At 76.0% G+C, this 56,081-nt stretch carries 39 protein-coding genes (1 of these 39 cut by a window edge); 28 read left to right on the top strand and 11 right to left on the bottom strand.

All coding sequences use genetic code 11. The annotated features are described in order from the left end of the window. From ACWD4P_RS07925 to ACWD4P_RS07900, 6 genes are all read right to left on the bottom strand, one after another. On the bottom strand, positions 1-567 hold a 567-nt coding region (locus tag ACWD4P_RS07925; protein ID WP_449778960.1), incomplete at its 3' end, for a hypothetical protein. A gap of 174 nt (positions 568-741) precedes the next feature. Next, on the bottom strand, positions 742-2,247 hold the full coding sequence (locus tag ACWD4P_RS07920) for a condensation domain-containing protein (RefSeq protein WP_449778959.1): 1,506 nt from the start codon (positions 2,245-2,247) through the stop codon (positions 742-744). After that, positions 2,244-15,488, bottom strand: a complete 13,245-nt coding sequence (locus ACWD4P_RS07915) for a MupA/Atu3671 family FMN-dependent luciferase-like monooxygenase (protein WP_449778958.1) — start codon at positions 15,486-15,488, stop codon at positions 2,244-2,246. The genes ACWD4P_RS07920 and ACWD4P_RS07915 overlap by 4 nt, the downstream gene beginning before the upstream one ends. A 262-nt stretch (positions 15,489-15,750) precedes the next feature. Further along, complete coding sequence (locus ACWD4P_RS07910; protein ID WP_359820318.1) at positions 15,751-17,022, bottom strand: MFS transporter; 1,272 nt, start codon at positions 17,020-17,022, stop codon at positions 15,751-15,753. Positions 17,023-17,210: 188 nt separating this feature from the next. After that, positions 17,211-17,378, bottom strand: a complete 168-nt coding sequence (locus tag ACWD4P_RS07905) for a hypothetical protein (protein ID WP_449778957.1) — start codon at positions 17,376-17,378, stop codon at positions 17,211-17,213. Positions 17,379-17,545: 167 nt separating this feature from the next. Then, positions 17,546-18,004, bottom strand: coding sequence for a PaaI family thioesterase (locus ACWD4P_RS07900; protein WP_449778956.1), 459 nt, complete (start codon positions 18,002-18,004; stop codon positions 17,546-17,548). A 399-nt stretch (positions 18,005-18,403) separates the two neighbouring features. Here ACWD4P_RS07900 and ACWD4P_RS07895 point away from each other — a divergent pair, with 399 nt between their 5' ends. From ACWD4P_RS07895 to ACWD4P_RS07860, 8 genes are all read left to right on the top strand, one after another. Further along, a complete protein-coding gene (locus tag ACWD4P_RS07895) occupies positions 18,404-19,123 on the top strand; it encodes a Phenylacetic acid catabolic protein (RefSeq protein WP_359820325.1) in 720 nt (239 codons plus the stop codon). Between the two features lie 48 nt (positions 19,124-19,171). Next, a complete protein-coding gene (locus ACWD4P_RS07890) occupies positions 19,172-20,278 on the top strand; it encodes a radical SAM protein (RefSeq protein ID WP_359820328.1) in 1,107 nt (368 codons plus the stop codon). Positions 20,279-20,366: 88 nt separating this feature from the next. After that, positions 20,367-20,621 (top strand): acyl carrier protein, encoded by a 255-nt coding sequence (locus tag ACWD4P_RS07885; RefSeq protein ID WP_188301678.1) that lies wholly within the window; start codon positions 20,367-20,369, stop codon positions 20,619-20,621. 32 nt (positions 20,622-20,653) lie between these two features. After that, complete coding sequence (locus tag ACWD4P_RS07880) at positions 20,654-21,877, top strand: beta-ketoacyl-[acyl-carrier-protein] synthase family protein (protein ID WP_449778955.1); 1,224 nt, start codon at positions 20,654-20,656, stop codon at positions 21,875-21,877. Then, positions 21,877-22,689 (top strand): enoyl-ACP reductase FabI, encoded by an 813-nt coding sequence (gene fabI, locus ACWD4P_RS07875; protein ID WP_449778954.1) that lies wholly within the window; start codon positions 21,877-21,879, stop codon positions 22,687-22,689. The genes ACWD4P_RS07880 and fabI overlap by 1 nt, the downstream gene beginning before the upstream one ends. Beyond that, entirely contained in the window at positions 22,686-23,645 is a 960-nt protein-coding gene (locus tag ACWD4P_RS07870) for a beta-ketoacyl-ACP synthase 3 (RefSeq protein WP_359820335.1), read from the top strand. The genes fabI and ACWD4P_RS07870 overlap by 4 nt, the downstream gene beginning before the upstream one ends. Then, positions 23,642-24,607 carry an alpha/beta hydrolase family protein gene (locus tag ACWD4P_RS07865; protein ID WP_449778953.1) on the top strand — a complete coding sequence of 322 codons (966 nt, stop codon included), beginning with the start codon at positions 23,642-23,644 and terminating at the stop codon, positions 24,605-24,607. Before ACWD4P_RS07870 ends, ACWD4P_RS07865 begins: the two co-directional genes overlap by 4 nt. Before the next feature lie 38 nt (positions 24,608-24,645). Next, the gene (locus ACWD4P_RS07860; RefSeq protein ID WP_449778952.1) at positions 24,646-26,220 is read left to right on the top strand and encodes a long-chain-fatty-acid--CoA ligase; all 1,575 of its coding nucleotides are present in this window, start codon (positions 24,646-24,648) and stop codon (positions 26,218-26,220) included. Positions 26,221-26,270: 50 nt separating this feature from the next. Here ACWD4P_RS07860 and ACWD4P_RS07855 read toward each other — a convergent pair whose 3' ends face one another. Beyond that, positions 26,271-27,359 (bottom strand): branched-chain amino acid aminotransferase, encoded by a 1,089-nt coding sequence (locus ACWD4P_RS07855; protein ID WP_359820342.1) that lies wholly within the window; start codon positions 27,357-27,359, stop codon positions 26,271-26,273. A 353-nt stretch (positions 27,360-27,712) separates the two neighbouring features. On the opposite strand from ACWD4P_RS07855, the gene ACWD4P_RS07850 reads away from it, so the two are divergent. The 6 genes from ACWD4P_RS07850 to ACWD4P_RS07825 all read left to right on the top strand — a co-directional run bounded on the left by ACWD4P_RS07850 (position 27,713) and on the right by ACWD4P_RS07825 (position 33,602). Further along, entirely contained in the window at positions 27,713-30,511 is a 2,799-nt protein-coding gene (locus tag ACWD4P_RS07850; protein WP_449778951.1) for a PKD domain-containing protein, read from the top strand. 283 nt (positions 30,512-30,794) lie between these two features. Then, complete coding sequence (locus ACWD4P_RS07845; RefSeq protein WP_449778950.1) at positions 30,795-31,016, top strand: hypothetical protein; 222 nt, start codon at positions 30,795-30,797, stop codon at positions 31,014-31,016. Continuing rightward, on the top strand, positions 31,013-31,381 hold the full coding sequence (locus tag ACWD4P_RS07840; RefSeq protein ID WP_449778949.1) for a DUF6300 family protein: 369 nt from the start codon (positions 31,013-31,015) through the stop codon (positions 31,379-31,381). Before ACWD4P_RS07845 ends, ACWD4P_RS07840 begins: the two co-directional genes overlap by 4 nt. Before the next feature lie 61 nt (positions 31,382-31,442). Continuing rightward, entirely contained in the window at positions 31,443-31,856 is a 414-nt protein-coding gene (locus tag ACWD4P_RS07835) for a hypothetical protein (protein ID WP_449778962.1), read from the top strand. A gap of 216 nt (positions 31,857-32,072) precedes the next feature. Next, a complete protein-coding gene (locus tag ACWD4P_RS07830; RefSeq protein ID WP_449778948.1) occupies positions 32,073-32,291 on the top strand; it encodes a ferredoxin in 219 nt (72 codons plus the stop codon). Positions 32,292-32,384: 93 nt separating this feature from the next. Continuing rightward, the gene (locus ACWD4P_RS07825) at positions 32,385-33,602 is read left to right on the top strand and encodes a cytochrome P450 (protein ID WP_449778947.1); all 1,218 of its coding nucleotides are present in this window, start codon (positions 32,385-32,387) and stop codon (positions 33,600-33,602) included. Between the two features lie 96 nt (positions 33,603-33,698). Here ACWD4P_RS07825 and ACWD4P_RS07820 read toward each other — a convergent pair whose 3' ends face one another. Both ACWD4P_RS07820 and ACWD4P_RS07815 read right to left on the bottom strand, forming a co-directional pair. Next, a complete protein-coding gene (locus ACWD4P_RS07820) occupies positions 33,699-34,544 on the bottom strand; it encodes a universal stress protein (protein WP_449778946.1) in 846 nt (281 codons plus the stop codon). Between the two features lie 10 nt (positions 34,545-34,554). After that, positions 34,555-34,947, bottom strand: a complete 393-nt coding sequence (locus tag ACWD4P_RS07815) for a DUF302 domain-containing protein (protein WP_449778945.1) — start codon at positions 34,945-34,947, stop codon at positions 34,555-34,557. Between the two features lie 172 nt (positions 34,948-35,119). Between ACWD4P_RS07815 and ACWD4P_RS07810 the strand changes: the two genes are divergently transcribed. Beyond that, positions 35,120-36,490: a hypothetical protein gene (locus ACWD4P_RS07810; RefSeq protein WP_449778944.1), complete on the top strand. Its 1,371-nt coding sequence runs from the start codon at positions 35,120-35,122 to the stop codon at positions 36,488-36,490. 124 nt (positions 36,491-36,614) lie between these two features. Further along, positions 36,615-38,672 (top strand): histidine kinase, encoded by a 2,058-nt coding sequence (locus ACWD4P_RS07805; protein ID WP_449778943.1) that lies wholly within the window; start codon positions 36,615-36,617, stop codon positions 38,670-38,672. Between the two features lie 159 nt (positions 38,673-38,831). On the opposite strand, the gene ACWD4P_RS07800 is transcribed toward ACWD4P_RS07805, so the two are convergent. Then, the gene (locus ACWD4P_RS07800; protein WP_449778942.1) at positions 38,832-39,047 is read right to left on the bottom strand and encodes a hypothetical protein; all 216 of its coding nucleotides are present in this window, start codon (positions 39,045-39,047) and stop codon (positions 38,832-38,834) included. A 366-nt stretch (positions 39,048-39,413) separates the two neighbouring features. Between ACWD4P_RS07800 and ACWD4P_RS07795 the strand changes: the two genes are divergently transcribed. Next, positions 39,414-40,031: a TetR-like C-terminal domain-containing protein gene (locus ACWD4P_RS07795; RefSeq protein ID WP_449778941.1), complete on the top strand. Its 618-nt coding sequence runs from the start codon at positions 39,414-39,416 to the stop codon at positions 40,029-40,031. A gap of 239 nt (positions 40,032-40,270) precedes the next feature. Here the strand turns inward: ACWD4P_RS07795 and ACWD4P_RS07790 are convergent, their stop codons facing one another. Continuing rightward, complete coding sequence (locus ACWD4P_RS07790; RefSeq protein WP_449778940.1) at positions 40,271-41,635, bottom strand: FAD-dependent oxidoreductase; 1,365 nt, start codon at positions 41,633-41,635, stop codon at positions 40,271-40,273. Between the two features lie 326 nt (positions 41,636-41,961). On the opposite strand from ACWD4P_RS07790, the gene ACWD4P_RS07785 reads away from it, so the two are divergent. The 11 genes from ACWD4P_RS07785 to ACWD4P_RS07735 form a co-directional block, all read left to right on the top strand. Beyond that, positions 41,962-42,624 carry a pyridoxamine 5'-phosphate oxidase family protein gene (locus ACWD4P_RS07785; RefSeq protein WP_449778939.1) on the top strand — a complete coding sequence of 221 codons (663 nt, stop codon included), beginning with the start codon at positions 41,962-41,964 and terminating at the stop codon, positions 42,622-42,624. A gap of 153 nt (positions 42,625-42,777) precedes the next feature. Next, positions 42,778-44,016, top strand: coding sequence for a styrene monooxygenase/indole monooxygenase family protein (locus ACWD4P_RS07780; RefSeq protein ID WP_449778938.1), 1,239 nt, complete (start codon positions 42,778-42,780; stop codon positions 44,014-44,016). Between the two features lie 227 nt (positions 44,017-44,243). Then, positions 44,244-44,789 carry a hypothetical protein gene (locus ACWD4P_RS07775; RefSeq protein WP_359820378.1) on the top strand — a complete coding sequence of 182 codons (546 nt, stop codon included), beginning with the start codon at positions 44,244-44,246 and terminating at the stop codon, positions 44,787-44,789. Positions 44,790-44,951: 162 nt separating this feature from the next. Then, positions 44,952-45,863 carry a phytoene/squalene synthase family protein gene (locus ACWD4P_RS07770; protein ID WP_449778937.1) on the top strand — a complete coding sequence of 304 codons (912 nt, stop codon included), beginning with the start codon at positions 44,952-44,954 and terminating at the stop codon, positions 45,861-45,863. Positions 45,864-46,070: 207 nt separating this feature from the next. After that, positions 46,071-46,226: an SflA family class IV lanthipeptide gene (locus ACWD4P_RS07765; protein WP_449778936.1), complete on the top strand. Its 156-nt coding sequence runs from the start codon at positions 46,071-46,073 to the stop codon at positions 46,224-46,226. A gap of 55 nt (positions 46,227-46,281) precedes the next feature. After that, on the top strand, positions 46,282-48,918 hold the full coding sequence (lanL, locus tag ACWD4P_RS07760; protein ID WP_449778935.1) for a class IV lanthionine synthetase LanL: 2,637 nt from the start codon (positions 46,282-46,284) through the stop codon (positions 48,916-48,918). A 1,026-nt stretch (positions 48,919-49,944) separates the two neighbouring features. Further along, positions 49,945-50,136 (top strand): thiazolylpeptide-type bacteriocin, encoded by a 192-nt coding sequence (locus tag ACWD4P_RS07755; protein ID WP_359831049.1) that lies wholly within the window; start codon positions 49,945-49,947, stop codon positions 50,134-50,136. Between the two features lie 205 nt (positions 50,137-50,341). After that, positions 50,342-53,002, top strand: coding sequence for a lantibiotic dehydratase (locus ACWD4P_RS07750; protein ID WP_449778934.1), 2,661 nt, complete (start codon positions 50,342-50,344; stop codon positions 53,000-53,002). Then, complete coding sequence (locus tag ACWD4P_RS07745; protein ID WP_449778933.1) at positions 52,995-54,200, top strand: lantibiotic dehydratase C-terminal domain-containing protein; 1,206 nt, start codon at positions 52,995-52,997, stop codon at positions 54,198-54,200. Before ACWD4P_RS07750 ends, ACWD4P_RS07745 begins: the two co-directional genes overlap by 8 nt. Continuing rightward, positions 54,197-55,861, top strand: coding sequence for a hypothetical protein (locus ACWD4P_RS07740; RefSeq protein WP_449778932.1), 1,665 nt, complete (start codon positions 54,197-54,199; stop codon positions 55,859-55,861). Before ACWD4P_RS07745 ends, ACWD4P_RS07740 begins: the two co-directional genes overlap by 4 nt. Further along, positions 55,858-56,081, top strand: partial view of a TOMM precursor leader peptide-binding protein gene (locus ACWD4P_RS07735; RefSeq protein ID WP_449778931.1) — the beginning only. It continues 1,723 nt past the right edge of the window; only the first 224 of its 1,947 coding nucleotides appear in the window; it begins with the start codon at positions 55,858-55,860; its stop codon lies off the right edge, out of view. Before ACWD4P_RS07740 ends, ACWD4P_RS07735 begins: the two co-directional genes overlap by 4 nt.

Raw genomic sequence — 56,081 nt, 5'->3', positions numbered from 1 at the left:
GTTCGGGGAGAACGCCCTGGTGAGCCAGCTCCAGGCGCTGCGGGCGGCCTGCTTCGACCGCGAGACCGCCGACTTCCTGACCCGCTGCCCGCGCGCCCGCCCGGTCGCCGCCGGCCGGAACGCGTCGGTGTCGACGACGGCCGGCACCAGGTGGGGCTCGTACTCGGGCAGGGCGCGGCGGAACATGTCGACGCCCGCCCGCGAGACCGTCCACAGCGCCGGCCGGGAGGACCAGCCCGGGTACGGTCCGGGGCCCGGGCAGGTCAGGAAGTTGACGTAGTGGCCCTGGGAGTAGACGACCTTGCGGCCGCCGGGCGCCGGGTCGCGGCCCTGGAGCACGCTGACCTCGGGCAGGACGAGCACGTCCTGGGGCCCGAGGTCCAGCGTCGTGCCGGACAGCGTCGGCACGTCGTCGTGGAACCACGTGTAGCGGAACCCCGGGGTGGGCGTCCAGCGGTACGCCTCGACGCCGGCCGCCCGTAACAGCGCGACCTGCTGGTTCAGCACGCGGATGCCGCCCAGCGGGAACTGGAACTCGAACGACGCGTAGATCACTCGGCCGGTCATCGCACCCTCTCTCGGACACCACGGGTCCTCGGACACCACGTGCGGTGGGTCGGCCCACCGACACCCCGGCCTCCTACCCGGTCCACCCGGGGGCAAGCTCCGTGTCGGGACGATTCGCCCGCCACCGGGGACGGGCCCGGCGGGCGGGGTGCCGCCCGCCGGGCCCGTCGGGTGTCACGGGAGCGGCACCTCCAACTGCTCGGCCAGGTCCGCCACCAGGGCGTCCAGCCAGCCCTTGACCGTGCCCGGGTCGAACAGGTCGGTGTCGTACTCGACCTGCCCGGCGTAGCCGTCGGCGTCGGGGGTGACGGCGAAGGAGCAGTCGGCGCGCGCGGAGGGGCCGGGGATGTCCTCGATCCCGACGGTCAGACCGGGGAGGTCGAGGGCGATCGGCGGGGTGCTCTGGACGGCGAACAGGATGTGCGGGTACCCGGCGGGCATCGTGATGCCGCGCTCCCGCAGCGGCTCGGCCAGCAGGCCGAACGGCATCACGGAGTGGTCCAGGGCGGAGGCGATCGTCTCGGCGGCGCGGTCCACCAGGGCCCCGAACCCGCTCCCGCCCCGGGTGGGCACCAGGATCGGCATGCTGCTGGTGAGCAGGCCGACCACGGTCTCGTCGGCCGGCCGGGTGCGGTTGGCGTTGGAGAGCAGGATCAGGGCCTCCGGCGCGCCGGTCAGGGTGCCGAGGAACCGGGCCAGGCCGGCCACCAGGACGGCCGAGGCGGTGGTGGAGCGCGAGGCGGCGTAGCGCCCGACCGCCTCGGCCACGGGCGCCGGGATCCGGAACCCGGTGGTCTCCCCGCGCCCGGAGCGCTGCTCGGGGCGCGGCCGGTCGGTGGGCAGGTCCACCGCGAGCGAGGAGCCGCCGAGGACCCCGGCCCAGTGGTCGGCGGCCGCGGCGATGGAGGCCCGGTTGACCACCGTCCGCTCCCAGCAGGCGTGGTCGGTCATCCGGCCGGCCTCCTGGGGCAGCGGCGCGCCGCCGCTGCGGTAGAGCGCGCCCAGGTCGTCCAGCACGGTGGCCAGCGACCAGCCGTCGACCGCGATGTGGTGGATGCTCAGCAGCAGCACCCACTCCTCGGCCGCCGGGCGCAGCAGCCGGGCGCGCAGCAGCGGGCCCGCGGCGAGGTCGAACGGGTGGGCGGTCTCGGCGGCGAGGGCCTCGGCGAGCGCCGCCTCCCGTTCGGCGGGGGCGAGCGCGCGTAGGTCCGCGACGGGGACGCCCAGCGGGCTGTTCGGCAGCACCTGCTGGAGCACTCCGAGCTCGGTCTCCACGAACCGGGTGCGCAGGCTCTCGTGCCGTTCGACGACCGCCGTCAGCGCGGCGGCCAGCCGCTCGGGCTCCAGCGGCCCGCGCAGGGTGATCCGCTGGGTGATGTTCCAGACCGCCGGGTCGGCCGCCGCGTTGTGGGACTTGCGCAGCCGCCACTGGGTCACCCCGGCGGGCGCGGCGGACAGCGCCGCCCCGTCGCCGGTGAGGGTGGTCAGCAGCCGGTCGCGGTGGGCCCGGAGCAGGCCGGTGACCTCCTCGTCGACGGCCCCCGCGGGGGCCACGTAGCCGAGCCGCTCGCCGGTGGTGGTGCGCAGCGCGATCTCGCGTTCGTCGAGCAGGCGCAGCAGCCGAGCCCAGTCGTCCTGCGCCGTGTCCGGCGGCAGGGTGTCGTGGTGGGTGGCGGTCACAGGGTGCCCTCCTCGTACGCGGGGGCCGGACGCTGCTCGACGGCCGGCCGGTGGGCGGCCATCGCGCGGACGGTGGGGCGGCGGAAGAAGTCCAGCACCCCGATCCGCAGGCCGGTCGCCTCGCGGACCCGGTTCAGCAGCCGGGTGGCGGCCAGCGAGTGCCCGCCCAGGTCGAAGAAGGAGGTCTCCACCCCGACGGGGCGGCCGAGCTCCTCCTCCCAGAGCCGCTGCACGGTGCGCTCCAGCTCGGTGGCCGGCGCGGCCTCCGGTGCGTCCGCGCCGAGCGGGCGCGGCTCCGGCAGGGCGGCGGTGTCCAGCTTGCCGTGGGCGTTGAACGGCAGGGTGTCGACGGTGGCCCAGAGCCCGGGGACCATGTAGTCGGGCAGCAGGTCGGCCAACCGGTCGGCGATCCGGGGCAGTTCGGCGGCCGCGCAGCCGACGTACCCGGCGAGTGCGGTGCCCGCCGGGGTGCGGCGCGCCGTCACGGCGGCGGCGCGCACGCCGGGCAGGCCCCGCAGCACGGTCTCGATCTCGCCCGGCTCGACCCGGTAGCCGCGCACCTTGACCTGGCGGTCGGCCCGGCCGAGGTACTCCAGTTGGCCGTCCGGCCGCCACCGGCCGAGGTCGCCGGTGCGGTAGCCGCGGCCGTCGGGGGTGTCGGTGAAGCGGGCGGCGGTCTCCTGGTCGAGGCCGATGTAGCCGATGCCGACCTGGACGCCGAGGGCGTGGATCTCGCCGACGGCGCCGGGCGGCACCCGGCGTCCGGCGGCGTCCCGCAGCACGATCCGGCTGCCCGGGGTGGGCCGGCCGATCGGCGCGTGCTCGGTGCCCTCCGGGTCGATCACGCAGGCCGTCAGGCCGTGGGTCTCGGTGGGGCCGTAGTGGTTGACGAGCCGGCAGCCGGGGTTGCGGCGCAGGAAGGCCCGCAGCCCGGGGGTGAGGAGCACCTGCTCGCCGCCGGAGATCAGCTCGCGCAGGTGCGGCACCGGCTCCTCGCCGAGCGCGTCCGCGAGCGCGGCCAGCGGGGTGTAGGGCAGGTGGACCCGTTCGGCCCGGGTGGCCCGGACGACGGCGGCCAGCGCCGTGACGTCGTAGCGGGTCTCCTCCTCGATCAGCAGCAGGGTGCCGCCGCCGGCCAGCGTGGTGAGGGTCTCCTGGACGCTGACGTCGAACCCGCAGGAGGCGTACTGGATCGTCCGGGCGGCGGGGTGGTCGGCGAGGTTCCAGGCCAGGAAGTGGGCCAGGGCCTCGGAGTGCATCAGCACGCCCTTGGGCCGGCCGGTGGAGCCGGAGGTGTACAGCAGGTACGCGGGCGCCTGCGCGGAGGGGGCGGGCAGCGGGGGCAGTTCGACGGGGGCGGCGCCGTCGGGGGCGGTGCCGGTGAGCACCGTCGGGACGGTCAGGCCGAGCTCGGCCGGGGCGTCGTCCGAGGTGGTGAGCAGGACGGCGGGCGCGCTGTCCTCGACGATCAGCCGGCAGCGCTCGGGGCCCTGGAGCACGTCGACCGGGACGTGGACGGCGCCCAGGCGCAGGATGGCCAGCAGCGCGGCGGCGAGGTCCACCGAGCGGGGCAGCAGGACGCCGACCCGGCTGCCCTCGCGGACGCCGGCCGCCAGCAGTCGGCCGGCCAGGTCCTCGACCCGGGCGAGCAGCGTGCGGTAGTCCGTCTCGGTGCCGTCGGCGGCGACGACCGCGGTCCGCTCGGGGTGTGCGGCCGCCGTCGCGGCGAAGACGGCCAGCGGGTGCGCCGGGTCCTGGACGGCGGCGGGGCCGCACTCCAGGGCCGTGTCGGCCTCGGCGTCGGGCACGGCGGTGAGCTCGACGAGCGGGCGCTCCGGGTCGGCGACGGCGGCGGTGAGGAGCCGCTCGAAGGCGCCGACCAGCCGGTCGACGGTGGCCCGGTCGAAGAGGGTCTCGGCGTACTCCACGTGGCAGCGGATGCCCTCGGGCAGGCTGGTCAGGAAGAGCGTCAGGTCGAAGGCGGAGCGGTCGGGGACGTGGTCCAGCGGGCGGGCCGTCAGCCCGGGCAGGTCCAGCTCGAAGACCATGTGGTTCTCGAACTCGACCATGACCTGGAAGAGCGGGTTGCGGCTGGTGTCGCGCTGCGGGTTCAGGTCCTGGACCAGCACCTCGAAGGGCAGCTGCTGGTGCTCGTAGGCGTCCAGGGCGGTGGAGCGGACCCGGCCCAGGGCCTCGGTGAAGGCCGGCTCGCCGGAGAGGTCCAGGCGCAGGGCGAGGGTGTTGACGAAGAACCCGACCAGGTCCTCGGTGCCCTCGGCGCGGTTGGCGACCGGGGTGCCCAGCACGATCTCGTCCTGGCCGGCGTGGCGCTGCAGTACGGCGGCGAAGCCGGTCAGCAGCACCATGAACAGGGTCGACCGCTTGGCGCGGGCCAACTCCCGCAGGCCGTCGGAGAGTCCGGCGGGCAGGTGGTGGACGAAGGAGCGGCCGCGGCCGTCCGGCACCGCCGGCCGGGGCCGGTCGGTGGGCAGTGTCAGCACCGGCAGCTCGCCGCCGCCGAACACCTTGCGCCAGTAGGCGAGGCTCTCGTCGTACTCGCCGGCGGCGACCCTGGCCCGTTCGCGGGCGGCCTCGGTGGCCGGGCCGGTGGCGAGCACCGGCAGCCGGGCGGCGCGGTCCTCCCGCGCGGCCAGGTAGAGCTCGCCGAGCTCGCGGGTGATCACCACGGTGGACAGGGTGTCGATCACGATGTGGTGCATCGACAGGACCAGGACGTGCCGGTCGGCGGCCCGCTCCAGCAGCAGGGCCCGGAACAGCGGGCCCTCGGCCAGGTCGAAGCGGTGCGCGCCCTCGGCGTTGACCAGGTCGGCGACGGCGTCGTGCGCGGCCGGGTCGGCGGTGACCCGCCGCAGCACCGGGCCGGCGGGCGGCGCCAGCACCTGCTGGTACGGTTCGCCGTCCTGCTCCAGGAAGACGGTGCGCAGCGCGACGTGGCGCTCGACCAGCCCGCGCAGCGCGGTGTCCAGGGCCTGCGGGTCGAGCGGGCCGTCCAGCTCGATCGCCTTGACCTCGTTGTACTGCCCGCCGTCGGGCAGCATCCGGTGCAGGAACCACATCCGCTGCTGGGCGTAGGACAGCGGCGCGCCGCGCAGGGTGTCCCGGCGCAGGACGTCGAGCTGCGGCAGCCCGGCGGCGACCAGGTCGGGGGAGAGGCCGAAGTCCACGAAGGCGGCGATCTCGTCCGCGCCGGCCGCCCGCAGCTCGGACAGCACCCCCTGGACGCTGTCCGGCGTGCCGATCAGCGCCCGGGACGCGCAGTAGCGCTCGTAGGCGCGCTCCAGCACGTACTCCAGGTCGTCCTCGCGGGCGTTCTGGAAGTCCAGGGTCAGGCCCAGGCTGTTGGCCATCTGCCCGAACAGCGAGAGCGAGGAGCGCAGGTAGGTGCAGAACGGGCGGTAGGCCTGCTCGCGGGCGGTGGCCAGGTCGGTGCCCAGGTAGGTGTGGACCAGCACGACCACCCGGCCGGCCTCCGGGTCGAGCCCGTGCTCGGCGCGGGTGCGCCGGTAGATCTCGATGTTCTCGGCCAGCTGGGCGATGTCCTGGGTCATCAGGTTGGTGATGACGCCCAGGTCGTGCCGGGCGGCCTCGCGGAAGCTGTCCGGGTTGCCGACGATCGCGGTGAACATCGGCGGCAGGTCCTGGAGGGGACGCGGGTGGAGAGCCACCTCGATCGGCTCGCCGTTGCCGTTGCGCCCCTGGTACGGCTCACCGCGCCACAGCGCCCGGACGGTGTCGATCTGGCGGTGCATCAGCTCCTTGTGGCTGCCGTAGTTCTCGGGGAAGAACAGGAAGTCGTTGGGGTGCCAGCCGCTGGCGCAGCCGAGGCCGACCCGGCCGCCGGACAGGTTGTCGACCACCGACCACTCCTCGGCCACCCGCACCGGGTGGTGCAGCGGCAGCACGGCGCAGCCCGCGTTCAGCCGGATCCGGCTGGTCTCCCGGGCCAGGGCGGCGGCGAGCACCGAGGGGTTGGGGAAGATGCCGCCGAAGGAGTGGAAGTGGCGCTCCGGCAGCCAGACGGAGTGGAAGTCGTGCCGGTCGGCGAAGCGGGCGCTCTCCAGGACGATGCGGTACTTCTCGTCCTCCGGGGAGTCCAGCGGGTAGTCGCCGAAGAAGTAGAGGCTGAAGTCCACCGGCCGCTGCGGGTCGCTGACCGGCCGGTACGGGACGGCTTCGGCCCGGTCGCTCACGGCCTCGGTGGCGGCGGGGAGTTCGGCGGCCGGGCGCGGGGCGGGCAGCCGGACGCCGGGCGAGGCCGGGAAGAAGCCGCCGCGCCGCAGGTCGCGCAGCGACTCGCGGACCGCGTCGATCACGAACTCCAGGTCGCCGTCGGTGTGGGCGGTGGAGAGGAAGAAGTTGCGCCACTCCCACACGTAGACCCCGCGGGTCAGCAGGTGCGGGAAGAGCAGCTCCATGTCGGCCCGCGGCTCGAAGCGGAAGAGCGAGCCGAAGTGGGCCAGCCGCAGCGGGAACTCCTCCTCCTCGAAGAAGCCGTTCAGGGTGGCCGCCAGCTCGTCGGTGCGGGCGTTCAGCCGCTCCTGGAGGCCGGGGCCGGCCGCCTTGAGGTGGCGCAGCACCGCGCCCGCGGCGGTCATCGCCAGCGGGTGCTGGATGTAGGTGCCGCCGAAGAAGGTGGTGTCCTTGGGCGGGTAGCTGTCGTCGCCGTAGTCCCAGTGGCCGCCGTCGATGCCGTCCAGGATGTCGGCCCGCCCGGCGATCGCGCCGATCGGGTAGCCGCCGCCCAGCACCTTGCCGTAGGTGGACATGTCCGGGGTGACGCCCCAGAAGCCCTCGGCGCCGCGCAGGTGGGGGCGGAAGCCGGTGAGCATCTGGTCGAAGACCAGCACGATGCCGAGCCGGGTGGTCAGTTCGCGCAGCGAGCGGACGAAGTCGGCGGGCTGGCGGCCCGGGTGGCGGCTCTGCACCGGCTCGACCAGGACGGCGGCGATCCGGTCGCACTGCTCCTCGATGACCTTGAGGCTCTCCGCGTCGCCGTACCGCAGCACCAGCAGGTCCGCGACCGCGCTGCCGGGGATGCCGATGGAGACCGGGACGGTCTCCCGGTCGGCGCCGCGGCCGAGGGTGCGGCCCAGGGTGTGGTCGAAGTGGCCGTGGTACGAGCCCTCGAACATGACGATCTTGTCGCGGCCGGTGTGCGCGCGGGCCAGCCGGATCGCCCCGGCGTTCGCCTCGGTGCCGGAGTTGGCGAAGGCGACCCGCTCGGTGCCGGTCAGCTCGGCCAGCAGCTCGGCGGCCTCGCCGGTCTCCGGGCCGCGCGGGCCCAGCCGCAGGCCCGAGGACAGGTGTTCCTGGACGGCCTCGGAGACGAACTCCGGGTCGTGGCCGAAGAGCAGGACGCCGAAGCCCATGGTGATGTCGACGTACGGGTTGCCGTCGACGTCCTCCAGCCGGGAGCCCCGGGCCCGGCGGGCGGCGAGCGGGTAGAGCATCTCCTTGGTGCCGGAGCGGAACCCGACCACGGCGCGGCTGTCGGCCAGGGTGCGGCGGTGGCGGCGGGTGATCGCCTTGGAGGCGGTGGTGCGGGCGGTGAAGCGGGCCACCAGTTCGTCCACGTGGGCGCGCTGCTGGTCGGTCAGGCCGCCGGAGGCCATGCCGGACTCGCGGGAGACCGTCACCCGGGGGCCGTGCACCTGCGGGGCGGCCGGGGCCGGGGCCTCGGCGGCGGGCGTGGCGGGCGTGGCGGGCTGGACGGGAGCCGGGGCGACGGGCGCGGCGACGGGCTGGGCGGCGGCCGCGGGCAGGGCGGCCGGCAGGGCCGCGGGGACGGGCGCCGCGGGGAGTGCGGGCGCACCGCCCGCCAGCAGGCCGAGCTGGTCGCGCATCAGGTCGGAGAACTGGCCGAGCAGCGCGAGCTGGCGCTCGATCAGGCCGGTGCCGTCGGTCACCGGGGCGGGCGCGGCGGGGGCCTGCGGGGCCTGCGGGGCGGCGGGTACGGCGAGTACGGCCGGTGCGGCGGGCACGGGCTGCGGCGCCGGCGCCTGGACCGCCGGAACGACCGGAGCGGCCGGGGCGGCCTGGACGACCGGGGCCGTCGGCGCGGGCGCGGGGGCCTCGACCACGACGGGCGCGGGCGCGGGCTCCGGAACCGTCACGGGCTCCGGCTGGGCGGCCGGCAGCAGGGTGGCCAGCACCGCGGGCTCCAGCCGGGAGGCGATCAGCCCGGCCAGCCGGGCCGGGGTGTCGGCCGCCTCGAACAGCTCGCGCATCGACACCCGCACCCGGAACGCGCGCTCCAGGTCCCGGATCATGTTGATCATCGAGAGGGAGTCGGCGCCCAGGTCGAAGAAGGGCTCGTCGGTGCCGACCGCGTCCTCGTCGTAGCCGAGCTGGCGGGCCGTCTGCTCGACGACCTGCCGCAGGACGGCCTGCTCGGCGAGTTCCTCGGGGCTCGGCGTCGGTGCGGAGTCGGGTACGGCGGCCGGCGCGGAGGCCGGTGCGGTCTGCTGGGGTGGGTCCTGGCGCATGGCGGGGTCCTCGGTGGTGGGCCGGGCAGGGGCGGTGAACCAGTGGCGGCGGCGTTGGAAGACGGTGGTGGGCAGCGGGACGCGGCGGGCCGGTCCGTCCGGCCAGTCCCGGGCGGCGGCGAAGCGGGCCCAGTCGAGCGGGACGCCGTGCGACCACAGCGCGGCCGCGGCGGCGTCGAACTGCTGCTCCGGCGAGGCGCCGCGCCGGCCGCCGGCGACGAAGTGGCGCTCCGGCAGCTCCCGGCGGCCCATGCCGGTCAGCGTCGGGTGCGGGCCGAGCTCCAGGAAGAGTTCGTGGCCCTGCCCGTCGAGGGCCGTGAGGACCCGGTCGAACCGGACGGTGTGCCGGGTCTGGCGGAGGAAGTACTCGGGGGTCGGGACGGTCCCGGCGGCCAGCACCTCGCCGTCGAGGTTGCTGACCAGCGGGACGGTCAGCGGCCGCAGCCGCAGCCGGGCCAGCTGGTCGCGGAAGGGGTCGAGCATCGGGTCGAGCAGGCGGGAGTGGAACGCCCGGTCGGTGGCCAGCCGTTCGGTGGTCACCCCGTCGGCGGCCAGCACGGCCTCGGCGGCGGCGATCTCCCGGGGCGGGCCGGCCAGCACGCACTGGCCCCTGCCGTTGACCACGGCCAGCTCCACGCCGGGCAGCCAGTCGTCGAGCCGGGCGAGCCGGTCCGGGCCGGCCGAGACCACCGTCATGGCGCCCGGTTCGGTCAGCCGGTGCATCAGCCGGCCGCGCAGCGCGGTCAGGAACATCCCGTCGGCCAGGTCGAGCGCGCCGGCCGCGTGGAAGGCCGCGTACTCCCCGGCGCTGTGCCCGGCGACGGCCGCCGGGCGGACCCCGAGCTCCTGCCAGAGCCGCAGGTAGGCGGCCTGGAGGGCGAAGAGGGCGGGCTGCGCCGCCTCGGTGGTCCAGGAGTCCTCGGTGCCCTCCGGGGCCGGTTCGAGCAGCAGCGGCAGCAGCGGCTCGTCCCAGCTCTCGCGGTGCAGCCGGTCGCACGCGTCCAGGACGGCGCGGAAGGCCGGGAAGGCCCGGTACAGCTCGGCGGCCATGCCCCGGTACTGGGCGCCCTGGCCGGTGAAGAGCAGCACCGGCGCCACCTCGCCGCGCCCGGTCTCGCGATGGACGGCCCCGGCGGTGGCCCGGCCCGCCAGGAAGGCGTCCAGGCCCTTGCGCAGGGCCGCCGGGTCGGGGCCGGTGACGGCCAGCCGGTGGCGCAGCGCGCGCCGGCCGGCGCCGAGGGTGAGCGGCAGGTCGCCGGGCGCGGGGGCGGGTTCGGCGTCCAGCCGGTCCCGGAGCAGGGTGGCCAGCTCGGTCAGGCCCTGGGCGGTGCGGGCCGACAGCGGCAGCACGGTCGGGGCCGGCCTCGGCGCGGGCACCGCCGCGGTCTCCGGGGCCTGCTCCAGCACCAGGTGGGCGTTGGTGCCGCCGACGCCCAGCGCGCTGACCCCGGCCCGGCGCGGGGCGGGGCCCTGCGGCCAGTCCCGGCGCTCGGCGGCCAGCCGGAACGGGCTGCCGGCCGGCTCCAGCGCGGGGTTGGGGCTGGTGAAGTTCACCAGCGGCGGGATGGTCCCGTGCCGCAGCACCAGCAGGGCCTTGATCAGGCCCGCCATGCCCGCGCAGGTGTCCAGGTGGCCGATGTTGGGCTTCACCGAGCCGAGCGAGCAGAACTCGGTGGCCCCGGTCCGGGCGCGGAACGCCTGGTCCAGCGCCCGGAACTCGATCGGGTCGCCGAGCGGGGTGCCGGTGCCGTGCGCCTCGACGTAGCCGATGCTCTCGGCCGGCACGCCCGCGAGGTCCAGGGCCCGGCCGATCACGGCGGCCTGCCCGTCCACGCTGGGCGCGGTGTAGCCGACCTTGCGGCCGCCGTCGTTGTTGACGGCCGAGCCGAGGATCACCCCGTGGATCGTGTCGCCGTCCGCGAGGGCCCGGTCGAGGCGCTTGAGCAGTACGGCGGCGACGCCGTTGCCGCCGACCGTGCCGCCCGCCCCGGCGTCGAAGGCCCGGCAGGCGCCGTCGGGGGAGAGGATCGACCCCTCCTCGTAGCGGTAGCCGGCGGCCTGCGGGATGTGCAGGGCGGAGGCGCCGGCCAGGGCCAGCTCGCAGTCCCCGGCCAGCAGCGACTGCACCGCCAGGTGCACCGCGACCAGCGAGGTGGAGCAGGCCGTCTGGACGCCGATCGCCGGGCCGGTGAGGCCCAGCCGGTAGGCGACCCGCGTGGCGGCGAAGTCCGCCTGGTTGCCGATCGCGGTCTGCAGGGCGGCGAGCGGCTCGGCCGGGTCGGCGGTGGTGGCCAGGGTGTGCTGGTAGTAGGTGCGCAGCGCGTACAGGGTCATCCCGGTGCCGGCGAAGACCCCGACCCGGCGCTCCGGGTCCGGCGCGTCGTAGCCGCCGTCCTCCAGGGCCTGGCGGCAGATCTCCAGCAGCAGGCGCTGCTGCGGGTCCATCAGGGCGGCCTCGGTGCCGCTGATGCCGAAGGCCTCGGCGTCGAAGTGGTCGATGCCGGGGATCGCGCCGGTGACCGGGACGAAGTCGGGGTGGCGGTACTCCTCCTCCCGGAGCCCGGCGGCCGCCAGCTCCTCCTCGGTGAACCGGGTGGTGCTCCGGACGCCCTCGACGATGTTCCGCCAGTACTGTTCCGGGGTGTCGGCGCCCGGCAGGCGCATGGCGAGGCCGACGATCGCCACCCGGCGGTCCTCGCCCGGTCCGGCGGCGGGGGATCCGGCGTGGGCGGTGGCCGGGGCGGACGCGGCGGCGGGGGCGGCCGGTTCGGCGGCCAGGTGCGCGATCAGGGCGTCCACGGTGGGGTGGCGGAACAGCTCGGTGGGCGCCGGGGGCGTGGGCAGCGCGGCGCTGAGCGCGCCGTGCACCCGCATCAGCTGGAGGGAGCCGATACCGAGGTCGGCGAGCGGGCGGCCCGGGTCGAGCGGGCCGTCGAGGACGGACTCGAAGGCGTCCAGGACCAGTCGGCGCAGACTGGCGGGTGCGGCCTGCCCGGCGGCGGGTGCGCCGGCCCGTACGGCCGGTGCCGGTGTCGGTGCCGCGCCGGACGGCGTCGCGGTGGACGGTGTCGGTGACGGTGCCGCGGCGGACACCGGGCGGGGCTCGGCGGCGAGCAGGCGGCGCCGGGCGGCGGGGGAGCTCGGGTCCGGGCCGGCGTAGTGGTGGCCCGGGGCGCCGGCCAGCAGCAGCGCGGCGAGCCGGCGGCCGTGCGCGGCGCTCAGCACGGCGATGCCCCGTCCGGCGGCGGCCTGCTCGTTCTCGGCGTCGCGGTTCATGCCGATCCCGCTCCACAGGCCCCAGGAGATCGTCCAGGCCGGGGTGGCGGTCTCCCGGCGCAGCCGTTCGACGGTGCTCTCCAGGTAGCGGTTGGCGGCGGCGTACCCGGTGGAGCCGACGGCCTCCTGGAGGCCGATCATCGAGGAGAAGGCGACGAACTGGGCGCCGGGCCGCTGCCGGACCAGCTCGACGAGGTGGTCGGTGCCCTCGCTCTTGGCGCGGACGGCCTCGCGCCAGCCCTCGGTGTCGGTGTCGGCGAGGAGGGCGAGGCGGTAGCCGCCGGCCAGGTGGAGCACGCCGTCCAGCGGCGCTCCCCACTCCCGCTCGGCTTCGGCGAGCGCCTCGGACAACTGCTGACGGTCCGTCACATCGGCCTGGCGGTAGGTGACCTGTCCGCCCTGCGCGGCCAGCCGGCGCAGCGCGGCCCGGCGCTCGGCCGCCTCGGCGGTCGGGGCGTCGAGGTCGCTGCGGCCGACGATGAGCAGCCGGGAGCCGTACTCGCGCAGCAGCCCGGGCAGCAGCTCGGCGGCGATCCCGCCGAGTCCGCCGGTGACGAGGTAGTGGGCGCCGGGGGTGAGCAGCGAGCAGCCGGCCCCGTCCGGCGCGGGGGAGGTCCCGGGGCCGGTGTCGGCGGTGCCCAGCCGGGGCACCCACGGGCGGCCCGCGCGCCAGGCGGTCTCGGGCTCGGGGCGGGGGTCGGCGAGCAGGGTGAGCAGGGCGGCGGCCCGGTCCGCGGCCGGTGCGCCGTCGGGCAGGTCGAGGTGCCGGGCGGTGGGCACCAGCTGTTCGGCCCGTGCCCCGGCCGTCAGCGCGGCGGTCAACGCGGCCCGGGGCCGGGGGAGTTCGCCGGGGAGCACGGCGTGCAGTCCGGTGCTGACCGAGACCAGCTCGCCGACCGGGGCCCGGGCGGGGAGTGCCCGCAGCAGGGCGAGCAGCGCCTCGTCCGCCGGCGGGGCCGAGGCGTCCTCTCCGTCGGTCGACGGGGTGGGTACGTCCTTCCCGTCCGTCGCGCTCCACAGGTAGACCAGCCGGTCGGCGGGCCGGTCGCCGAGGGCCCGCAGCCAGTCCTCGGGGTCGGTGGTCGGCGGCCGGTCCACGACCAGGGCGTTCGGCAGGGCGGCGGCCAGCGCCTCGGTGAGGGTGCCGGGGCCGGACGGTCCTAGCAGCAGGATCGTTTCCTCACTCAGCAGGGCCGTCGGGGCCGCCGTGACCGGGCGGGGCTCCCACACCAGCTGCCGCACACAGTCCGGCAGGGTCCGGGCGTTGGCCTCGGCGAGGTCCAACGCGACGATGTGCTCGTCGAGTTCGCCGTCCAGCAGCCGGCGGCGCAGCGCGGTGCGCTGGATCTTGCCGCTGGTGGTGCGCGGGAAGTCGGCGGCCGGCACCGGGAGCACCAGCGCGGGGGCCGGCTGGCGGCGGGCCGCCAGCAGCTGCCGCACCTCGGCGGCGACGGGCGGCGCGGGGGCGTCCGGGTCGCTCTGGACGTAGGCGATCACCAGCTGCTCGGTGCCGGTGCGCTCGTCCGGCACCCCGAAGGCCGCGACGTGCCCGGAGCGCACCCCCGCCACGGAGGCCACCACGTCCTCCAGCTCGTGGCAGAAGTAGTGCACGCCGTTGACGATGATGATCTCCTTGCGACGGCCGGTGAGCACCACCTCGCCGTCCACCAGGAAGGCGAGGTCCCCGGTGTCGAACCAGTCGTCGCCGACGAAGGACTCCTGGTTGGCCGGCGGGTTGTTCAGGTACCCCGGCGTCACCCGGCCGGATCGCACCTGGAGCCGGCCCACCCAGAGCTCGGGCAGCACCCGCCCGTCGTCGTCGGTCACCCGCATCCGGGTGCCGGGCGCGGGCCGCCCCATGCTGAGGAAACCGGTGCCGCGCTCCGCCGAGGCCGGGTCGGCGGGCTCCAGCCGGCCGGTCAGCGAGTCGGTGCGCACCAGGCGGCGGGCGCCGTCCTCGTGGTAGCGCTTGTAGGTGATCACCGTGCAGGTCTCGGCCATGCCCCAGCCCAGCAGCAGGTGCTCGGGGCGGACGCCGAACGGGGCGGTGGCGGCCAGGAACTCGTCCAGCACCGCCTCGGTGCACTGCTCCCCGGCGTTGATCAGCGACTTGACCGAGGAGAGGTCCCAGTGCCGGCCCGGCCCGGCCGCCCGGACGGCCTCGGCGACCAGCCGGAAGCCGAAGTTGGGCGACCAGGAGTGGGCCCCCCGGTGGCGCTCCAGCGCGTCCAGCCAGACCAGCGGATCGGCGAGCACGAGTTCGGTGGGGATCTGGACCTGGTCGGCGGCCAGCACCACGTCGCGCAGGTGGAACATCAGCAGGCCGGCGACGTGGTCCAGGGGCAGCCAGTTGACGGTGGTGTCGGCCGGGTCGCAGCCCTGGGAGACCGCTCCCGCCACGTACTCCAGGATGCCGCGGTGGGTGATCTGCACGGCCTTGGAGCGGCCGGTGCTGCCGGAGGACAGCTGGAGCATCGCGACGTCGCCGGGAGCCGGGGCGTGCTCGGCGCCGGCGGCGTCCGTCCGGTCGGTGGCGTCCGGCCGGTCGGTGTCGGCGGGCCGGTCGACGGCGATCACCCGCAGACCCGGCGCCGGGTACAGCTCGCCGAGCCGCTCCAGGCCCGCCACGGCCGGGCCGCAGGCCAGCACCGGCGGCTCCTCCAGGGTCTGCCAGGCGTGCCAGAGCTTCTCCAGGACGGGGTTGCGCTCGTGGAAGTCCGGCGGGCGGGCGACCGTCACCGGCTGCACCCCGCCCAGCAGGCAGGCCCACAGGGTCGGGAAGTAGAGCTCCGGCTCCGGGACCTGGAGGATCACCCGGTCCCCGGGGCGCAGCCCGGCGGAGGCCAGCGTGGCGAGGATCTCGCGGGAGCGGTCGAGCAGCTGGCGGTACGTCACCCTGGTCGTCCCGCCGCCGGCCCGGACCAGGTGCAGCCCGCGGTCGGGGTGCAGCTCGGCGGCGCGCCGCAGGGCCTCGGGCAGGGTGCGGGGCGCGTCGGGTGCGGGGGCGGGCAGCGGGGCGCCGACGGCCTCCGTGCCGGGGCCCTGGGGCGCGGCCGTCGGCTCCGTCGGGGCGGGGCCGGTCGCGGCCGAGGCCTCGCCGAACGGCCGCCAGCGGTCGGTGAGTTCGCGCAGGTGGCGCAGGGCGGGGCCGGGCGCGGCGGGCGGCCGGGTGAAGGCCGCGGCCAGGGCGGCGGCGTCGGGTTCGCCCTCGGGGGTGCGGACGATGCCGTCCAGGAGGCGTACGTCGGCGCTCGGGTCGGCGTCCAGCAGCGCGGCGGCGGCCCGGCGGCGCAGGGCCTCGGGATCGTCGTCGACGGCGGGCACCAGGTAGGCCAGCAGGCCGGGGCGGCCGTTCTCGTGCTCGACGGGCAGCAGCGCGCAGTCGGCGATCTCCGGGCGCAGCAGCAGCCGGGCTTCCAGGGCGCGCAGCCGGCCGTGGTCGGGACCGGTGGGACTCATGAGGTTCGGCACCTTTCGGATCGGTGCCGGGGCGCGGGTGTGGGCCGCCCCGGGGCAGGGAGGGGAGCGGAGACGGGTGGCGTGGAACGGTGGGCGGCGGCGCGGGGGCGCCGCGGTGCGGTGCGGGCCGTGCGGACGGGCGCGGGGCGCCGGGTGTGCGGACGTACGGCGTGGTGGTGCGTACGTGGTGGTGGTGCGGACGGCGTGGCGGTGCGGACGGCGCGGGGGCGCCGGGGTTCGGGGAGGAGCCCGGGCGGGCCGCTCAGCGGCGGCGGGCGCGGGCGACCATCACGAGGAAGCCGAGCGCCAGCACGATGGGGACGGAGTGCGAGACGCCGACCACGGTCAGCGGGCTGAGCAGTGCCAGCAGGGAGCCGCTCAGCAGCATCCCGGTGCCCATGCCGATGTTCTCGGCGGAGGCGAGGATGCCGAAGGCCTCGCCGCGCCGCTCGTCGGCGAGGGCCTGGATCCGGGTGGTGTAGGAGATCTCGGTGAAGCCGTCGCCGAGGCCGGCGCCGATCGCGGCCAGCAGGAAGAGCGGGGTCGGGAGGTCGGTGAAGATCAGGATGAAGCAGGCGGACATCAGGCAGGTGCCCAGCGCGAAGCCGCGCTCGCCGGGCTCGATGCCGCGCCGCAGCATGAACCGTGAGACCAGCTGCTGGGCGCCGAGGTTGCCGATCGCCCAGGTGGCCCAGAAGGTGCCGAGCAGGGTGGCCGGGTTGCCGGGGGAGGACTGGTTGGCGAAGACCGGCAGGCTGATGTTGTGGGCGGCGGAGCCGAAGGCGTCCAGCAGCCGGATGCCCGCCATGGCGCCCACCACGGGGGCGGCCCGCAGGACGATCAGTGCCTGCCAGCGGGGGCCGCGCCGCCGGGGTTCGGCGGCGGCCGGGTCCGGTTCGGCCGCCGGCTCGGTGGGCTCGGCGGGCCGGGCGGCGCGGGTGGGCAGGGGCAGCCGGACCACCAGGGCCCCGAAGAGGACGAAGCTGGTCGCGTCGATGAGCAGGGCGGCCCGGAAACCCGCCCAGGCCACCACCACGCCCGCGGAGGCGAAGCCGAGCACCATCGCGGTGGACCGGCAGCTCGCCATCACGCTGTTGGCCCGGGCCCGGCGTTCGGGACCGACCATCTCCGGGATGCTGGTGCGCAGGGCGACGGCGGCCACCGCGGCGGCTCCGCCGAGGACCAGGGCGAGCGGGTAGAGGACGGGGATGCGCATCGAGGCCGGGACGAGGGCGACGACGACCAGCGCCAGCGCCTGGGCCAGGGCGCAGCCCGTCATCAGCCGCCGTCGTTCGAGCCGGGCGACCAGCCGCCCGGCGACCAGGCCGCCGATGACGCCGCCGCCCAGTCGCAGGACCAGGTACCCGGCCGTGCCGAGGGCGTTGCCGGCGGCCTCGTAGGCGAACAGGCTGAGGGCGATCAGGTCGAGCTGGCTCCCGTACGTGTTCAGGGCATCGCCTGCGGCCAGCCGGTAGAAGACCCGGGGCAGCTTGTTCGCGGGCTGGTGCGGTGCTTCGAGTGCGGTGTCCGGCACCGTATCCCCCCAGGGCACGCCAAATGGCGCTTCAGTGTGACATTGCACCGCAATTTAGAGGGGAACGGGCTCTGGATCAATACTTAGATCATTCCATGTCCAAAAGATCGCAAGGTCGGCCGACTTACTGTCATCTTTCGCGCCACCCTGGCCAGTTGTTGGCGTACGGACGGGAGGGGGGGGGCGGGTCAGCCGCGGCCGAACAGCCTGCGGAACCAGCCCTTGCGGGTGCGCCCCCGGGCGGCGCAGTCGCACCGGGCGGACGCGGGCACCCCGGCCAGGACCTGCTCCACGTGCATCCCGCACCCGGCGAAGGTCGGCTTCCCGCAGGTGCGGCAGGCGACTCGTCGGCACATGTCGTTCTCCGTTCTCCGGGCCTCCCGGGAGTGGAGACCGTCCCGCCAATATACCCCACCCCGTATTCAGGATGTCGGATTCGTCCCGCTGCCGGGGGTGGGGCGGCGGCCGGGCGAATCGGGCGGGGCGGGTCCGGGAAGGGGGCGGGAGGGGAGCGGGTGGGCGGTCAGGCCGTCGCGGGGCGGGCCGGCGGGATCGCGTAGGTCAGCGTGGCGCTGGCCACCAGGACGTCGTCGGCGTCCAGCAGTTCGGCCAGTACCACGCACAGCCGCCGCCCGAACTTGGCCGTCCGGGCGTGCACCCGCAGCGCCCCGGGGCGCGGCCGGTTCAGGAAGTTGATCTGCAGCGAGCTGGTCAGCGCCATCAGGGTGGGGCCGAGCCGGGCGTTGATCAGCAGGAACGCGGCCAGGTCGCACAGGCCGGCCTGCTCCGGGCCCGAGACGGTGCCGCCCGGGCGGACGCGCAGGCGGTCGCCGTCCACCGCCAGCACCAGGGTGCGGGCGTCCACCGCGGTGACCCGGCAGGCGGCGTAGTCGGGGAACTGGTCGGCGATCAGGGCATTGAGCTGATCGGGGCCCAGGAGGACGTCGACGGTGGCGACCGCCGTGTTCGAGTCGGTGGTCATGGGGCTCAGCGTAACCGTCGGACCGGTGGTGCGCCCGGGGCGTTCCAGGCCCGCTTCCGGCCAGCTTCGTTCCCCGTGGTCAGCGGCCAAGATCGGTTACGCGCACGGGAATTCGGCATGTCATGGCGGTGCCGTCCGAGGCGGAACCGGGCGCTCCGGCGGGTCCGGGTGGCCGAATCCGGTCGGCACCGTTCGCTAGGGACCTTGTTCGGCCCAAAATGCAGCACCTACGCTCCGAGCAACTGCAGCGGAGCCGGTGTGGAGCTCCGCCGGCCGCTGGGGGGCGGCGTCATTTTCCTTGCGGTCGTCATCGAGGGCCCCGGTGGAAGCGGGCCCCCGGCCGCTCACACCCGCCATGTCCTGCTTCAGATTCCTGCTTCGGAAACGGGGTGTTGTGCCATGGGTATTTCCATTCTGGACGACGAGGCGGTGGTGGTCCGCACTCCCGACGAGTTCCTGGCGATGCCGGAGGAGTACCGGGAGATCGCCATCCGCGGGATGGTCGTCAACACCGAGGGGGAGCTCTCCGGCGGCGACGACTACGTGCAGGTCTTCCTGCCGCTGGCCCCCGACGCGGAGGAACGGCAGGTCTGCGCCGAGCGCGCCGCCGAGGAGTACGACCACTACAAGATCGGCAAGCGGGTCCTCGGCGAGATCGGCGTGGACACCACGTACATGGAGAACCAGACGCTCGCCGAGCGCAACCTGTTCCGCGCCCAGGAGTTCCACAACTGCACCACCTGGGCCGAGCGCGGCATCTTCTCCTACATCGGGGAGGAGACGGCCATGGTGATGATCTCCGAGTTCGCCCAGAGCAGCTACCGGCCCTGGGCCGACGCGGTGCGCACGATCATCCTCGACGAGAAGGTGCACATCGCCCACGGCGCCCGGGTGTGCCGCAACCTCGCCGCCACCGACGACGGCCGCGAGCAGCTCCAGCAGGCCCTGGACCGGCTGTGGCCGACCTTCATCCGGATCTTCGGCAGCCCGCGCTCCGAGCGCGCCAAGCTCGCCGTCCGCTTCGGCCTGCGCCAGACCACCAACGGCGAGGCCTGCGACCTGTGGCGCGAGAAGGTCACCCCGCGCATCAAGAACCTGGGTCTGCGCCTCCCGGAGTAGCAGGAGCTGTAGCACGCCGATCCCGCGACTCCCGAGGAGCCCACCGCCATGGCAACACCCGTCACCATCGAACAGCGCCCGCTGAGCCGACGCGAGGCCAAGGCGCGCACCGCCGAACTCATCGCCGACCGGCCCGACCTGGCCGAACGGCTGCACCGGCTGCGCCGGCTGGGGCGCGAGGTGCGCTCCTGCGAGGTCCACCTCACCAACACCTGCAACATCCGCTGCAAGGGCTGCTGGTACTTCGAGGGCGGCTTCGACACGGCCGTCAAGGAGCTGTCCGACCTGGACCGCATCCGGGCCTTCGCCCGCAAGCTCGCCGACGACGGCGTCAACCAGGCCACCCTGATCGGCGGCGAGCCCACCCTCGTCCCGCGCCGGGTCGAGGCCTTCGTCGAACAGCTGCCGTACATCACCATCTCCACCAACGGCCTGCGCCCGATGCCCAAGCAGGGCTTCGAGAAGATCGCCATCGCGGTCAGCATCTTCGGCGGCGGCCCGCTCGACGACGACCTGCGCGCGATCCGGGTCAACGGCTCCAAGTTCAGCGGCCTGTTCGACACCGCGCTCTCGCACTACCGCGACGACCAGCGGGTGCTGTTCATCTACGCGCTCTCCGAGGCCGGGGTCGAGCACATCGAGCCCACCGTGCGGAAGATCGCCGAGAACGGCAACATCGTCACCTTCAACTTCTACAGCGAGCACGGCACCGAGACCCCGCTGAAGATCGCCAACGAGCAGCGGGTGCTGGACGAGGCGCAGCGGGTCAAGGACCTGTACCCGCACGCGGTGGTGAGCCACCCGTACTTCATCGAGACCCTGGTGACCGGCCGCACGCACTGGGGCGGCCGGTTCGGCTACGACGTCTGCCCCAGCCTCAGCGTCGACGCCCCCGAGCACGAGGACCGCGTCGCCAACGGCAACCCGGTCATCCCCGGGTTCAACGTCTGGGGCGCCGACTACGAGTCGCTGCAGTTCTGCTGCACCTCCGGCGACTGCGGCGGCTGCCGGGACAGCCAGGCCGTCTACAGCTGGCTGGTGGTCAGCGCCAACCGCTTCCTGGACGACGCGGCCCGGCTGGAGCAGTGGCTGGACATCGCCGAGAGCTACTGGCGGCAGTGGCACTGGGCCCCGTACCACTCCACCAAGGCCTGAGCCCGCGGCCGCAGCGCCGCACCGTGCCGGACCGCCGTCACGTCCCACCCCGCACCACCACCGCCGCCCCGCGCGGACGAGGAGAGCCATGCCCGACACACTGGACCGCACCGCCATCGAGAACTTCGTCGTCGACGCCCTCGTCGACCTCGGCGTCGAACGCGAGGGCATCGTCGACGACGCCGCCCTGGACGAGCTGGAGATCGACTCGCTCGACATGGTCGAGCTCAGCCAGTCCATCCGCAAGCAGCTGGGCATCCCGGTGAAGCCCAAGGACTTCGACCAGCTGTACACCGTCGGCGAGGTCCTCGCCCTGTGCCGCCGCAAGGCCGGGCTGGAGTGAGGCCCAGGGCCGTCGTCACGGGCCTGGGCGCGGTGACCCCACTGGGCGTGGGCGCCGACGAGCTGCACCGGCGGGCGGTGGCCGGCGAGAGCGGGCTCTGCGACGGGCTCGGACTGTGCCGGGACTTCCGGCCCGCCGACCACCTGTCGCGCCAGCAGATCCGCCGCACCGACCGCTTCACCCAGCTCGCGCTCGTGGCCGCCGCCGAGGCCCTGGCCCAGGCGGGATGGACGGACGGCCCGCCGCCCTACCCCGCCGAGCGGATCGCCTGCGTGGTGGGCTGCGCGCTCGGCGGGACGGCGAGCTTCGAGAGCCAGGCCGAGGTGCTCCGGGAGCAGGGCGGGGAGTTCGTCTCCCCGCTCATGGTGCCCGCCATGATGGCCAACGCCGCGGCCTCGCAGATCGCCCAGCGGTACGGCTTCCGGGGCGAGGCGCTCTGCCTCGCCTCGGCCTGCAGCAGCGCGACCCAGGCGATCGGCACCGCCCTGCTGCTGCTCGCCGCCGGCGCCGCCGACGCGGTGCTGGTCGGCGGCGCCGAGGCCTCCACCTCCGAGCTGGTGCGGGCCGCGTTCCGGACCGCCGGGGCGCTGTCCGAGAGCGGCCGGTCGGTGCCCTTCGACCGCGACCGGGACGGCCTGCTGATCGGCGAGGGCGCCGGGATCCTGCTGCTGGAGACCGAAGCCGGCGCCGCCGCCCGGGGCGCCACCGTGCTCGGCGAGGTGCTCGGCTACGGCGCCACCTGCGACGCCCACCACCTCACCGCCCCGGACCCGACCGGCGAGCCCGCGGCCCGCGCCGTCACCCTGGCGCTCGGCGCGGCCGGGATCACCCCCGGGCAGCTCGGCTACCTCAACGCGCACGGCACCGGGACCGTCCTCAACGACCGCTCGGAGTGCGACGCGCTGCGGCTGGCGCTCGGCCCGGCCCTGGAGGACGTCCCGCTCTCCTCCACCAAGTCCTGCACCGGCCACCTCTTCGGCGCGGCCGGCGCGGTCGAGGCCATCGCCACCCTGCAGGCGCTGCGCCACGCCACCGCCCCGCCCACCGTCGGACTGCGCGAGCCGGACGAGAAGCTCGGTCCGCTCAACCTGGTCCGCCGCGCCACCCCGCTCGGCCCCGCCACCCTGCCCGGCGGCCGCCGGGCGGGCCTCTCCACCTCCTTCGGGTTCGGCGGGCACAACGCGGCCCTGGTGCTGGCGGCGGCCGGCGCCCCGGGGACGTCCGGTACGACCTGCGTGAAGAAAGGCCAGGAGTGATGCTCGGCTTCCACGGACGCCGCTATCTGATCACCGGGGTGCTCAACCAGGACTCCATCGCCTGGCACACCGCCAGGGCGCTCCAGGAGGCGGGCGCCGAGGTCCTGCTCACCGGCTTCGGCCGGGCCCGGCGGATCACCGAGAAGGCGGCGGGCGTCCTGCCCCGCCCCACCGAGGTGCTGGAGCTGGACGTCACCCGGCCCGAGGACCTCGCCCGGCTGGCGAAGGAACTGGAGCAGCGCTGGGGCGGGGTCGACGGCGTGCTGCACGCCGTCGCCGCCGCCCGGCAGACGGCGCTCAGCGGCAACTTCCTCACCACCCCGCCGGAGGACGCCGGCCTCGCGCTGCGCACCGCCGCCGTCTCCCTGCACTCGCTGACCACCGCGCTCGCCCCGCTGCTCGCCGCGGACGGGCGGCGCGGCAGCGTCGTCGGACTGGACTTCGACGCGAGCGGCGCCTGGGCCGGCTACGACTGGATGGGCGTGAGCAAGGCGGCGCTCGGCGCGGTCTGCCGCTACCTGGCGATGTACCTCGGCCCGTCCGGCGTCCGGGTCAACCTGGTGGCGGCCGGCCCGGTGGAGACCGTCGCCGGGCAGGCCATCAGCACCTTCGACCGGATCGCCGACCGCTGGCAGGCCGAGGCGCCGCTCGGCTGGGACCGCACCGACCCCGCCCTGGTGATCGGCCCGGTGCTGTTCCTGCTCTCCGACCTCGCCGCCACCGTCAGCGGGGAGATCCTGCACGCCGACGGCGGGATGCACGCCGTCCGGATGGGCACCGGCCCGGCCTTCGCCGAAGGAGGCACGGCATGACGCCCGCGATCGTGGGGGTGGGCGCCGCCCTGCCCGAACGCGTCGTCCCCAACGCGTACTTCGAGCGGATCGGCGCCTCCCCGGAGTGGATCGTCAAGCGCACCGGCATCGAGGAACGCCGCTTCCTGGCGCCGGACGGCCGGCTCGCCGACCTCGTGGTGGCCGCCGCCGAGCAGGCGCTGCGCGGCTCCGGCCGCAGCGCCGCGAGCATCCGGCACGTCGTGGTCGCCACCATCACCCCCGACCGGGTCACCCCCGGGGTGTCGGTGGAGGTCGCCGCCCGGCTCGGCATGCCGCAGGCCACCGCCTTCGACCTGCACGCGGCCTGCGCCGGGTTCGTCTACGGCCTGGACCACGCCGCCGCGCTGATCGAGACCGGCCGGGCCGACGCGGTGCTGGTCTGCGGCGCCGACGCGCTGACCCGGATCACCGACCACGAGGACCGCGGCACCGCGGTGCTGCTGGCCGACGGCGCCGGCGCCGCGGTGGTCGCCGACGTGCCCGGCGCGCCCGAGCCGTGCTTCTCGCTCGGCAGCGACGGCGAGCAGATCCCGCTGCTCTACGCCGACCGGGAGGACCGCAAGCTGCGGATGGACGGCCGGGAGGTGTTCGACCACGCGGTGGAGAAGATGTCCGCCGCCACCCGGGAGGTGCTCACCCGGCGCGGCCTGACCTGCGAGGACCTCGACCTGTTCGTCGCCCACCAGGCCAACGCCCGGATCGTGCGCGCGGTCGGCAAGGAGGTGGGGCTGCCCCCGGAGCGGCTCTACCTGAACGTGCACCGGGTCGCCAACACCTCGGCGGCCTCGATCCCGCTGGGCCTGACCCACGCCCGCGAGGAGGGCCTGCTGGACGGCCCGAAGCTGCTCGGCCTCGCCGCGTTCGGCGCCGGCATCACCTGGGGCGCAGGGGTGATCGGCTGGCGGCCGGGTGCTGGTGGGGAGGCCGGGACGTGAGGACCCCCCGGTTCCCCGTGATCGCCGAGATCGCCGCGCCGGACGGCGCCCGGCTCACCGTGCGGGCGCTGGCCCGGGCGGAGCCGACCGCCCCGGTGGTGGTCGTCCTCCCGGCGATGGGGACGGCCGCCCGGCACTACACCCCGCTGGTCCGCGCCCTGCACGCGGCCGGGTTGAGCGTGGCCACCTGCGACCTGCGCGGCCACGGCGAGAGCCGGCCGGTGCCCCGGCACGGGGTCGACTTCGGCTTCCGCGAGCTGGTGGAACACGACTTCGGCGCGGTGCTCGAGGCGGTGGCCGGGGCGTTCCCGGGCGCGCCGCGCCTGCTGCTCGGGCACAGCCTGGGCGGGCAACTGGGCCTGGTGCACTGCGGGGTGTACCGGCCCGGGCTCGCCGGCGCGGTGCTGGTGGCCAGCGGGTCCGCCTGGTACCGGACCTTCGGCATGCCGGCGGGCCTGCGCCGGCTGGCGCTGAGCCAGTTCTCGATCGTCGCCTCGGCGGTGCTCGGGTACTGGCCCGGTGAGCGGTTCGGCTTCGGCGGCCGGGAGTCGGCCCGGCTGATGCGGGACTGGGCGCGGCAGATGCGCACCGGCCGCTACCGGGTGCGCGGCGCCGTCACCGACTACGAGGGGGCGCTGGCCCGGGTCGACCTGCCGGTGCTGGCGGTGGACGTGCAGGGCGACGAGCTCGCCCCGCCGCGGGCCGTCGACCACCTGTGCGCCAAGCTGCCCCCGGGCCGGGCGGAGCGCTGGAGCTACCGCGCCGCGCAGGCGGACGGCCGCCCGCTGGACCACTTCCGCTGGATCCGGCACAACCGCGGGCTGGTGGAGCGGATCGCCCCGTGGATGCTCGCCGCGGCTTCGGCTTCGGCCGCGGGTGCGGCTGCGGCTTCGGCCGCGGGTGCGGGTGCGGGGTCCGAGGACGGCGCCGCGTCACAGAGCGGCATCCGTCCGACCGTATGAGGACCAGACCGAGTCCCGCCGCCCCGAGGAGCATCCGCATGCCCGTCGTCCCCGACCCGTCCGCCGTGAGCGCCGCCGCGCCGTCCACCGGCGACCCGTCCGCCGGAGCGGACCTCCCGTACGGCATCCCCGACCTGCTCTCCGCGACTGCCGCCCGCTGCCCGGACCACCCCGTGCTGCGGCTCGACGACGAGGTGCTGGACTTCGCCGAGCTGGAGGCGCGCAGCGCCCGGGCCGCGCACTGGCTGGCCGCCCTCGGCGTCGCGCCCGGCGACCGGGTCGCCGTCCTGCTGCCCAACGTGCCGGAGTTCGCGGTGCTCTACTACGGCATCCTGCGGGCCGGGGCGGTGGTCGTCCCGATGAACCCGCTGCTGAAGGCCCGGGAGATCGAGCACTGCCTCGGCGACGCCGGGGCCGCCGTGCTGCTCGCCTGGCACACGGGCGCCGAGCAGGCGGTCGAGGGCGTGCGGCAGACCGGTACCCGGCTGGTCGCCGTCGAGCCCGCCGCCCTCGCCGCGGCGCTCGCCGAGCAGCCGTCCGGCCCGCCGGAGGCAGCCGGACGCGGGGGAGAGGACACCGCGGTCATCCTCTACACCTCCGGCACCACCGGGGCGCCGAAGGGCGCCGAGCTGACCCACCGCAACATCGTGTGCAACGTCCGGGCCGGCGTCCGGGTGCTCGGGATGGTCGAGGGGGACGTGATCTTCGGCGGGCTGCCGCTGTTCCACTCCTTCGGCCAGGTGATCGGCCTCAACTGCGCGGTGGCGGTCGGGGCGTGCATGACGCTGGTACCGCGCTTCGACCCGCTCGCCGCGCTCTCGGTGATCCAGCGCGACCGGGTGAGCGTCTTCCTCGGCGTCCCCACCATGTACACCCTGATGCTGACCCACCCGCGGCGCGCCGAGTACGACGCCTCCTCGCTGCGGGTGTGCCTGGGCGGCGGCGCGTCGATGCCGCCCGAGGTGCTGCGCGGCTTCGAGAGCGACTTCGACTGCGTGGTGCTGGAGGGCTACGGGCTGTCCGAGTCCTCGCCGCTGGCCTGCGCCAACCGCAGCGACCGGGAACGGATCGCGGGCACCGTCGGCATCCCGATCGAGGGGGTGCGGATGCGGATCGTCGACGACGCCGGCCGGGAAGTGCCGGACGGCACGGTCGGCGAGGTGGTGATCCGGGGCCACAACGTGATGAAGGGCTACTGGCGCCGGCCGGACACCACCGCGCAGACCGTCCGGGACGGCTGGCTGCACACCGGGGACCTCGGCACCCGCGACGGGCGCGGCGACTTCCGGATCGTCGACCGGCGCAAGGACCTGATCATCCGCGGCGGCTTCAACGTCTACCCGAGGGAGGTGGAGGACGTGCTCTACGAGCACCCGGCGGTCGCCGAGGCGACGGTGATCGGCGTCCCCCACCCCACCCACGGCCAGGAGGTGGCCGCCGCCGTGGTCCTGCGCGAGGGCGCGTCGGCGACGCCGGAGGACATCCGCGCCTTCGTCAAGGAGCGGGTCGCCCCGTACAAGTACCCGCGGCTGGTCTGGACGGTCGACGCGCTGCCCAAGGGGCCGACCGGGAAGATCCTCAAGCGCGAGGTCGTGGTGCCCGAGCGGGGCTGAGCGCGCGGGGCTGAGCGCGCGGGGCGGCCCGGTCGGGCCGCCCCGGCCGGTCAGACCACCCGGCGCATCCAGCCGTGGACGTCCTCGGCGCGTCCGTACTGGATGTCCAGCACGTGCTCGCGGATCGCGATGGTCTGCTTGCCCGGCGTGCCGTTGCCGACGGTGAACTCGTAGCCCTCGCCCTTGAATCCGACGATCGGGGTGATCACCGCGGCCGTCCCGGCGGCGAACACCTCGGTGACCGTGCCGTCGGCGGCGCCGGAACGCAGCTCGGAGAGGGTGATCGAGCGCTCCACCGGGGTCAGCCCGAACTCGCCCGCCAGGGCCAGGATCGAGTCCCTGGTCACCCCGTCGAGGATGTTGCCGAGGCCCGGGGTGACCAGCTCGCCGGCCGAGGTGACCAGGCACAGGTTCATCGTGCCGGACTCCTCCAGGTCGCCCTCGCCGCCCGTGTCGTCCAGGAACAGCACCTGGTCGCAGCCGTTCTTGCGGGACTCGAGCTGCGCGGCCAGGCTGGAGGCGTAGTTGCCGCCGCACTTGGCGGCGCCGGTGCCGCCCCGGCCGGCGCGGGTGTAGTTGCTGCTGACCCAGAGCGTGATGCCGGTGACCCCGCCGGGGAAGTACGGACCGGCCGGGCTGGCGATGACCGAGTAGGCGATCTCCTCGGCGGGCCGGACGCCCAGGAAGGCCTCCGAGGCGAACATGAACGGCCGCAGGTAGAGGCTCTTCTCGTCGGCGGAGTCCGGCACCCACGCCTCGTCGGCGCGGACGAGCTCCTCGACGCTGGTGAGGAAGTCCTCCTCCGGCAGCACCGGCAGGGCGAGCCGCTCGGCGGAGCGGGCGAAGCGGCGGGCGTTCATCTCCGGGCGGAACAGCCAGACGCTGCCGTCGGCGCGGCGGTAGGCCTTCAGGCCCTCGAAGATCTCCTGGGCGTAGTGCAGCACGGCGGCGCTGGGGTGCAACGAGTACGGCACCAGCGCGGAGACCTTGCGGTCGTGCCAGCCCTCGGCGGGCGTCCAGGTGGCCGAGGCCATGTGGTCGGTGAAGAACTTGCCGAACCCCGGTGCCGCGAGGATGGTGCGCCGCTCCTCCTCGGCCACGGGGTCGGTCGTCCGGGACAGAGGGAAAGCGCGACTCATCGTCAACTCCTCGACACTGCTCTGGAATCTGTGCGAACCGGCGCCGGTGGTCGGCGTCATACCCGTCATGCTAACGGTCGTCAGCCGGACGTGATACGGCTCGGCCCGGTCGAACCCGGAACCGCCGGTTCCCCGCGGACGGCGGCTCCGGCCCGTCGCGGTCCACTCGCCGACGGTGCGACCTGCGGCGGAGCCCCGCCCGACAGCGGCCCCGCGGGCCGGGCGGGAAAGATCTCGACACCCGGTCGAACGAGTGATCAAATATCGGCGGCCCGCGCACCGAACCGTCACGTGGCCCCCGCAACGACCTGCCGCGCGGCCGGTGGCCGCGCCCACCGGAGAGGTTCCCCCCCTTGCGCCTTCGTCCCGCCGTCGCGGCGACCGCGGCGGCCCTCGCGGCCGTCGTCGGCATGCCGCCGCCCGCGGCCCTCGCCGCCGAGCCCGCCACGGAGCTGTACGTGGCCAAGACCGCGTCCTGCTCCGACACCGGCCCGGGCAGCCGGGCCGTGCCGTTCTGCACCATCGCCGCCGCCGCCGGCGTCGTCCTGCCTGGGCAGACGGTGCGGATCGCGCCGGGCGAGTACGCCGAGCAGGTGGACGTCCGCCGCTCCGGCACGCCGGGGCACCCGATCGGGTTCGTGGGCGAGTGGGCCCCCGGCTGGCCGAACACCGGGCCCCGGGTCTGGGTGATGGCGCCGCGGGAGGAGCAGGGCGTCCACGCCTTCACCCTGACCGGGGTCCACGACGTGGAGGTGCGCGAGCTCTTCGCGTTCGCGCAGGACACGGCCGTCGCCGTCACGGACTCCTCGGCCGTCACCCTCGACCGGCTCTTCGTCCAGGGCTCGTACGCGACGTTCACCGGCGGCCTCTCCGTCGCCGGGGCGAGCAGCGACGTCACCGTGAGCCGCAGCCAGTTCAGCGTCGGCGACGGCATCGGCATCGGCGCCGGAGTGCGGCGCGCGGTCGTGACCACCAACGACATCGCGCAGTCTTCGACCGGCATCACCGTGACGGATTCCCCGGGGGCGGTGGTCACCGGGAACACGGTCAGCTACAACCGGGACTCGGGGATCGTCCTGGCCGGGGCCTCCGCCGGAGCCGTGGTGGAGAACAACGTCCTGGTGCGCAACGTGAGCGGGAAGCGCCCCGGCGCCGCCCAGCTCGACGTCGGACCGGGCTCGGTGGCGGACACCAAGGTCGACTACAACCTGGTCACCGACGAGGGCGACGGCGGCTACCGCTGGGCCGGAACGGCCTACCGGCTGCCCGCCCTGCGGGCGGCCACCGGCCAGGCCGCCCACGACCTCGCCGAATCCGGGCCGACCGTCAGCGGGGTAGTGCCGAGCCTCCCGGAGGAGTGGTCCGCGTCGATCGACTCCGGAGACCCTTCGGCACCCGGCCTGCCCGACACCGACCAGGCCGGCCGGCCGGTCATCGACGACCCGAAGGTGCCGAACGCCCCGGGCGGCGGCCACCGGGACCGCGGCGCGTACGAGCGCTACGGGCTGATCGACGCGTCCGTCGCGACGGACCTGGACCGCGGCGCCTACCCGCTGACGGTCAGGGCCACGGCCTCCGCCCACAACGAGTGGACGTCCGATCAGACGTACACCTTCGACTTCGGCGACGGCAGCGCCCCGGTGACCAGCGCGGAGAGGACCGTCCCGCACACCTACACCACCAAGGGTGACTACCGGATCACCGTCACCGTCACCGACGCGTACGGTCAGCGGCTCACCAGCCTCGGCGACGGGTACGGGGCCTACGGCGGCACGGTGAAGGTGAGCGACCCCGGCCCGGCGAAGGCCGTGCTGGAGGCCACGAACCCCTCCGGGGGCTTCCAGTTCTCCCTGAGCGCCATCAAGAGCACCAGTCCCTGGGAGATCGCCTCCTACGCGTACGACTTCGGCGACGGCTCGCCCGTCGAGACCTCGGCCAAGGACTACGCGAGCCACATGTACACCACACCCGGCACCTACACCGCCTCGGTCGCCGTGACCGACACCGCCGGGCAGACCGACCGGGCCACGACCGCGGTCAGCGTGGGCTTCGCCCCGGCGGGCTTCGTCCCGGTGGCCCCGAAGCGGATCTACGACACCCGGGACCCGGCGAACGACCCCGGCCGCGCCGGCGGGTTCGGGCCCGGTGAGAGCCGGCCGATCATCGCGGGCCTCCCGCAGGGCGCCACCGCGGCGGTCGTGAACATCACCGCCACCGGCGCCACCGCGAGCACCCACCTGGACACCTCCACCATCGGCGGCGCCCCGAGCGGGACCTCCGGCCTGAACGTCGCCCCCGGCGAGACCGTCGCCAACCTGGTGACCGTGCCGGTCACGTCGACGGGCGGCTACAACTTCGGCCTCACCAACCACGCCGGCACCGTCGACGTGGTGGTCGACCTGATGGGCTACTACCTGCCGCAGGCCCAGGACGGCTACGCCCCGCTGCCGCCCACCCGGCTCGCCGACACCCGCCGGTCCGGCGCCAAGGTGGCGCCCGGCGCCTCGCTGCCGCTGAAGGTGGCCGGCGCCGCGGGCGTCCCGGCCGGGGCCAAGGCCGTCGCCCTCAACCTGACCGCCACCGAGCCCACCGCGAACGGCTACCTGGCGGCCCGGCCCGGCGGGCAGAGCGGCCGGCCGGCCACGTCCAGCCTGAACTTCGCGCCCGGACAGACGGTGGCGAACCAGGTGATCGTGCCGCTCGGCCCGGACGGCACGGTGGACGTCTACAACAACGACGGCTCCACCCACGTGATCGCCGACGTCGTCGGCTACTACGGGGGCGGCGCCACCGGACGGTTCACCCCCGTCATCCCGGTCCGGCTGCAGGACACCCGGGTCGCACCGCTGTCCGCCCTCGGCCCCGGCGCGGAGACCACCGTCCGGGTCGGCGGCGCCGGCCCGGTCCCGGCGAACGCCGTGGCCGGCGTGGTCAACCTGACCGCGACCGGCCCGCTCTCCGACGGGCACGTCATCGCCTACCCGGACCTCACCCCGGCCCCCGGCACCAGCAACCTCAACTTCCGCGCCGGGCAGACGGTGGCCAACCACGCCCAGGTCCCGCTCGGCACGAACGGGGTGATCCGGCTGCGGAACAACTCGGCCGGCGTCGACCTGATCACCGACCTCTACGGCTACTTCACGGCCGGCTGACCGGCCTCGACCCCCGCACGGGGCCGGCGCACCCGCACGGGCGCGCCGGCCCCGTCCCACGTCCGCGGCCCGCCCGGCAGCCGGATGGCGGCGGGGCGGTCGGGGCGGACCGCGAGGAGGCAGGGCTCCACCCGCCACCTGCTCGTCCACCAGGAGCAGACCATGGCCATCGCCCGCCGACCGGCCGGCCGCGCCCCGGGCGGCGCCGGACGTGCCGCGCCGGGCGACGGGAAAGAGGAAGCCGGACGTCCTGGCCGCCGAACGGGAGAGGTTTCACGCCGGCATGCGTGCGGGAGGCTACTCCGGTGAGTCGATCAAGGCCCTGTGGGATGTGATGCTGCCGTTCGCCGGCTACGCCTTCAACACGTCGCACACCGCCGGCTACGGCCTCGTATCCTCCTGGACCGCCCACCTGAGCGCGAACCACCCGGCCGAGTTCACGGCCGCCATGGCCTCCGACATCGAGGCCGCTGTCGGCGCCGACGCCTGGGCGGGCCCGGCATGACGGCCCCGAACGAGTTCCCCGCCGGCATCGAGGTCCGTACCGCCGCCCTCCCGCCCTGCCGGCGCTGCGGCAACCCCGCCCTGCTGACCGCCCGCTACCCGCACTCCTGGCCGAACCGGTCCGGGAAGCCGGTGACCGGCTTCAAGGAGGCCACGCTCTGCGCCGTCTGCGACGAGGACGACCCGGCGGCCGCCGGGCTGCTCGCACTGCTCGGCGGCCCGACGGCCGAGCGGCCCGCCGACCTCGGGGCGCCCGCCGACCTCGGGGCGCTCGCCCACCGGTGGGTGAGCGCCGTCCGCCACCGCACGCCCGACCCGGCGGTCCTGGAGGAGGAGGCGGCCCGGTACCGGGCCGGGGAGCTGTGAGCGGCGGGGGAGCGGCCGCCCTCCGGCGGGGCCGGCGAAACCGGCCGCCGCCTGGCGCGACATCCCGTCCTGGTTCGTCGTCTCGAAGCAGGACCGGGCGCTCGCGCCCGACCTGGAGCGCTTCGAATCCCGGCGGGCGAAGTCGCGCACCGTCGAGATCGACTCCTCGCACGTGCCGATGATGTCCCACCCCGACGTCGTCGCCCGCCGGATCCGCGGAGCCGACCGGCCGGACGTCCGCCCGGCAGACCGCCGAGCTGCCCGCCCGGGAGGCCGGGCAGGACGCCCGGACGGTGCCGGTCCGGCCGGAACCGGTCGGCGGGGTCGCCTTCGACGGCGTCCAGCGCGGGCCCGCTACCCCGCCGGGCCGTCCCCGCGGTGCGCCCGGGTGGTGCGCCACCGGCCGCAGGAGAGGGCCACCGAGGCCGACACGGTGGCCTCCGTGCGGGAGTCGGCCGCCGACGAAGGCTCGTGAGGCCGTCCGCGCGCCCGGGCCCGCCGACCCGCCCGGGAAGTACCGCCGATGGAAACGCACTACGCCGCAAGGGGGTTCACGCACAGGGGCCGAATCGGCCATTCTCGATCCGGCCGCCGTACCCCTCAGTAGGCGGACCGGCGACGGCTAGGTTGACCGGGACAACAAGCGGCGGCCGCCGGGCAGTCGGTGCCGCCCTGGCGAAAGGTGCCCGACATGCAGGTGAGCGTCGACCGGGACCGTTGCTGCAGCTCCGGCCTGTGCGTGACGAACGCCCCCGCGGTCTTCGACCAGGACGAGCGGGACAGTCTCGTGACGATCCGTCAGACCGTTCTGCTGCCCGAGCAGTTCGACGGCGTCAGACTCGCCTCCGAGCTCTGCCCGGGCCGGGCGATCACCGTCACCGGGGACGAGTCCGCGCGGACCGGGGCCTGACGGACCTCCGCCGCCGGCCCCGCAGGCCGCTGGGCACCTTCCCGGGCTCCCTGAACCCCACGAGGACACCCGCGACGTGAGGAGACTCCCACCGTGACCACCACACCCACCGCGCCCATCGCCCCCGCCGTCCCGTTGCTGCCGGCCCGGCACTCCGGCGGCTGCCCGTTCGGCCCGCCGCCCGCGTACCCCGAGGCCGCCGCCACCGGGCCGGTGACCAGGGCCGAACTGCCCGACGGCGACCTCTGCTGGCTGGTCACCGGCTTCGCCGAGGTCCGCACCGTGCTGTCCGACCGCCGGTTCAGCGCCGACATACGCCACCCGGCCTTCCCGCTGCTCGTCGCCGGCGCTCGCGAACTGATCACCGACAATCCGGACTTCCTGCGGCTCGACGACCCCGAGCACGCCCGCCAGCGCCGCATGATCACCGGGGAGTTCCTGGTCAAGCGGGTGGAGGCGCTGCGCCCGGAGATCCAGCGGATCGTGGACGGGACACTGGACCGGATGACCGCGGGCCGGACCACGGCCGACCTGGTCACCGACTTCGCGCTGCCGGTGCCCTCGCTGGTGATCTGCATGCTGCTCGGCGTGCCGTACGAGGACCACGACCGCTTCCAGAGCCTGAGCCGCACGATGCTCAGCCGGGAGAGCACCGTGGAGCAGCTCCGGGAGGCCCAGGAGGAGGTCCGGGACTACCTGCGCGACCTGACGGCCCGCAAGCGCGCACAGCCGGAGGACGACGCCCTCAGCCGGCTCGCGGCGCGGGACGACCTGACGCCGGACGACGTGGCCGGCATGGCCGTGCTGCTGCTGATCGCCGGGCACGAGACGACCGCGAGCATGATCTCGCTGTCGACCGCGCTGCTGCTGGAGCACCCCGAGCAGATCCCCGGCCTGGCCGACCCGGCCACCCTGCCCGGTGCGGTGGATGAGCTGTTGCGGCTGCTGACCATCGTGCACACCGGCCTGCCCCGGGTGGCGCTGGAGGACGTGGAGCTGGGCGGCGTCACCGTCCGGGCCGGGGAGGGCGTGATGGCGATGCTCTCCACCGCCAACCGGGACGACGCGGTGTTCGGCGGCGCCGGCCGTCGGGCGACGGACGAGCTGGACCTGGACCGGGACGCCCGGCGGCACCTGGCGTTCGGCTTCGGCGTGCACCAGTGCCTGGGCCAGCCGTTGGCCCGCGCCGAACTCCAGATCGCCCTGGAGACGCTGTTCCGCCGGCTGCCGGGGCTGCGGCTGACCGGCGAGCGCGAGTTCCGCACGGATTCGTTCATCTACGGGATGCGGTCACTGCCCGTGACCTGGTGAGCGGGAGCCCGCGGAGAACCCTCACCGGAGTGCCGGCTGGTCTCCCGGCGCACCACGCGTGGCGTCGCGCACCCGGTGACGCCCTGCCGAAGCCCGTCAGTCGTGCGGGACGAGGGAGACCGGGCAGACCACGTGGTGGATCGCGGCGTGGGCGACGGGGCCGAGGTGGGCGCCGAGCAGGGTGCGGCGGATGCGGCGGCCGACGACGAGCAGCCGGGCTCCGGCCGCCGCGTCCACCAGGGCCACGGAGCGGCTGCCCTGGATCAGGTCGGCGGTCACCGACACCTCGGGGTGGCGCTCGCGCCACGGGTCCAGCTGTTCGGCGAAGCGGGTCCGTTCGACGGCGGAGAGTTCGCCCTTGAGCCCGCCGACGGCTTGGAGCGCCATGTACTCGGTGGCGACCGGGGGCGCCCAGATGTGCACGACCCGCAGCGGCGCCCCGCGCCGGGCGGCCGCGTCGAAGGCGAAGGCCAGCACGTCGTCCATCGCGTGGGTCAGGTCGAGGCCGACCAGGACCGGGCCGTCGGACTCGACCGGCTCCGCCCGGACCAGCACCACCGGGCAGCTCGCCCGGCGCAGCACCTCCTGGCTCACCGAGCCGACCAGGAAGCCGCGTACGGGCCCCAGTCCGCGTGACCCCAGCACCAGCAGGGAGGCCGAGTTCCCGGCGGCCTCCAGTGCCTCGGCCGGGTCGGTCGGGACGATCGCCGACGTGACCGGCCCGTCGCCGGCCAGTGGGCGCAGCTCCTCGGCCCGGTGCTCCAGCCGGTCCAGCGCGTGCCGGTAGGTCTCCTCGCTGCCGACGACGTCCCGGTGCGGCCACGGCCACGCCTCCAGGAGGTCGAGCGGGCAGGCGCGGCGCCGGGCTTCGCGGGCGGCCCATTCGGTGGCGGCGAGGCTCTCGGGCGAGCCGTCGAATCCGGCGACGACGGGTGCGGTCATGGTGTGCTCCTCATCCGCGCAGCGTGTCCAGGGCGGCGGTCAGCCGCCGCGCCGCCTCGTCCGCGACCTCGCCGAGGCCGCCGCCGGGGCCGGCCAGGGTGACCATCGTCTGCGGGTCGACGGCCTCGACCACCGTGGCGTCGCCGTCGGCCCGGACGACCACGTTGCAGGGCAGCAGCAACCCGATGCGGCGGTCGGCCCGGAGCGCGCGGTGGGCGAGGGCGGGGTTGCATGCGCCGAGGATCAGGTAGTCCTCGATCTCCGCGCCGATCTTCTCGCGCAGCGTCGCCCGGACGTCGATGGTGGTCAGGACGCCGAAGCCCTGTTCCTTGAGCGCGGCGGTGACCGCCTCCACCGCCTGCGAGAACGGCCGGTCGAGCCGTACGCCGAGACCGTAGTCCATGGGTTCCTCCGCAAGAGTCCGGGCGGCCCCAGTATCGGCGGGCGCCGTGCCCGCCGCCTCTCGGGACGGACCGCGGCGCGGTGCCGGCGGTCCGTCGGGGCGGGCTCGGTGGGTGCGCTGTCGGTGGTGCCTCCTAGGCTCGTGCCGTACTGCTTCCGGGGAGGGTGTTGTGATGGTGCGCAGGCCGGTCGACGGCGAGGTGCGGGTCCACTACGGGCAGCTCTACGTGGAGAGCGATCCCGACGGCGCGGGGCCCGATCTGGCGAACGCGTTCGCCGGTCAGCGTTCCGGGCTCTGCGGCGCGGCCGTTCCCGGCGCGCTCTGGCTGACCACCGGTCTGCACACCGGGACGGTCGGGTTCACCGTGGAGGTGCACGAGCAGGCCCCGCCGCTGGACGAGGGCTGGGAGGACGTGGTGGAGGTGTCGTTCCGCCCCGCCTCCGACGAGTGCAGCCTGGTGGAGTGGGGCGGCGGCGTCGCCGGGGAGCTGGACCTCGCGGAGACGGACCACCGGGTGCGCTACTGCGCCCGGGGCATGGACGAGGGGCACCGGCTCGACACCCTGGTGTCCGGCGAGCCGCCGGTGGACCGCTACCTGCTCCAGTTCTGGCCGGCCCCGCCCGCGCCCGACCGGGTCCTGCGGCAGACCTCGGCGCAGGCCGCCTACTGGCACGACTGCGCCCGGAAGCTGCCGCCGCCGCCCACGCCCGAGGAGCGCGCGGCGGAGGAGGACCGGGCCCGGCTCGCCCGGGAGCGGGTGGCGGAGGAGAACCGGGCCGCCGCCGAGCTGTGGGAGTGGGGCGGACGGCGGCCGAGCGCGGCCCTGCGCGGCGTGACGGGCAACGTCCGGGGCCTGCTGGAGTTCGACGCGCCCCTGCTGCACGCCCTGGACGACGCCGGCCCGCGGGCCCGGTACGCGGTGGCGCGGTTCGCCGCCCGGCGGGCCTGCACGGTGGCGGGCCTCGCCGAGCTCGACTGGGTCGCCGCCGCGCTGACCGCCCTGGACGAGGACCGCCCGCTGCCTCCGCCCTTCGACGACCGGGTCGCGCTCTGGCAGGTCCTGGCCGGGGACCCGCGCGTGCCCGACCGGGCGGTCCGCCGGGCCGTCCCGCCGGAGCGCGAGCCCTTCCGGCCCCCGCACCCGGACCCCGACGGACCGTGGGCGGTGCCCCTCCCGCAGCCGAAGCCCGCCTCGTGGCCGGAGCCGTTCGACGCCAAGGTGCCGCACCCCCCGGCACCCGCCGTCGAGGGAGCGGTCTTCGCCGATGCGACGGCCGTCGCCGAGGGAGCGGTCTTCGCCGAGGGGGCGGCCTTCGGCACCTTCGGCTACACCGTCCGGGGCTCCGCCGCCGGCTTCGGCCCGGTCGAGCCCGACTGGCCGGTGTCGCAGCCGCACATGGCGCTGCCCGCCGTGGTCGGCGCGGCCGAGCCGGACTCGCTGCGGGCCGCGATCGACGCGGTGTACGCGGCGGTGGTGACGTACGGCGAGGACCACCGGACGCTGCTGGCGCAGGTGCGGGCCGTGCTGGCGGAGCACGTCTGACGGCCCGGCGGGGCCCTCCCCGCGCCGCCACGAGGGCCGTCGGGGCCGCTGCCTCATGCACCCGGGACAACGGGTGCAGCAGACTTCAGGGATCCGGAGGGGCCCGACGAGGGAGAGGGCGCAGATGGCTGCGGAGAGCACGCGTAGAGCCTGGTGGCGGCCACGATCCGGTCCGGCGGAGCGGCAACTGGCCGCGGCCGGGCTGTGCGCGCTCCTCTGCCTGGTGGTCGGCGGCCTGTGGGTCGGGTACGTGCTGAGCCACCTCGGCGCGCCCGGCGTCTCCGTGCCCGTCCACGACCTGGCGGTGCTCGGGTACGGCCTCGCCGCCGTCGCCGGCGGGGTGCTGCTGCACGCCCACCGGCCGGGCAACCAGCTCGGCTGGGTGCTGCTCGTGTACGGCGCCACCTCGATCGTCCCGGTCGCCGCGGAGGCCCCGGTCTGGGTCCAGGGGGGCGATCCGCACGTGGTCGGGGCGGTGGCGGTCCTGTCCTCGCTGTGCGACACCGTCAGTGGCGCCCTGTGGCACGCGCTGCCCCTGTGGCTGCCGTTCGGGACGCTGCCGAGCGGGCGGTGGTGGTGGGCGATCGGTGCCGTGGCCCTGTGGCGGCTGCCTCCGGCGAGCTACTACGTCGCCGGGCCCACCGTGTTCGGCCGGCCCAACCCGTTCGCGGGCAGCGGCCTCGCGAACTGGCTGCAGGGCTTCAACGACCGGATGCTCGACACCCAGCTCGTCGTGTACGTCGCGCTGACGGTCCTGGTGGTGCTGGTGCCGCTGTCCCGCGTCCGCGGGGTCTCCCGGCGCCGCCGCCAGAACGTCCTGACCGCCCTCGGGGTCTACCTGCTGTGGGGCGGGGCCGAGCTCGGCTACTACTTCGACCAGGGCGCCCTCGCGTACGCCGCGTTCGCCGTCACCTCGGCGCTGTGGACGGTGACCCTGGCCGCCGTCGTGGTCCGGGACGGCTCGTGGCACCTCGACCGGGCCGCCCGGCGGGTGCTGGTCGGCCTGCTGGTGGCCGCCGGGCTGGCCGTGGTCTTCGTGGTGGTGGCCTGCCTGCTGTCGACCATGCTGATGCCCGGGCGCGGACTCGGGGCGCTGGTGGTGGTCGCCGCCGTCTTCCTGCTCGCCACCGGCCTTCCGAAGGGCGTGCGCTGGGCCTCCGACGTCGTCGACCGCTGGTACTACGGTTCGCGCGCGCAGCCGTACCAGGTGCTGCGCAGCCTCGCCGGGAGGGTCAGCCAGACCGTCGACCCACAGGAGGTCCCGGCCGTGCTGTGCCGCACCGTCAGTGACGAACTGCTCCTGCCCGGTGTGGAGTTGACCGTCTCCACCCGGGGCGGCGAACGGTCGCTGGCCGCCGTCGGGGAGCTCTCCGGCAGCGACGAGGCCTTCCCGCTGGTGCACCGGGGGGACCGCATCGGGCGGCTGGTCGTCGCCCCGCGCCGGGGCCAGCGGGTGCTCGACGGCAGCGACCGCGACATCCTGCGCTCGCTCGCCGACCAGGCCGCGCCCGCCGTCGCCTCGCTCCAGCTGACGGAGGACCTGCGGGCCAGCCGGGAACAGATCGTCGCCGCCCGCGAGGAGGAGCGCCGCCAGCTGCGCCGGGACATCCACGACGGGATCGGCCCGATGCTGGCCGGGCTGCGGCTGCGCCTCCAGGCCGCCGCGGCGGTGGACGACCCGGCGCGCTTCGCCACCGTGCTGGACCGGGTCGCGGACGACCTCGCCTCGGCCGTCCGGGAGGTCCGGCGGATCACCGACCGGCTGGGGCCCACCGCGCTGGGCGACTACGGCCTGTCCTGCGCGCTCAACCGGCTCGCCGAGACCTTCAGCGGCCCGGACCTCACCGTCACCGCCCGGCTGGAGCCCGACCCGCTGCCGGCGCTGCCCGCCGCCGTCGAGGTCGCCGTCTACCGGATCACCGCGGAGGCGCTCAACAACGTGCTGCGCCACGCCCGGGCGAGCAGCGCCACGGTGTCCGTCCGGGTGGACGCCGGGCGGCTGCGGCTCGACGTCGAGGACGACGGGCAGGGCCCGGACCACGGCCTGCCGGTGCACCCGGGGGTGGGGATCCAGTCGATGTCCGAGCGGGCCGCGGAGATCGGCGGCAGCTGCACCGTGGACGCCCTGCGGCACGGGACGCGGGTGCACGCGGTGCTCCCGCGCCGGCCCGCGAGCGGGTGAGGGCGGGACCTCGCGCAGGGCCTCGTCCGCCGGTGAGCCTTCGGCGAGCTCCTTCGGTGAGCGCCTGCACGGTGGGCCCGCGCCGTGTGCCCTCGCGGACCGAAGCGCCCCCGGCGCGCCGGGCGGCCGGGGGCGGGAGAGGGGATGGTGAAGACGGGGTCAGCGGCAGTTCGGGGGTGTGCAGCGGCGGGGAGTGGGGTTCGAGAGGCTGGTGGTGGCACTGGGGCCGGGATGGTGGTGCTTCGCTCCCGGGGCGCCCTCGCCGCCCGGGACCGGGCACCTGCAGGCCCGGATGGCGGCGGCGACGCTCACCGCGGCGAAGACCGCGGTGACACCGGCGGCCACCAGCGCCGTGCTGGCCGTTCTGTCGGTCATGGGGTCCTCCACGGGGATTCCGCAGGCGGGTCCGGCTTCGACCCGCTCCTCCATGCCATCGCTGACGGCGCCCCAGCCGCATGGGGCCACGGTCCCGTCCCGGTCCCGTCGTGGGGGAGGGGTCGCCGGGCTCGGCGCGGGCCCGGTCGTCGGGCCGTTTCCCGGAACACGGCGGGACGGGTTCGTTCACTAACATCGACAGTGGTTCCCGGGACGCCCGGGCCGTCGAAAATCGTGATATACGCAATGCTTCACCCTGCGGATGTGCGGGCGCCCACGCGGCCGGACCGGGATTTCCCGGAGATCCGGCGGCCGATGCGTGCTGCGAAGGGTGCGAGGAAAGGCGAATGAAGAAGGTGGGCGAGCATGGCCGTTGAGACGGATGCCGGGCACGGACCGGACACGGGCGTCCCGCAGCGGCGGCGCGGCGAGGCACTGGAGAGCGCCATCTACGAGGCGGTCCTCCAGCAGCTCACCACCGACGGCTACGCCCGGCTCACCATGGAGGGGGTGGCCGCCGCCGCACAGACCGGCAAGGCCGCGCTCTACCGCCGCTGGTCCTCCAAGGAGGAGCTGGTCAAGGACGCGCTGCGGGCCAGCCTGCCGGCCCCCGGACCGGCCCCCGACACCGGCAGCCTGCGCGGCGACCTGCTGGAGGTGGTCACCAGGCTGCGCGCCGCGATGGTCAGCGAGCTGGGCGCCGCGGTACGGGCCGTCATGAGCGAGCTCGACCACCGGCGGGCGCGCGCCTTCGTGGAGATCGTGCTGGAACGGGTGGTCGGGCCGACGACGGCGCTGATCGCCGAGGTGCTGGACCGCGGCACCGAGCGCGGAGAGGTCCGCCCCGGATCGGTCACCCCGCTCGTCACCGACCTGGTGCCGGCGCTGCTGCTGTACCGGATCAAGATGTGCGGCGGGGAGGCCGTGCAGCTCGATCCGGCGGAGATCGTCGACGAGCTGCTGCTGCCGATCGTCCGCCCCTGACGGACGTACCCCGGTGGGGGCGGGACGGTCGGCGGGGGCCCGCGCATTTCCCGCTGCCCGCCCCCCGCCCCCCGCTTTCCGCTGCCCGCCTCCCGCTGCGCGCTTCCCGGTGCGGAAAGCGGAAACGGCGGGAATCCCGGGGGGAAGGCTCCGGAGGGGTTCCGGGGTCGATGTCCGCGGGATTCGGCGGGCGGCGGCGCTCCGTGCCGGGACCCCGCCGCCCGCCGTTCCCCCGCGGCTCAGGCGCCGCTGTGGCGGAGCATGTCCTCGCGCTCGACGACCTTGACCCGCTCGCGCTGCTCGGCCTCGCCGAGCGCGCGCTCGTGGGCGTCCAGCAGCTTCCAGCCGTCCCAGGTGGTGAAGCGGACGCCCTGCGCCCGCAGGTGCTCCTCCACGGCCGCCGGGTCGGGCTCGACGGCGCCGGGCAGGCGGTCGGCGGCGTGGTCGTCCAGCAGGCAGGCGACGGTCTCGTTGGCGTCGCCCTTGGTGTGGCCGATCAGGCCGACCGGGCCGCGCTTGATCCAGCCGGTCACGTACGTGGCGGTGCGGTGCGAGCCGTCGCCGCCCAGGACCCGTCCGGCCTGGTGCGGGACGGTGCCCGAGGCCGGGTCGAAGGGCAGCTTGGGCAGCTCGTCGGAGTAGTAGCCGACCGCGCGGTACACCGACTGCACGTCCCAGTCGGTGAAGCCGCCGGTGCCGCGCACGTTGCCGGTGCCGTCCAGCTCGGTGCGCTCGGTGCGCAGACCGACCACCCGGCCGTCCTCGCCGAGCACCTCCACCGGGGACTCGAAGAAGTGCAGGTACACCCGGTGCGGGCGGTCGCCGACGTCGCGGATCGCCCAGTTCTCCAGGGTCGAGGCGACCAGGTCGACGTGCTTGACCGCGCGGCGCTCGGCGATCGAGCCCTCGTCGTAGTCGATGTCCTCGGGGGCGACGATCACCTCGATGGTGGGGGAGTGGTCCAGCTCGCGCAGCTCCATCGGGCTGAACTTGGCCTGGGCGGGGCCGCGGCGGCCGAAGACGTGCACCTCGACGGCCCGGTTGCGCTTCAGGCCCTCGTACACGTTCGGCGGGATCTCGGTGGGCAGCAGCTCGTCGGCGGTCTTGGCGAGCACCCGGGCGACGTCCAGGGCGACGTTGCCGACGCCCAGGACGGCGACCTTCTCGGCCTCCAGCGGCCAGGTCCGGGGGACGTCCGGGTGCCCGTCGTACCAGGAGACGAAGTCGGCGGCGCCGTAGGAGCCGTCGAGGTGGATGCCGGGTATGTCCAGGGCCCGGTCGGCCATCGCGCCGGTGGAGAAGACCACGGCGTCGTAGAAGCGGTGCAGGTCGTCCAGCGCGAGGTCGTTCGGGTAGTCGACGTTGCCGAACAGCCGGACCTGGGGCTTGTCGAGCACCTGGTGCAGGGCGGTGACGATGCCCTTGATGCGCGGGTGGTCGGGCGCGACCCCGTAGCGGATCAGGCCGAACGGGGCGGGCATCCGCTCGAACAGGTCGATCGAGACACCGGGGTCCTGGGCGGCGTCGGACTTCAGCAGGGCATCCGCGGCGTAGATGCCGGCGGGGCCGGCTCCGACGATCGCGACTCGGATCGGGCGGGGCATGACGGTGGTCCTCCGGTCGGGCGCGGTTGCAAACGTGGTCTGAACCTTTTTAGCAAACCCTACGGATGACCTGGGAAGTAGGCGGTGGTGATCTATGGCGTCATAGGCCGGGTCTATGCCCCGTGGGTCCGCGTTCGTAGGCCACCGGGTGGACGCGCGGCGGCGGCCGGGGCGTGCTGTCGGGGCGGGGGTGCGGGCTCGCGGACCGACACGCACGGGGCCCCGCCGTTGCTCGACTTGCCGTCGGCCGGGCGCTTGGATGGAGCCGGCCCGGTCGTCGCCCGGGCGCGGCCCGACGGCCCCCGGCCAGCCGAGGAGTCACCACCGTGAACGACACCGCCGACACCGCCGACCCCGCCGCCGTGGCCCGTCGGATCGCCGAACGGCGCGAGCAGCTGGGCCTGAGCGAGGAGGCCCTGGCCAACCGGGCCGCGATGGCCCCCCGCTACCTGCGGTGCCTGCTGGACGCCGGGCCCGGCTTCGACCCGGGAGGCTTCGTCCGGGTCGCCGCCGCCCTCGACAGCACCCCCGCCGAGCTGCGGACCGGCCGTGCCGACGCCCCGCCCGGCCAGGGCGGGCCGGGGCCCCGCCCCCGGCTGCTCGACCTCACCGAACCGGAGTGCTGGAAGCTGGTCGGCGGCCACGGCATCGGCCGGATCGCCCTGCCGGTCGAGCCGGGCCCGGTGGTCCTGCCGGTCAACTACGTGGTGGACCAGGGCTCCTTCGCCTACCGCACCGGCGAGCACGGCGGCGGATCCGCCCCGGAGGAGGGCGCCGCGGTCTCCTTCCAGGTCGACCACATCGACGAGTACCTCGGCCGGGGCTGGAGCGTGCTCGCCCTCGGCCCGGCGCACTACGTGGACGACCCCGCCGAACTGGAGCGCCTGGCCGGCCTGCCCGGCGCCGCCCCCTGGGCGGGCGGGGACCGGCCGCGCTGGGTGCGGATCCGCCCGGAGGAGATCAGCGGCCGCCGCCTGGTCTCGGGCTGAGGACCGCCCCGCCGTGCCCGGTCCGCGGTGACGGTCGCCGCGCGGAGGTGCGTCCGGCCCGTGGACGGGCGAGGGGATGACTGGTAGAGCAGACCGGAGACGGCCGGGCCGTCCGGGCGGCCGTGCGGGACGACCACCAGGAGAGCAGGGGCGATGCGCAGAGTTCTGATCGTCGGCGCCGGGCAGGCCGGACTCCAACTGGCGCTGGGGCTGCAGGCGCACGGCTACGACGTGACGGTGCTGACCGACCGCGGCCCGGAGGAGGTGCGCGGCGGGCGGGTGATGTCCAGCCAGTGCATGTTCGACTCCGCGCTGCGCACCGAGCGGGCCCTCGGCCTGGACCTGTGGGCCGACCGGGCCCCGCAGATCGAGGGCCTCGGGGTGTCGGTCGCCGGGCCGGAGTCGGCGCGCGCGATCGACTGGGTGGGGCGGCTGGACGCCTGCGCGCAGTCCGTCGACCAGCGGCTGAAGATGTCCGCGTGGCTGGAGCTGTTCGCCGAACGCGGCGGGCGGGTCGAACTGCGCCAGGTGACCGCGGCCGACCTGCAGAACCTGGTCGGCTCCTACGACCTGGTGCTGGTGGCCTCCGGAAAGGGCGCACTGGCCTCCCTGTTCGAGCGCGACCACGAGCGCTCCCCGTACGAGCGGCCGCAGCGCGCGCTGGCGGCCAGCTACGTGCACGGCCTCGGGCCGCGCCCCGAGCACGACTACCCGGCGGTGCGCTGCAACCTGGTGCCGGGCGTCGGCGAGCTCTTCATGGTGCCGGCGCTGACCGAGGCCGGGCCCTGCGACATCATGATCTGGGAGGCCCTGCCCGGCGGCCCGGCGGACGCCTTCGACGGGATCCGCGACCCGGCCGAACACCTGCGGGTGACCCTGGAGTTGATGAAGGCCTTCACCCCGTGGGAGTACGACCGCACCCGCGCCGGCGTCGAACTCACCGACGCCGGCGGCACCCTGGCCGGACGCTTCACCCCGGCGGTGCGCCACCCCGTCGGCGAACTGCCCGGCGGCGGAACGGTGCTGGGCGTCGCGGACGTCGTCGTCCTCAACGACCCGATCGCCGGCCAGGGCTCCAACAACGCCGCCAAGTGCGCGGCCGTCTACCTGGAGGCGATCCTCGCCCACGGCGACAAGCCCTTCGACCGGGCCTTCCAGCAGGGGGCCTTCGACGGCTTCTGGCGGATCGCCGCCCCCGCCACCACCTGGAGCAACGAACTGCTCGCCCCGCCGCCCCCGCGCGTCCTCCAGCTCCTCGCCGCCGGGGGCGAACTGCCCGCCGTGGCGCACCGGTTCGCCAACGCCTTCAACGACCCGGCGGACCTGGAGGAGTGGTACTTCGACCCGGCCAGGGCGGCCGCCTACCTGGACTCGGTCGCGGTGGCGGACTGACGCGGCGGACGGACGGACGGCCGGCGCGGCGGACGACCGGCGAGGCGGGTAGCCGGTCGGTGCGGGCAGCCGGTCGGTGCGGCGGGCGGGAGAAAGGTCAAGAACGTACCAAGTCCCGTACAGGCGGTCGTCGTTCGTGGTGGGTTCGTCTCGCCCCCCGGACGGCCGGGGGGCATCCGGCCCGGGACCCGGGCCGGAGGGGCGACACGGACAACGGGGGAACAGCAGTGGCGGTCGACGGCGGCAACACGGCCCAGGCTGTGATCGATACGGCGTACAACGAGCGCAAACGGCTGCACACCGGGCGCAGCCGAACCGTCGCCGTGGTCGTGTTCGGCCTGCTGATCGCGCTCGGCTTCTTCCTCGCGCTGGTGGTCGGCAAGGCGGACCCGAACTCCGCGCCGACCTGCGACGGCACGACCATGACCCGGCACAGCCAGTGCCGGATCTGGTCCAACCACGGCGGCGGGGGCACCTACTCCTACGACGAGATGATCGACCGCCGGGAGTCCGGGAACGGCACATGGCGGGTGATCGGCTTCGGCGGCGCGGGCGTGGCCGCCCTCCTGCTGGTCGTCTCCGCCGTCAAGCTCAACCCGAACCGCCCGTGGGGCGACCCGGTCGGCGCCGCCTGCCCGCGCTGCCGGGAACCCAACCTGCGGGAGAAGCACACCGTGCACAGCGTCACCCGGGGCCGGACCACCTACCGCTACAGCGGCATCGTCACCCTCTGCACCCCGGCCTGCGGCTTCGCCACGATCCGCCAGCGCTGACACCGGGCACCCGCCCCGGGGCCCGGACCGGCGGCGATGCCCGGCGGCGACGGCCGGCGGCGACGGCCGGTGCAGGGCCGGCGCGCGATCGGGCCCGAATAGGTGTCGCCGCTCCCACCGGCTACGCTCGGTCCCCGTCGAACGAACGATGGGGTGGACCGAGTGGGCAGGTGGGAGCGGGCGCTGGACGCGGCCGGCATACGGGAGGCCGGGCTGCGGGCCGACTACGGCCGGCAGCGGGAGCTCGTCGCCCGGTACAAGCGGGAGGTCGCGCTCGCCACCGAGCTGCTGCTGCCCGCCCCGATGGTCCCGCACGTGATCGCCGCCGCCGCCTTCATGCACCGCACCGACACCCTGCTCGACAGCGGCCCGCTCGCCGAACGCCGGGCGGCGTCCGCCCACTGGCAGCGGAAGGTCGCCGACAGCCTCGCCGCCGGCCGCACCGACGACCCGGAGCTGCGCCCCCTGCTGCACAGCGCCGGCGCCCACCCCGTCCTGCGGGACCGGGTGCCGGACTTCCTCGCCGCGGCCGGAGCCGACCTGGACTTCACCGGCTTCGCCACCGAGGAGGACTACCAGGCCTACGTCGACGGCTACTCACTGCCCGCCTTCATGGTGGTCGCCGCCCTGATCGGACCGGACGGCGACCAGGGCGACTACCGCGCCGCCTGCCGCACCTTCATCGACGGCAGCCAGCGGCTGGACTTCGTCAACGACCTCGCCGAGGACCTCGCCGACGGCCGGCTGACCGTCCCCGTGCAGACCCTCGCGGAGCACGGCGTCACCCGCGCCGACCTGGAACGGGGCCGCGACCTGCCCGCCGTCCGGGCGCTGCTCGCCGACCTGCTCGGCCGGGCCGACCGGACCCTCGCCGAGGGCCGGGCCGTCATCGACCGGGTGCCGCCCGCCCACCGGCCGCTGGCCCGCTGCATCGTCGGCGTGGAGGAGCTCACCGGCGCCGCCGCCCGCGCCGATCTCGGCGCCCTGCTGCGCCGCTCGGCGAGCCCGGCCAAGCCCGCGGCGCTGCGCCTGCTCGCCCGCGAGTACCTCCGGGCCCGCCGCCTCCGGGGCTGACCGGTCCCGGGGCCGACCGGCCCTCGCGGGTGCCCCCGCCGAGGGTGGGGGACTCCGGCGTCCACAAACGGAACCGCCCTTTGTCGTATCCGATCCGGCGCGTCCGTCAGCGCTCTGTCCCGGCCCCGAGGGCCTGACTAGCATGAGCCCGCTCAGCGCGCAGGATCCATCGACCCCAATCATTGGGAGGCCCCCATGAGTGCCCTGATGACCGACATTCGCGACGCCGGCCTGCTGGAGATCGACGAGGACGCCATCCGCTTCGAGGACGAGCTCGACGCCGACCTCACCCCGGTCGCCTGCCTCGCCGACCCGTGGGTGACCTACGTCCCGACCCGCTTCCCCTGTGAGTTCAACTCCTGATCCACCCGGATCCCGACGGACGGCGGACCACGGTGGACCGGGGGAGGACGGAACCATGAACGCACCGCCCGACCCCGGCTCCGCCGGGGCCCGCCGTCCGGAGGCGCCGGCCCGGCGGAGGGACGCTGAGACCGGCCGGAGCGAAGCGCCGGCCCGGCAGCCGGACCCCGCGCCCGAAGCGCCGGGTGAGGAACTGCGGCGCAGGGCCGAGGACCTGGCCGCCCGGGCGCCCGGCCCCCGCCGCCCGCTGCGCACCGACGGCCAGTGGTGGTACCTGCGGGACCCGAGGATGCCGGAACTCGCCCACGGCTGGAAACTGCACCTGTCCGCCCGTCCGGACGGGTTCGCGGCGCTGCTGGACACGGTGCTCCCGATCCTGCTCGGCCGGGTCTGCGACGTGAAGTTCGCGGTCAGCGCGGTGGCGCTCCACGAGCTGAACAGCGGCCGGTGCGGCGCCGCCGCCGTCGGCAAGGCCGTCACGGTCTACCCCCGACCGGAGGAAGTCCGCGCGCTGGGAACGGAGTTGGCTCAGGTACTGGCCGGCTGGGACGGCCCGGCCGTGGTCAGCGACCGGCGCGTCCGGCCGGACGCGCCGGTGCACTACCGCTACGGGCCGTTCCGGGTCACCGACGACGAGGCCCGGGCCGGCATGACGGGCCCGGACGGCTCGCTGTTCCCCGGCCTGGCCGAGGCCCGCTACCGCCGACCGCCGTGGGCCGGCGACCCGTTCGAAACGCCCGGCGCCCCCGCCCGCCCGGCGACCACCCGGATCGGCGCCGGCCGCTACCGGATCACCGCGGGCATCACCCGCGCGCCGAGCGGCCACGTCTACCGGGCGGTCCAACTCGCCACCGGGCGCGAGGTGGTGGTCAAACAGGCCCGGGCCTTCGTCGCCGAGGACGGCGACGGCACCGACGCGCGGGGCCGGCTGCGGCACGAGCGCCGGGTGCTCGACGCACTGGCCGGGGTCCCCGGCGTGCCCGCGGTGGTCGACTACTTCCGGCACGGCACCGACGAGTACCTGGTCAGCACCGCCTGCGGGCGGATCGACCTGCGCCGCGAGGTGCTCACCTCCGGCCCGTACGGCGCGGAGGGCCCGGCAGCCGCCGACGCCGGTGCCGCGGGCGGACGGGACTGGTGGACGCTGGCACGCCGGCTGCTGCGGGTGCTGGACGCGGTGCACGCGCGCGGCGTGGTGGTCTGCGACCTCAAGCCGGCCAACGTGGTGCTCGACCGGGACGGCCGGCCCGCCCTGGTCGACTTCGGCGTGAGCGCCCTGGCCGGCCGCCGCCCGCCGGGCAGCACCGCCGGGTACGGCCTGCCGGGCGCCACCGGCGAGGACCCCACCGAGGACCACTACGCGCTCGGCGCCACCCTGCACCACGCCCTCACCGGGCTCGACCCGGTGGTCATCGATCCGGACCCGGCGACCAACCGCGACCGCACCCTGGCCTGCCTGCGCGCCGCCCTCCCGGATCCCGGGCACCCGGCGGCGGAGCTCGTCGGCGGCCTGCTGAGCTTCGATCAGGCGCGCCGCGCCGCGGCGGCGGCCCGCCTGCGGACGGGGACCCTGCCGGCCCGGCGGGCCCTGCCCGCCGGACGGTTGGGAGGCCGGCCGACCGAGGCACTCGACCACCTCGTCACCGACTGCGTCCGGATGGCCCGCGAGCTGGTGGCCGCCGACCCGGGCGCGGAGCGGCCCCGGACCCTGCTCTCGCTGTACGACGGCGCGGCCGGCCTCGGCCTCGAACTGCTCCAGCACCCCGACCGCCCGGACGCCCGGGCCGCCGCCGCCGAACTGGCCCACTGGACGTCCACCCACCCCGGCCTCGACCACCTGGACGGCTCGCTCCACCAGGGCCGCACGGGCGTCGACCTGTTCCTCGCCGAGGCCGCCGCCGCGCTGGGAACCGAGCCCCCGGGGCACCGCCGGTACGAGGGGACGGGCGTGGACCAGATCGCCGGCACCGCCGGGATCGGCACCGGCCACCTGCTGCTCGCCGCCCTCGGCCCGGCGGCCGGAGCGCACCGGGCGGCGGCGGCCGACTGCGCCGCCGGCCTCGTCGGCCGGCCGCTGGACGACCTCGGGGAGGAACCCAACCCCGGCACCGCGGCCCTCGCCGAGGGCTTCGCGCACGGCCGCGCGGGCATCGCCCACTTCCTGCTCGCGATGCCCGACGAGGTGTCCCGGCACACCGCGCGGGAGCTCGTGGACGGGCTCGCGGCAGGCCTCCCCGGCATCCTGGCCGCCGCCCGCGCACCCGGGGCGACCCGCCGCTACCTCTCCTGGTGCCGGGGACTGGCCGGGATCGGCACACTGCTGGTCCAGGCCGGCCGGCAGTACGGCGACGACGACCTGCTGGCGCTGGCCGTCGAAGCCGCCGACACCTGCCGGACACTCGCCCCGAGGACCGCGCAGGTCTTCCGCTGCTGCGGCCTCGCGGGCGTCGGGGACCTGCTCGTCGACCTCGCGGTGGCCACCGGCGAGGCCCGGCACTGGGCGGCCGCCGAGGAACTGGCGGCCCTGATCCTCACCCGGGCCGGCGGGCCGCCCGCCCGCCCGGTGCTGCCCGGCCGCCGGCCGGACGCGGAGTCCCGCGCCTGGGCGGTCGGCACTCCCGGCGTCGCCACCTTCCTGCGGCGCCTCGCCCGGAGGGGCGGGCCGGTGCCGGGGTCGCTGCCGCCGCACTGAGCGGGGTGGCGGCGCCGAGGAGCCGGCGGCCGGGTCCGGGGCGCTCGGCCACCCGGTGTCGTCGCCGCCCCGCCGCCGGCAGCGGCGCGGCCCGGCGCGGGACCACCACCCGGTGACTCGACCCGTGAACCGCGATGGCTCCCTCGAAGCGGCCGAACGCCGTCGTCGGCCGGCCCCGGTGGGCGACGCGAGCCGCCTCATGGCGACCGTGCGGCGGGCTCCGTCGGAGGCCGGTCGGTGGGCCGGCCCCGAGGACCTGCGGCCGCCGGTCCGGTAGGACGCGGAAGTCGCCCAAGTCATCTGGATGGCAAGGGAGTTGCTCGGGGGCGCTTCGGTGGCGGACGGCGGCCTGTTCGAAGGGGATCTGTCGGCGGCGGTGCTCGGCGCGCGGCCGGAGGCCTGGAGCGAGGCGCCCGGACCCGCGCGTGAGCGCCTTCCGGCCGTCTCGGAGCTCAGCGAACTCCCGCCCTCGCCGCCGCTGCCGCGGAAGCGGTGTGCTCGGTCCGCGGTCCGGCGCCGGTCGAGAAGCCCCGCAGTGCTCCCTGAACCGGGTTGCCCGCCGTCGCCTCACCCGTCGTCCGCCGGATCCGGCCCGGACGCCCCGGGCGGTGGCCGCCGGCACCGGCCCGCACCCTGCCGTCGAGCCGCAGCGCCAGCCCCGCCGGGCCCCGCCGGCGGAGCCACCCGCCACGTGCCGGAGGGGCCCCCGGAGCACGCCCGCGCCCGGCGCCGGTCGCGGGCGGATCGGGCGGTGATCGGGGGCCCGTGGGGGTCCGCTGGAGTGCGGCTGGAGCCGAACCGGTCTTGAGTCGCCGGGGCGAGGGCTCCCGGCCAAGGTGCCGGCCGGCCGTACCGCCGGCCGGCGCCCGCTGCCTAGAGTCGTTCTCGGGCGGCGCGAAGCCCGGGTCCGAGTGACCCGCGGGCGGCGCACCCACGGGGGACCCGGCACGTCCCGCAGCACCCGTTCCGCAGGCACGCCCGTCCGGTCCGACCGGCGGCACGCCTGCCATTCCGAGGGAGTTCGCCATGTCCGACACCACCATGTCCGCTGCCGCCGAGGGCCTCGACCTTCAGGACCTCGACCTCAGCGAGCTGACCGTCACCTCGCTGCGCGACACCGTCGCGCTGCCGGAGAACGGCGCGTCCTGGGGCTCCTGCTCCTGCCAGGGCTCGTCCTCCTGTGCCCAGCCGCAGGTGACGGACGTCCCGATCGGCTGACGATCCGCCACCGGGGCCCGGCGCTGAGCCGGGCCCTGCCGGCCAGGCCTTCCGAGGCCGGTGCCACCGCACCAGGACGGACCCGGCGCGTCCACCCGGGCGCGCCGGGTCCGTCCCGCGTACGCGGGGTGAGCTGCGTGCCCCGGTGTCGCCCCGCAGACGCGCGTCCGAGGACAGACCCCAGGCCCCGCCGGAGGGAACCGCCATGCCCAACCGCGCCGCCCGGCCCCGGGACCCCCTGGAGCCCGCACCCGTCTCCGCACCCGCCCCGGTCGCGTACGCCGCGCGGCACGCCCTGGTGCGCACCACCGTGCTCGCCCGGCCCGCCCAGTCCGCCGCCTCGGCGCAGGCCCGGGTGCTGCTGGGCGGACTCGCCGCCGTCGAGGCCGCGCACGAGGCGCTGCGGCCGGCCCTCTGCGACGACCTGTACGCCAGCCGGGCCGGGCACGACGAGGAGTTCCACCGCAGGGTCGTGCTGCCGCTCCGCCGCGACCTGCACAACGGCCGCCCGCCGCGGACGGCGCTGCTCGACCGGCTCGCCGACCTGCCGGGCCGCGTCCCGCGCCTCGCCGCCTGGCTGGAGCTGGAACGGCGGCGGGCCCGGCTGCTGGCCGCACTCGCCGAGGCCGTTCCGCCCGCCCTGGCCGCCGAACGGGCCGCCCTCGCCGCCGTCTGCCGCGAGCCCGCGTTCACCCGGGCCGTCGCGCTCACCAGCGCCGACCTGCTGCGCGCGGTGGCCAACACGGCGGGCGCGACCGGTGATCCGCGCGGCCGGGCCCGCAAGGAGGAGGCGGCCGTCCTGCGGCACGCCCTGAGGGCCACCGCCAAGACCAGCCCGCTGTCCTGGTTCACCGCCGTCGGCTGGGCCGGCGAGGGCGCCGGCGCGGCGGCGGGCGGGCCGCGGGCGGTCGTCCGGGAGAACCGGGCGCTGGTCGCCGCGCTCGTCCAGGCCCTGCTCGACGACCCCCGCCGCAGCCGGACGCTGCCGCACCGGATGACCAGCGCCGCCCGGGCCGCCGACGGCCGGGCCCGCTACGCCCGCGCCGAGGTGCTGTTCGCGGGCGGGCGCTATCTGGTCACCCGGGAGGAGGAGGTCGAACTCGCGGACCGGCCCGAACTGGCCCTGCTCGCCTCGCTGGCGGCCATCCCGGACCCGCCGGACCGGCTCGCCGCCCGGCTCGCCGAGGCCCTCGGGCGTCCGGGCGGCGACCAGGCCGTGCACCGCTTCGTGGGGCAGCTCCTGGCGGCCCGCCTGCTGGTGCCCACCGAGCCGGTCGACCCGCAGGACCGCCGGCCGCTCCGGAGCCTGGCCGACTGGCTCCGGAACTGGCCGGAGGACGCCTCCCTGGCCCGGCGGATCGAGCAAATCGACGTGCTCACCGGCGAGTTGGCCGAGACCCCCGGCGAGGGCCGCCCGGCGCTGCTGGCCGCCCTCGCCGACCGCTGGCGGGGGCTGCTGGCCGACACCGGACGGCCGGTGCCCGACGAGGCCGCGCCGCTCAGCGTCCTCAGCGAGGACGTCCACACGCCGACGCCCCGACACCCGGGACCGGACCCGGCCGACCGGGCGGCGATCGCGGAACTCACCGCGCTCGCCGAGCTGTTCGACCACGGCCACCTGATGCGCCGGGCCGCCCGCGACCGCTTCGTCGCCCGCTACGGCGTCGGCGGGGTCTGCGACGCGCCCTGGGACTTCGGCGCCGACGCGGCGGAGGCCTGGTCGGCCCCGGCGCTCCCGGCGGAACTGGCCGCACTGCGCGAGGAGTTCGCCCAGCTGCCGGAGTCGGACGGCGAACTCGTGCTCCCCGCGGATCGGGTCCGCGCCCTGGCCGCCCGACTGCCGCGCTGGACCGCGGCCCGGCCGCTCAGCTACTCCTGGTTCCTCCAACGCGACTCCGTGGACGGCCTGGTGTGCGTCAACCACGTCTACGGCGGCTGGGGACGCTTCACCAGCCGCTTCCTCGACGAACTCCCGCCGAGGGCCGCCGCCGAGGTCGCCCGGCGGATCCGCGACGGCCTCGGCACCGGCGCGCGCGCCGCGCAGGTCCGGCCGGTCGGCGGCTTCAACGCCAACCTGCACCCACGGCTGCTCGCCGAGGAGATCGGCCCCGACCGGCGGTGGACCGGCCTCTCCGAGGCCGACCTCGACCTCGTGCACGACCCGGTGGACGACCAGCTGCGACTGCGGCTGCGGAGCACCGGCGAGCTGCTCGACGTGCTCTACCTCGGCTTCCTCGCACCGGTCATGCTGCCCCGACGGCTCGGCCCGCTGCTCAACGACCACCCCAACGGGGTCGTCGACTTCCGGCCGCTGCTGCCGCGCACCGCCCTCACCGCACCCGGCGGCACCGTGCTGCGCACCCCGAGGCTGCGCCACCGGCACGTCGTCCTCGCCCGCCGCCGCTGGCAGCTGCCGACCGGCGTACTCGACGCCCTGCGGGCCGAACTCGCCGCCGACCCGGGCGTCGGCGGAGTCCCGGCCGGGGCCGTCGCCCGCTGGCGGGCCCGGCTCGGACTGCCCGAGCAGCTGTTCCTCCACCCCGGGCCGACGGCCGCCGTCGCCGGGGGCACGCCGGCCGACGCCTTCGTGGCCCACCTGCGCGCCCCGAAGCCGCAGCCCCTCGACCTCGGCAACCCGCTGCACCTGCGGCACCTCGCGAAGTGGCTCGCCCGGTACCCGCACGGCGTGGTGCTGGAGGAGGCCCTGCCGGCCGTGGCGGGGCGGACGGAGCCGACCCGGGCCGTGGAACTCGTGGTGGAGACGTACCGGCCGGGCCGGTCGCGCCGGTCAGGCCGGTCAGGCGCGAAGGGTGCCGCCCCCGAATCCGTCCGTAGCGCGATCGCCGAGGAGGCGTCCGATGAGTGACCCGGCCGACGGCCAGGGGGCCGAGACCGCCTGGGACGTGGTCCTGTACCACTACCGGCCCGACAAGGCCCGCGCGCTGCGCGAAGCCGTCCTGCCGCTGGCCCGGCAGGCGGCGGCCGAGGGACTGGCCGCCCACGTCGAGCGGCACTGGCGGTTCGGACCGCACCTGCGGCTGCGCCTGCGCGGCCCGCGGGAGCGGGTGGGCGGGACGGCGCGGCGGTCCGCCGAGGCGCTGCGGGCGTGGGCGGCCGCGCACCCCTCCGTCGCCGACCGCTCCGACGAGCAGCTGCTCGCCGAGGCCGCCACCGCGGGACGGGCGGAGCTGGTCCCGCCGCCGTACGCGCCGCTGGTGCCGGACAACACCGTGGTGGCGGCGCCCCTCGACCGGGCCGACGAGCACGCGCTGCGGTCCCTGATCGGGGCCGAATCCGCCGAGCTGCGCGAGGAGTTGCTGCGGCTCGGCCTGCCCGCCCTCGACGCGGGCTGCCACTTCCTCGGCGCGCACGGCGACGCCCCGCAGGCGCGGGTGCAGCTGGTGGTGACGGCCCTCGCCGCGCACGCCACCGCCCACCCGGACGGACTGGTCGGCGCGCACTACTCGGTGCTCTCGCACCTGGAGGACTTCCTGCTCCACGAGGACCCGGACGGCCGTCTGCGGGCCGGCTTCGAGCGCCGCTGGGAGCGCACCGGCCCGGCGGTCACCGCGCTGGTGGGCCGGATCGCCGGCGGCGGCGCGCGCGGCTGGGAGCGTGACTGGGCGCACTGGTCGGCGAGCGCCTGGAGCCTCGCCGAGCGGCGGCTGGCGGCCGGAGCCGACCTCGGCGGCCGCCACGCCGGGTACCGGGAGCGCGCCGAGGCCCTCGGCGACCCGGCCACCGCCGAACGCTGGAACGCCGGACTGCGCACCCGCTACAGCGAGTTCCACCGGCTGCTGCACCGCGCCGACCCCGACGGCACGATGTGGCACCGCCCGGACTACCTGATCAACCGGACCGGCACCAACGGCCTCTACCGGCTGCTCGCGATCTGCGACGTCCGGCCGCTGGAGCGCTACCTCGCCGCCCACCTGCTGGTGCGCAGCGTGCCCGAGCTGACCGGGCACCGCTGGCAGACGCTTCTCGGCGCCCCGGAGACGGCGGGCGCCCCGGAGACGGCGGGTGCCGGGGAGTCGGCAGGCGTGACGGAGGGGGCGGCATGACGGCCGAACCGGCTGCCGCCCGGCCCCGGCTGCGCCCCGGCGTCGCGGTGACCCCGTTGCGCGAGGGGCTGCACCTGCGCGCCCGCGACACCAGCGTCACCCTGGAGGGCAGCCGGGCGCTGCCGGCCCTGTGGCGGGTGCTCGCCGCCCGGCTCGGGCCCGACGCGGACGCCGCCGGTACGGTCGCGGAGGCGGCGGTCGAGCCGAACGTGGCGGCCGCGCTGGCCACCGTCACCGCCCGGCTGCGTGAGCACGGCCTGCTGGTGGACCACCCGGACGGGGCCCCGCTGCCGCCCTGGCCCGGCGCGATGGCGGAGGACCCCACCGGTGCGGCGGCGGCCCTCGCGGCCGCCCGTCCGGCGGTGTCGGCCGCCGACCCGGACGGCCCGCTGGCCCGCGCGGTGGTGCGGGCCCTCGCTCGGGGCGGGACGGCCGCCCCGGTGGTGCTCGCCGACCCCGGGCTGCCCGCCGGCCGGGTGGTAGCCGTGGCGACCGTGACGGCCCGGGCGACCGAGACGGCGGTCGCGGTGCAGTGCGACGCGGACGGCGGCTTCGTCACCGAGCCGGCCGACCCGGCGCGGGCCAGGACGGACGCCGAGGCACTGGCCGCCCGGCTGGAGGCCGAACCGGGTGCGCGGCCGTCACCCGCGCTCCTCGCGCTGCTCGCCGCCGCCGGCGCCCAGCGGCTGCTCTGCGCCGTCGCGGGCCTGCCGGATCCGGGAGAGGCGGGCGACGACCCGCGCCTCCTCGCCGGGCGCCCCGCCGTACTGGTCGCCGAGGCCCGGCCGCCGCACGCCGAGCACCGCCCGTGGGCGGCGGGCCCCGGGCAGGTCGCGGCGCCGCCCGGGGACCTGGCCGAGGCACTGCGCCGGGTGACCGCCCTCGGCGACCCCAGGCTGGGCGTGCTGGAGGCGCCCTCCCCGGGCGAGCTCCCGCAGCTGCCGATGGCGCTGGTCTCCTGCGGCACCCCGGCCGGCCCGCTGGCTGCCGGGGCGGTGCGGACGGACCTCGCCCGGCTGGCCGCCGCCTGCCGGTCCGCCGAACTCCACCTGGCAGTGGTGAGCGGGGGAGCCGTGCCCGTGGTCGGCGTCGATCCCGACCACGCCCTCGGCCGGGCGCTGCGCCGGGCCCTGCTCGGGCGGCCGGTCCGGGGCGGCCGCGCGGTGCCGGAGTCCGCCTGGCGGGAGCACCCGCAGGCCGCGCACTGGTACGGGACCCTGGCCCGCCGGCTCGGCCGCGCTCCGAAACTGACTGTCCGTCAATCTACGGGCGAGCGCGTCTATCTGGCGCGGACGGAGGAAAGGTGGGCGGTTGAGGCCACCCCCGCCGACGCCGTCGCCCACGCCGCCCTGGCCGCCCTCACCCGCCTGCTGGCCCGGGACGCGGGACTCGCCGCCGCCCACCACACCACCCTGTCCGGCGCCGCCGCCCCGCTCGCCGCCGCCGGCCGCACCCCGGCCCCCTGGACGGACCCGGGCTGGGCCGACCGCTGGCTCGCCGACCTCGCCGGCCGGGAGCCGGACCTGCGTGCCGCGCTGGCCCGGCTCACCGGTCTGCGCACCACCCGCTGGCGGCCCGCCGCCCCAGGGGCCCGGCCGTTCGCCGAGGCCCTGGACGGCTGCGGCTTCACGGCGCTCGTCACCGAGGAAGGCCGCCCATGAGCGAGTTGACCGTCCTCACACCGGCCCAGGCCCTGGCCGCGACCAGCGGTACGGCCGTCGTCCACCTCACCGAGTGGACCCTGGGCCTCGCCGCCCGGCTCAGCCGGCACGCCCTGGCGCACCCCGTACGCCTGGTGCCGGTGCGCGAGGACGGCGCGCTGACCGTGGTCGGGCCGGTGCTCGCCCCCGGCGCGCCGGCCTGCCTCGCCTGCGCCGAGTA

It is taken from the genome of Kitasatospora sp. NPDC002543 (genome assembly GCF_053594915.1).
Note: the sequence above shows the minus strand (reverse complement) of the source record. Positions and strands in the feature narration are given on the sequence as shown.

What these genes read in the sequence shown, in the direction of transcription:
- ACWD4P_RS07915 (WP_449778958.1), bottom strand. Translation starts at nt 15,488, where the DNA reads ATGAGTCCCACCGGTCCCGACCACGGCCGGCTGCGCGCCCTGGAAGCC.
- ACWD4P_RS07905 (WP_449778957.1), bottom strand. Translation starts at nt 17,378, where the DNA reads ATGTGCCGACGAGTCGCCTGCCGCACCTGCGGGAAGCCGACCTTCGCC.
- ACWD4P_RS07900 (WP_449778956.1), bottom strand. Translation starts at nt 18,004, where the DNA reads ATGACCACCGACTCGAACACGGCGGTCGCCACCGTCGACGTCCTCCTG.
- ACWD4P_RS07895 (WP_359820325.1), top strand. Translation starts at nt 18,404, where the DNA reads ATGGGTATTTCCATTCTGGACGACGAGGCGGTGGTGGTCCGCACTCCC.
- ACWD4P_RS07890 (WP_359820328.1), top strand. Translation starts at nt 19,172, where the DNA reads ATGGCAACACCCGTCACCATCGAACAGCGCCCGCTGAGCCGACGCGAG.
- ACWD4P_RS07885 (WP_188301678.1), top strand. Translation starts at nt 20,367, where the DNA reads ATGCCCGACACACTGGACCGCACCGCCATCGAGAACTTCGTCGTCGAC.
- fabI (WP_449778954.1), top strand. Translation starts at nt 21,877, where the DNA reads ATGCTCGGCTTCCACGGACGCCGCTATCTGATCACCGGGGTGCTCAAC.
- ACWD4P_RS07870 (WP_359820335.1), top strand. Translation starts at nt 22,686, where the DNA reads ATGACGCCCGCGATCGTGGGGGTGGGCGCCGCCCTGCCCGAACGCGTC.
- ACWD4P_RS07860 (WP_449778952.1), top strand. Translation starts at nt 24,646, where the DNA reads ATGCCCGTCGTCCCCGACCCGTCCGCCGTGAGCGCCGCCGCGCCGTCC.
- ACWD4P_RS07855 (WP_359820342.1), bottom strand. Translation starts at nt 27,359, where the DNA reads ATGAGTCGCGCTTTCCCTCTGTCCCGGACGACCGACCCCGTGGCCGAG.
- ACWD4P_RS07845 (WP_449778950.1), top strand. Translation starts at nt 30,795, where the DNA reads ATGCGTGCGGGAGGCTACTCCGGTGAGTCGATCAAGGCCCTGTGGGAT.
- ACWD4P_RS07840 (WP_449778949.1), top strand. Translation starts at nt 31,013, where the DNA reads ATGACGGCCCCGAACGAGTTCCCCGCCGGCATCGAGGTCCGTACCGCC.
- ACWD4P_RS07830 (WP_449778948.1), top strand. Translation starts at nt 32,073, where the DNA reads ATGCAGGTGAGCGTCGACCGGGACCGTTGCTGCAGCTCCGGCCTGTGC.
- ACWD4P_RS07820 (WP_449778946.1), bottom strand. Translation starts at nt 34,544, where the DNA reads ATGACCGCACCCGTCGTCGCCGGATTCGACGGCTCGCCCGAGAGCCTC.
- ACWD4P_RS07815 (WP_449778945.1), bottom strand. Translation starts at nt 34,947, where the DNA reads ATGGACTACGGTCTCGGCGTACGGCTCGACCGGCCGTTCTCGCAGGCG.
- ACWD4P_RS07810 (WP_449778944.1), top strand. Translation starts at nt 35,120, where the DNA reads ATGGTGCGCAGGCCGGTCGACGGCGAGGTGCGGGTCCACTACGGGCAG.
- ACWD4P_RS07805 (WP_449778943.1), top strand. Translation starts at nt 36,615, where the DNA reads ATGGCTGCGGAGAGCACGCGTAGAGCCTGGTGGCGGCCACGATCCGGT.
- ACWD4P_RS07800 (WP_449778942.1), bottom strand. Translation starts at nt 39,047, where the DNA reads ATGACCGACAGAACGGCCAGCACGGCGCTGGTGGCCGCCGGTGTCACC.
- ACWD4P_RS07795 (WP_449778941.1), top strand. Translation starts at nt 39,414, where the DNA reads ATGGCCGTTGAGACGGATGCCGGGCACGGACCGGACACGGGCGTCCCG.
- ACWD4P_RS07790 (WP_449778940.1), bottom strand. Translation starts at nt 41,635, where the DNA reads ATGCCCCGCCCGATCCGAGTCGCGATCGTCGGAGCCGGCCCCGCCGGC.
- ACWD4P_RS07780 (WP_449778938.1), top strand. Translation starts at nt 42,778, where the DNA reads ATGCGCAGAGTTCTGATCGTCGGCGCCGGGCAGGCCGGACTCCAACTG.
- ACWD4P_RS07765 (WP_449778936.1), top strand. Translation starts at nt 46,071, where the DNA reads ATGACCGACATTCGCGACGCCGGCCTGCTGGAGATCGACGAGGACGCC.
- lanL (WP_449778935.1), top strand. Translation starts at nt 46,282, where the DNA reads ATGAACGCACCGCCCGACCCCGGCTCCGCCGGGGCCCGCCGTCCGGAG.
- ACWD4P_RS07755 (WP_359831049.1), top strand. Translation starts at nt 49,945, where the DNA reads ATGTCCGACACCACCATGTCCGCTGCCGCCGAGGGCCTCGACCTTCAG.
- ACWD4P_RS07750 (WP_449778934.1), top strand. Translation starts at nt 50,342, where the DNA reads ATGCCCAACCGCGCCGCCCGGCCCCGGGACCCCCTGGAGCCCGCACCC.
- ACWD4P_RS07745 (WP_449778933.1), top strand. Translation starts at nt 52,995, where the DNA reads ATGAGTGACCCGGCCGACGGCCAGGGGGCCGAGACCGCCTGGGACGTG.
- ACWD4P_RS07740 (WP_449778932.1), top strand. Translation starts at nt 54,197, where the DNA reads ATGACGGCCGAACCGGCTGCCGCCCGGCCCCGGCTGCGCCCCGGCGTC.